Origin of the sequence: Spirosoma aureum (assembly GCF_011604685.1) — a bacterium.
GTDB classification, from domain to species: domain Bacteria; phylum Bacteroidota; class Bacteroidia; order Cytophagales; family Spirosomataceae; genus Spirosoma; species Spirosoma aureum.
This window is the reverse complement of the sequence record NZ_CP050063.1, coordinates 445,001-502,671: the sequence shown is the minus strand read 5'-3', so window position 1 is coordinate 502,671 and position 57,671 is coordinate 445,001. Positions and strand designations below refer to the sequence as shown.

General features: G+C 45.9%; 40 protein-coding genes, 1 tRNA gene and 2 rRNA genes (1 of these 43 cut by a window edge). 15 read left to right on the top strand and 28 right to left on the bottom strand.

Annotation, left to right across the window (positions count from 1 at the left end):
* Positions 1-61: 61 nt before the first annotated feature.
* Complete coding sequence (locus tag G8759_RS02065; protein ID WP_167204752.1) at positions 62-808, bottom strand: 4'-phosphopantetheinyl transferase family protein; 747 nt, start codon at positions 806-808, stop codon at positions 62-64.
* 238 nt (positions 809-1,046) lie between these two features.
* Here G8759_RS02065 and G8759_RS02060 point away from each other — a divergent pair, with 238 nt between their 5' ends.
* The 5 genes from G8759_RS02060 to G8759_RS02040 all read left to right on the top strand — a co-directional run bounded on the left by G8759_RS02060 (position 1,047) and on the right by G8759_RS02040 (position 8,181).
* Positions 1,047-1,961 (top strand): gliding motility-associated C-terminal domain-containing protein, encoded by a 915-nt coding sequence (locus tag G8759_RS02060; RefSeq protein WP_167204750.1) that lies wholly within the window; start codon positions 1,047-1,049, stop codon positions 1,959-1,961.
* A gap of 108 nt (positions 1,962-2,069) precedes the next feature.
* Positions 2,070-4,385 carry a T9SS type A sorting domain-containing protein gene (locus G8759_RS02055; RefSeq protein WP_167204748.1) on the top strand — a complete coding sequence of 772 codons (2,316 nt, stop codon included), beginning with the start codon at positions 2,070-2,072 and terminating at the stop codon, positions 4,383-4,385.
* Between the two features lie 48 nt (positions 4,386-4,433).
* The gene (locus G8759_RS02050) at positions 4,434-5,873 is read left to right on the top strand and encodes an MOP flippase family protein (RefSeq protein ID WP_167204746.1); all 1,440 of its coding nucleotides are present in this window, start codon (positions 4,434-4,436) and stop codon (positions 5,871-5,873) included.
* A 266-nt stretch (positions 5,874-6,139) separates the two neighbouring features.
* Positions 6,140-7,033: a cupin-like domain-containing protein gene (locus tag G8759_RS02045; protein WP_167204744.1), complete on the top strand. Its 894-nt coding sequence runs from the start codon at positions 6,140-6,142 to the stop codon at positions 7,031-7,033.
* Between the two features lie 248 nt (positions 7,034-7,281).
* On the top strand, positions 7,282-8,181 hold the full coding sequence (locus tag G8759_RS02040) for a glycosyltransferase family 8 protein (RefSeq protein WP_167204742.1): 900 nt from the start codon (positions 7,282-7,284) through the stop codon (positions 8,179-8,181).
* Positions 8,182-8,285: 104 nt separating this feature from the next.
* On the opposite strand, the gene G8759_RS02035 is transcribed toward G8759_RS02040, so the two are convergent.
* The 7 genes from G8759_RS02035 to G8759_RS02005 all read right to left on the bottom strand — a co-directional run bounded on the left by G8759_RS02035 (position 8,286) and on the right by G8759_RS02005 (position 26,276).
* Positions 8,286-12,392 carry a non-ribosomal peptide synthetase gene (locus tag G8759_RS02035; protein ID WP_167204740.1) on the bottom strand — a complete coding sequence of 1,369 codons (4,107 nt, stop codon included), beginning with the start codon at positions 12,390-12,392 and terminating at the stop codon, positions 8,286-8,288.
* The gene (locus G8759_RS02030; RefSeq protein ID WP_167204738.1) at positions 12,393-19,097 is read right to left on the bottom strand and encodes a polyketide synthase; all 6,705 of its coding nucleotides are present in this window, start codon (positions 19,095-19,097) and stop codon (positions 12,393-12,395) included.
* A 118-nt stretch (positions 19,098-19,215) separates the two neighbouring features.
* The gene (locus G8759_RS02025; RefSeq protein WP_167204736.1) at positions 19,216-21,405 is read right to left on the bottom strand and encodes a GumC family protein; all 2,190 of its coding nucleotides are present in this window, start codon (positions 21,403-21,405) and stop codon (positions 19,216-19,218) included.
* A gap of 9 nt (positions 21,406-21,414) precedes the next feature.
* Positions 21,415-22,092, bottom strand: a complete 678-nt coding sequence (locus G8759_RS02020) for a TolC family protein (RefSeq protein ID WP_232074102.1) — start codon at positions 22,090-22,092, stop codon at positions 21,415-21,417.
* Between the two features lie 562 nt (positions 22,093-22,654).
* Positions 22,655-23,863, bottom strand: coding sequence for a glycosyltransferase (locus tag G8759_RS02015; RefSeq protein WP_197933078.1), 1,209 nt, complete (start codon positions 23,861-23,863; stop codon positions 22,655-22,657).
* 212 nt (positions 23,864-24,075) lie between these two features.
* Entirely contained in the window at positions 24,076-24,993 is a 918-nt protein-coding gene (locus G8759_RS02010; RefSeq protein ID WP_167204732.1) for a PfkB family carbohydrate kinase, read from the bottom strand.
* Between the two features lie 86 nt (positions 24,994-25,079).
* A complete protein-coding gene (locus tag G8759_RS02005; protein WP_167204730.1) occupies positions 25,080-26,276 on the bottom strand; it encodes a hypothetical protein in 1,197 nt (398 codons plus the stop codon).
* A 259-nt stretch (positions 26,277-26,535) separates the two neighbouring features.
* Between G8759_RS02005 and cysS the strand changes: the two genes are divergently transcribed.
* From cysS to G8759_RS01990, 3 genes are all read left to right on the top strand, one after another.
* Entirely contained in the window at positions 26,536-28,023 is a 1,488-nt protein-coding gene (gene cysS, locus G8759_RS02000; protein ID WP_167204728.1) for a cysteine--tRNA ligase, read from the top strand.
* Positions 28,024-28,109: 86 nt separating this feature from the next.
* The gene (locus G8759_RS01995) at positions 28,110-29,135 is read left to right on the top strand and encodes a M28 family peptidase (protein WP_167204726.1); all 1,026 of its coding nucleotides are present in this window, start codon (positions 28,110-28,112) and stop codon (positions 29,133-29,135) included.
* Positions 29,136-29,216: 81 nt separating this feature from the next.
* Positions 29,217-29,597, top strand: coding sequence for a hypothetical protein (locus G8759_RS01990; protein ID WP_167204724.1), 381 nt, complete (start codon positions 29,217-29,219; stop codon positions 29,595-29,597).
* A 22-nt stretch (positions 29,598-29,619) separates the two neighbouring features.
* Here G8759_RS01990 and nadD read toward each other — a convergent pair whose 3' ends face one another.
* The 6 genes from nadD to G8759_RS01955 all read right to left on the bottom strand — a co-directional run bounded on the left by nadD (position 29,620) and on the right by G8759_RS01955 (position 35,063).
* Complete coding sequence (gene nadD / locus G8759_RS01985) at positions 29,620-30,192, bottom strand: nicotinate (nicotinamide) nucleotide adenylyltransferase (RefSeq protein ID WP_167204722.1); 573 nt, start codon at positions 30,190-30,192, stop codon at positions 29,620-29,622.
* Positions 30,193-30,258: 66 nt separating this feature from the next.
* Entirely contained in the window at positions 30,259-30,858 is a 600-nt protein-coding gene (gene gmk, locus G8759_RS01980; protein WP_167204720.1) for a guanylate kinase, read from the bottom strand.
* Between the two features lie 463 nt (positions 30,859-31,321).
* Positions 31,322-32,002, bottom strand: coding sequence for a sigma-70 family RNA polymerase sigma factor (locus tag G8759_RS01970; protein ID WP_232074101.1), 681 nt, complete (start codon positions 32,000-32,002; stop codon positions 31,322-31,324).
* A 247-nt stretch (positions 32,003-32,249) separates the two neighbouring features.
* Positions 32,250-32,762, bottom strand: coding sequence for a hypothetical protein (locus G8759_RS01965; RefSeq protein ID WP_167204718.1), 513 nt, complete (start codon positions 32,760-32,762; stop codon positions 32,250-32,252).
* 81 nt (positions 32,763-32,843) lie between these two features.
* Complete coding sequence (locus tag G8759_RS01960) at positions 32,844-33,647, bottom strand: (Fe-S)-binding protein (RefSeq protein ID WP_232074100.1); 804 nt, start codon at positions 33,645-33,647, stop codon at positions 32,844-32,846.
* Positions 33,648-33,689: 42 nt separating this feature from the next.
* A complete protein-coding gene (locus G8759_RS01955; protein WP_167204716.1) occupies positions 33,690-35,063 on the bottom strand; it encodes a 4Fe-4S dicluster domain-containing protein in 1,374 nt (457 codons plus the stop codon).
* Positions 35,064-35,187: 124 nt separating this feature from the next.
* Between G8759_RS01955 and G8759_RS01950 the strand changes: the two genes are divergently transcribed.
* Positions 35,188-35,263, top strand: a tRNA-Phe gene (locus tag G8759_RS01950).
* Between the two features lie 321 nt (positions 35,264-35,584).
* Complete coding sequence (locus G8759_RS01945) at positions 35,585-36,475, top strand: DUF2279 domain-containing protein (RefSeq protein ID WP_167204714.1); 891 nt, start codon at positions 35,585-35,587, stop codon at positions 36,473-36,475.
* On the opposite strand, the gene G8759_RS01940 is transcribed toward G8759_RS01945, so the two are convergent.
* The 4 genes from G8759_RS01940 to gldB form a co-directional block, all read right to left on the bottom strand.
* On the bottom strand, positions 36,466-38,274 hold the full coding sequence (locus G8759_RS01940; protein ID WP_167204712.1) for a MutS-related protein: 1,809 nt from the start codon (positions 38,272-38,274) through the stop codon (positions 36,466-36,468). The two genes, G8759_RS01945 and G8759_RS01940, sit on opposite strands and share 10 nt — an antisense overlap.
* Before the next feature lie 105 nt (positions 38,275-38,379).
* On the bottom strand, positions 38,380-38,796 hold the full coding sequence (locus G8759_RS01935) for a Fur family transcriptional regulator (RefSeq protein ID WP_167204710.1): 417 nt from the start codon (positions 38,794-38,796) through the stop codon (positions 38,380-38,382).
* Between the two features lie 59 nt (positions 38,797-38,855).
* Positions 38,856-40,655 (bottom strand): ABC transporter ATP-binding protein, encoded by a 1,800-nt coding sequence (locus G8759_RS01930; protein WP_167204708.1) that lies wholly within the window; start codon positions 40,653-40,655, stop codon positions 38,856-38,858.
* An 89-nt stretch (positions 40,656-40,744) separates the two neighbouring features.
* Positions 40,745-41,722 carry a gliding motility lipoprotein GldB gene (gldB, locus tag G8759_RS01925; protein WP_167204706.1) on the bottom strand — a complete coding sequence of 326 codons (978 nt, stop codon included), beginning with the start codon at positions 41,720-41,722 and terminating at the stop codon, positions 40,745-40,747.
* 39 nt (positions 41,723-41,761) lie between these two features.
* Here gldB and G8759_RS01920 point away from each other — a divergent pair, with 39 nt between their 5' ends.
* Positions 41,762-42,664 carry a porin family protein gene (locus G8759_RS01920; protein ID WP_167204704.1) on the top strand — a complete coding sequence of 301 codons (903 nt, stop codon included), beginning with the start codon at positions 41,762-41,764 and terminating at the stop codon, positions 42,662-42,664.
* Between the two features lie 60 nt (positions 42,665-42,724).
* Here the strand turns inward: G8759_RS01920 and hisF are convergent, their stop codons facing one another.
* From hisF to G8759_RS01890, 6 genes are all read right to left on the bottom strand, one after another.
* Positions 42,725-43,480 carry an imidazole glycerol phosphate synthase subunit HisF gene (gene hisF / locus G8759_RS01915; RefSeq protein WP_167204702.1) on the bottom strand — a complete coding sequence of 252 codons (756 nt, stop codon included), beginning with the start codon at positions 43,478-43,480 and terminating at the stop codon, positions 42,725-42,727.
* Complete coding sequence (locus G8759_RS01910; protein ID WP_167204700.1) at positions 43,480-43,902, bottom strand: GNAT family N-acetyltransferase; 423 nt, start codon at positions 43,900-43,902, stop codon at positions 43,480-43,482. Before G8759_RS01910 ends, hisF begins: the two co-directional genes overlap by 1 nt.
* 13 nt (positions 43,903-43,915) lie before the next feature.
* Positions 43,916-44,572 carry a hypothetical protein gene (locus tag G8759_RS01905; RefSeq protein WP_167204698.1) on the bottom strand — a complete coding sequence of 219 codons (657 nt, stop codon included), beginning with the start codon at positions 44,570-44,572 and terminating at the stop codon, positions 43,916-43,918.
* Positions 44,573-44,581: 9 nt separating this feature from the next.
* Positions 44,582-45,304 (bottom strand): 1-(5-phosphoribosyl)-5-[(5-phosphoribosylamino)methylideneamino]imidazole-4-carboxamide isomerase, encoded by a 723-nt coding sequence (gene hisA / locus G8759_RS01900; RefSeq protein ID WP_167204696.1) that lies wholly within the window; start codon positions 45,302-45,304, stop codon positions 44,582-44,584.
* 59 nt (positions 45,305-45,363) lie between these two features.
* Positions 45,364-45,966: an imidazole glycerol phosphate synthase subunit HisH gene (gene hisH / locus G8759_RS01895; RefSeq protein WP_167204694.1), complete on the bottom strand. Its 603-nt coding sequence runs from the start codon at positions 45,964-45,966 to the stop codon at positions 45,364-45,366.
* A gap of 187 nt (positions 45,967-46,153) precedes the next feature.
* Complete coding sequence (locus G8759_RS01890; protein ID WP_167204692.1) at positions 46,154-47,065, bottom strand: DUF72 domain-containing protein; 912 nt, start codon at positions 47,063-47,065, stop codon at positions 46,154-46,156.
* Between the two features lie 163 nt (positions 47,066-47,228).
* Here G8759_RS01890 and G8759_RS01885 point away from each other — a divergent pair, with 163 nt between their 5' ends.
* Positions 47,229-49,886 (top strand): valine--tRNA ligase, encoded by a 2,658-nt coding sequence (locus tag G8759_RS01885; protein WP_167204690.1) that lies wholly within the window; start codon positions 47,229-47,231, stop codon positions 49,884-49,886.
* Between the two features lie 224 nt (positions 49,887-50,110).
* The gene (locus tag G8759_RS01880; RefSeq protein ID WP_167204688.1) at positions 50,111-50,629 is read left to right on the top strand and encodes a D-glycero-alpha-D-manno-heptose-1,7-bisphosphate 7-phosphatase; all 519 of its coding nucleotides are present in this window, start codon (positions 50,111-50,113) and stop codon (positions 50,627-50,629) included.
* 63 nt (positions 50,630-50,692) lie between these two features.
* Here G8759_RS01880 and G8759_RS36150 read toward each other — a convergent pair whose 3' ends face one another.
* Together G8759_RS36150 and G8759_RS01875 are read right to left on the bottom strand one after the other, a co-directional pair.
* Positions 50,693-50,818, bottom strand: a complete 126-nt coding sequence (locus G8759_RS36150; protein ID WP_262889735.1) for a hypothetical protein — start codon at positions 50,816-50,818, stop codon at positions 50,693-50,695.
* Between the two features lie 150 nt (positions 50,819-50,968).
* Positions 50,969-52,450, bottom strand: a complete 1,482-nt coding sequence (locus G8759_RS01875) for a type III PLP-dependent enzyme domain-containing protein (RefSeq protein ID WP_162389397.1) — start codon at positions 52,448-52,450, stop codon at positions 50,969-50,971.
* Between the two features lie 247 nt (positions 52,451-52,697).
* Between G8759_RS01875 and G8759_RS01870 the strand changes: the two genes are divergently transcribed.
* Together G8759_RS01870 and G8759_RS01865 are read left to right on the top strand one after the other, a co-directional pair.
* Entirely contained in the window at positions 52,698-54,080 is a 1,383-nt protein-coding gene (locus G8759_RS01870) for a UDP-N-acetylmuramate--L-alanine ligase (RefSeq protein ID WP_167204686.1), read from the top strand.
* A gap of 57 nt (positions 54,081-54,137) precedes the next feature.
* The gene (locus tag G8759_RS01865; protein WP_167204684.1) at positions 54,138-54,689 is read left to right on the top strand and encodes an LOG family protein; all 552 of its coding nucleotides are present in this window, start codon (positions 54,138-54,140) and stop codon (positions 54,687-54,689) included.
* A gap of 194 nt (positions 54,690-54,883) precedes the next feature.
* Here G8759_RS01865 and rrf read toward each other — a convergent pair.
* Together rrf and G8759_RS01855 are read right to left on the bottom strand one after the other, a co-directional pair.
* Positions 54,884-54,994 (bottom strand): 5S ribosomal RNA (gene rrf, locus G8759_RS01860).
* A 123-nt stretch (positions 54,995-55,117) separates the two neighbouring features.
* Positions 55,118-57,671 (bottom strand): 23S ribosomal RNA (locus G8759_RS01855) (it continues 278 nt past the right edge of the window).

The window sequence follows — 57,671 nt, the reverse complement described above, 5'->3', positions numbered from 1 at the left end:
ATTCGTTTCAACAAAATCGCTCGCCGATACGGGCAAAACAACCGCGCTTTTTTGACTTATTTTACTCAAATTGGTAACTTTCAATCGTATAAAATTTAGGGATTTCTACGATTGGCCTGTGCGCAACGGTAGCCGGATAATCATCGGCAATAATAAAACTAGTCACGGCCCAGAAACCGTCTCCACCAATGATACTGGTCTCAATACAATGATTACCATCGAGGGAAGGGATAAGGGAAAAATCATCGTCCATTCCCTTTGCCGTTGCTTTACTAAGCGCTTCCTTTCGAGTCCATAAACGATAAAATGCTGCTCTTGGATTGCGGCTGGTTTCAATATAGTGTTGTTCTCTCTCACTAAAGCTGTTCGATACAATATCCTCAAACGGAAAATCGGAGGCTATTTTTTCAATATCAATTCCGACACTTTCGCTACTGATTGCCAGAACAATCCAGCTCCCGGAGTGCGATAAATTAATCTGAAAATCAGGTATACCTACTAACTCCGGTTTACTATTAACGCCGGGAACCAGGCGGATATCAGCGGAGTCTAGGTGAGTAAATTTACTAACGACAACCTTCGTCATAACCCGCCCAAACACAAATCGATTTTGGTCTTCTCTCCGACGATACCGCGCAGCCCGCTCGCGTTCATCAGGTTGTAGCCAAGCATATAAATAGGGCGGAATTATTGCATCATCGGCAAGCTTCAACCGAAATACAGCCACCTTCTCCGTGAATAAACAGTCAGACCAATTTAGCCAGTCAGGGTCCGTAATAGTACTACAAGAAACAGTGGCAGATTGCATGGTGAACCATAGGGTATAGTGAAAAGTAGCTTACTCTTAACCCGCCGTTACTAGGATAAGACTTTGATTATTAAGCCATTCTATTGCATGCAATTCATTGCTCAAATGGGTGACGAAAGAAAAAAACCAGAGTCTTAAGTTATAGCATATGGTAACCGCGTCACAAAGCTTTTTCGGGAGAATAAGACCACGGCTATATAAAGCATTGCGCAGAAATATAGTTCTGATACTGTGCTTTATGTATCCGTGCGGAAAAGCTTGTCTTGCACAAAGTTGCCCTGGAATTTCAAACGACTTACTGATTAATCAATCATTCGGTACGGCTAAAGAGAATCCATCGCTGGCTGGCTTAACTTCATACAACTATGTCACGTCTGTTTGCCCGGAAAACGGCGAGTATAGTCTTGCCTCAACTGTTGATGGTACTTGTTTCTTCAACGCCTGGCATACAGTGACAGAAGATCATACACCCAATGATGCAGGAGGTAATATACTAATTATCAACGCTTCTGATGAAATGGGGGCGTTTTATCAGCAACCGCTGCCGGGCTTATGTGGAGGTACCAACTATGAATTTTCGCTTTGGGGGTTAAATCTACTCAAGCCTAATATTTGTAGTGATCCCGTACTTCCGAACCTAACGATTCGTATAGAGACAATTGATGGCCGAGTGCTGCGAACAATCGACTTTGGTTCGATTGAGATAACCCAAACCCCAGTCTGGCGTCGCTATTCAACTCTATTTACGGCTCCCAATGTGACAGAGCCCGTTGTTGTGAAACTAATTAATAACCAGGGAGCGGGCGGATGTGGAAATGATTTGGCCCTGGACGACATCCAGCTAAAGCAGTGTGATGCCTGTGCACCGAATCCCGTTTATGTACCAGACGCCTTTACACCCAACAACGACGGTGTAAACGATGAGCTGGCGGTCTTTTTGCGGGAAGCGGTTTCGTTCAATATCAAGATTTACAATCGCTGGGGCAATGTGATTTTTACCAGCGATGCCCTCACGAATAAATGGGACGGAAACTATGCGGGTAATCCATGCGCAGCAGGAGAATATACGTGGGTGATTACATACAAGTTTGCCGATTCTGCATCTACAACCCACGATTACATACGAAGGGGGCATGTTCTATTGACACGATGATCCCTTTATCACAAAATTTTCAAACAGGCCAATTTATGAGCCTACCATTCTATCCAGACTCTGATGACGACCAACTGGCTGACCTGTCGAATTAAGCTCTCTTCACCAATGAGAAAAACCATTCTAACCATACCGGCGGCTTGTATTGCGCTTTTGATTTTTGCCCGAACCGGGGAACCTACCATTCCTCATACTGCACCATCAATAGCCATGAACTCGGCCAATAAAATACCAATCGATCCAAAACGCTGGTACCAGGTAAACAATTCTAACAGCGGTCTCGATGGGCTTTTTGACGGTATTACGAATGTAAATATCAATACGGGCTATGGCAAGATGCTGGAAAATTACGATTCGTATTATCCACTGCTGGAAGGCGAACAAATCACTATCGAAAGCATTCGCTTCTACGATTACGAAGGTACGAATTCAGATAAACCCATGACCCTATCGATCATAACCGACAAATGGGAACGGATTCCGATTGCTCGTTTTACTGGCGAAAGTTACCAGGCCTGGGTAGGACCAAACCCCGATGAGCCAAATAGCTTCAATCTGAAGACGGCCGTATCTGGTGCACGGTATCTGGTGATCAATACATACGGGCCTCTGCCTACAGAAATAGAACTTTACGGTAGCTATCAGCCAAGCCAGGTTCAGGTTACAGCTCCTGCCGTTCGGTCTACACCGTTCCGCCAGGCCCTGGGTGTCAATGCCTTTGAATGGAATTTTGAAGAAGCAAGTTCGCCCTGGCAGGTCGATGATAGCCGTGTTCAGGCGATGAAAGCCTTTGCAGCCGTTCGTCACTACATTGACTGGGAGAAGCTGGAACCCCAAAAAGGTAGCTATACCTACAGCCCCACGGCAAGTGGTAGCTGGAACTACGATGCCATTTATGAACGCTGTCAAACGGAAGGTATAGAGGTCCTGGCCTGTATAAAAACACTGCCCCAATGGATGCAGGACACGTATCCCCAGGATGAACGTGATGGCGAAAATGTTCCGGCACCCTATGGAAGTGATCTCTCTGCCCCTAAATCGTATGTCGATCAGGCTCGGGTAGGTTTCCAGTTTGCGGCCCGTTATGGCAGCAATAAGACCCTAGACCCTTCTCTGGTGAAGGTAAGTGACGTTAAGACTTGGGCAGGACTTAACACGGTTAAGATTGGACTCGGTTTGATTCGATACATTGAATGCGAAAACGAGCGCGACAAAACCTGGAAAGGCCGAAAAGCTTATCAAACATCACGGGAATATGCCGCTAACCTATCCGCTTTTTACGATGGGCATAAAAATACACTCGGGCCGGGTATAGGGGTAAAAAACGCCGATCCATCCATGACAGTAGTGATCGGTGGCCTTGCAGCTTCATCTACAGACTATGTACGAGGTATGATCGACTGGTGCAAGGAGTTCAGAGGCTATTTACCCGATGGCCGAGTCAATCTTTGCTGGGATGTGATCAATCAGCATTTATATGCCAATAATGCAAAAAGTTCACAGGCAGGCGGAGGGGAACGGGGAGCGGCTCCCGAGCTGGCGGGCGTAGGCGAGCAGGCAGCAGCTTTTGTCGCCTTGTCACATCAGGCGTCCTACGATATGCCTGTCTGGATAACGGAAGCGGGTTATGACGTTAATCAGGGTAGTCCTTTCAAGGCAATTGCCATTGGGAATAAGAGCGTGTTAGAAACGCAGGCAGACTGGACGCTGCGAACCGCGCTACTTTATACACGGGTCGGAATTGATCGTTTATTCTTCTACCAGCTTTACGACGATAACATAGACAATACAACCCAATTCAGTTCGATGGGCCTAGTAAACAGTGACAAAAGCCGTAAACCAGCGTCTGATTATCTGTATCAGGCTCGCCAATTGCTGGGCGACTATCGCTATAAAGAAACGATTAGCAAAGATCCTATCGTAGATCGCTATGAATTAGATGGTCGATCTGCCTATGTGCTGGTGATCCCCGATGAACGCGGCCGAACGGGTACCTACAACCTAACCGTGAGCAAAGGAGATACTGTTCAGCTATGCACGCCCAAAATAGGGAGCGACGAGATGGCTAAAACTGCGCGGGTCAGTACGACGGGTACAATAACAGTCAATGTAAGCGAAACACCTGTATTTGTAATGCCCTCTACCAGCCCGACAAAGGAGGCATCAGACCTGGGTAATGTGCTGATTTATCCGAATCCAACAACAAATTATGTTGAATTGGTACTGGAGAACGGGGTGAATACGGCTGTAGATGTAAACGTTTATGATATGTCAGGCAGGCAATGCAAGCAGTTCAGCTACACCAAATCAGGGCGGACCTTTAAAGAAAAGGTAGACTTGACCTCATTGCCATATGGTGCCTACCTACTTGACATACGACAAGGTAAAGCACGGGCAGTAAAAAAGATTATCAGAAACCGGTAAGCAAAAGTAACTACCTTGCCTGGCCAACATAGCCGTTAGAGTACCCGCATGAGTAATACAAGTAAGGCAATGAACGGTGGAAAATGGATAACAATTTCCACTACCATTTCGACCCTGTTTCAGTTCTTGCAGGTCGCTATATTGGCCCGTTTACTAGACCCATCCGCTTTTGGCATTGTCAGCATAAGTACCCTCATTATCAGCTTTTTTCAGATATTTTCTAACCTTGGGTTCTCCAATTCAATTATATACAAACAGGAAAGCGATCAGAAGGTTCTATCGACCTTGTATTTTCTGAACCTGATTGTTGGTGCAGTAATCTTCGTTATTATTCAGCTTACCTCACCGTATATTATTTCTTTCTATCATGAACCAAAGCTGTCGGGGGTATTGCAGTTCTCTTCATGCTATTTTCTAATTGTCTATTTCGGCCAGCTTTATTTGTTTCTTCTGGAAAAAGAACTACGATTCAAATCGGTTGCTATTATTGACATAACTGGTACGATTATCGGTTCAGCCGTAACGATTGCATTGGCCTATAATGGCTACAAAGAGCTATCGCTTATTATTGGCTCTTTGGTAATGCAAACGGTTAAAGTAGTATTGCAAATCACATTCGGCGTAAAATTTTTTGTTCCCACCTTTGCCTTCAACCTTAGCAATATAAAAGACCATTTACGCTTCGGTTTTTTCAATCTGGCCGATGGACTGCTGGGTTTCATTCAATCCAATTCCGACAATATTTTTATTGGTGGAATGCTGGGTGTAAAAATGCTTGGCTACTATACAATTGCCTATCAGTTGGCAGTTTTCCCAACTTCGAAGTTAAATCCAATCATCTTGCAGGTAGCCTATCCAATATTGGCAAAAATGAAGGATAGAGGGTCGGATCTAAAAAAATCATATCTAAAAATTCTGGATTTTATTAGCTATTGCAATATGCCGCTACTAGCCGGGCTTTTCATTACAGCCGATAGTGTCGTACCTTTAATTTATGGTCCGGGCTGGGATAAAACGATAGAATTGATCCAGGTGTTTGTCTTTGTAGCGATCTTATCCTGTTTGAGTCACCCACTATTCACCTTGGCGTTTACCAAGGGAAAACCCAACTTATTATTTTACCTAAACCTTGCTACTTTATTGGTAAAAATACCTCTGGTGTATTGGCTTGGCACAAACTGGGGGGTTATGGGAATCGCCATGGCTTTTTTGTTAGCTACACTATTTAATTTAATTGGCAATTTTGCGCTTGTGCATTACCTGATTGGTGAATTTTTGAATGACTTTTTGAAGAACATAGCAAAGCCAGCTATATTTTGTTTTATTATGATCGCAATAATTTATATCTATAAATTATTTATAGGAAATTATGGACTTACAAACACAATAGTTGAAATATTGATAGGCGGTTTAACCTATGCGGCTTTAACCTTAGCTTACAAGTTATCTTTTACAGAAATAAAATCTTATCGACAGGCTTTACAGTAACCAAAGTCAGTCTAAAAATAATAAATAAATTTTATAGATATTTTATAAACTTTAAGCGACAAATTCATTGGGATTCATCTCTAAGAAACAAACTAAGCCTGACGATTTTTTTTGTTGTAATTGCCATTAAAATAGAATTAATTCTCGCGTTATAGATTAAGTATAATGCACTAATTATCTTATTTTTACAGTATAATTAGAGAATTATTTTTTCGTAATCGATATACAATAGTCTCTATCCTCTGAATCCCAAAATTATCAATATTATGAGCACAAATTTAATAATAAATAAATATAAAGAAAGTCAAATTAAAGAAATTGACAGGCGCAGTAACATTTCACAAAAAGAGCTAATTAAAGAATATATTGAACCTGCTATTCCGGTTATTTTGACTGATGCCACTAAGGACTGGAAAGCAATGGGAAAATTTACTCCTCAATTCTTTAAGGCTAATTATAGCCACATCACGAAGGAAATTAGAGGAAAGACTTATACTTTACCCGAGTATATTGATCTAATGTTAACGTCTACTCCTGAGAAGCCTGCTCCCTATCCATTTAACTTCAATCTGGAGCAACGCGCCCCTGAACTCTTAGACGATTTAAAACCTGGTATACTTTATTCAAAATCTGATCGTGTTAAACATCCGCTGTTACCCAAGTTTATGCTTAAGGGTACAGAAGTCTATGAGATTTTTTTGGGTGGCAATGGCGGCCATTTTCCTTTCCTGCATGTAGATGCTTTGTTCCTGCATACACAAATCACGCAATTGCATGGCTCCAAAGAATTCTTCTTGTTTCCTCCAGAGCAAACTCCTTTCATGTACCCAAGAGAGGAGAATCCCAAGATTTCTCAAGTAAATGTATTTAGCCCAAACTATGAAAAATACCCTCTTTTTCGGCAGGCACAACCAATAAGAGTTACCATTGAAGAGGGCGAAACCATCCTGTTCCCAACAAAATGGTGGCATACGACGCAAATCCACGAACCGTGTATTTCTTTAGGTCGCGTCCATTTAAATGAATCAAACTGGAATGACTTCGCAAACGACAATTTTCTGTCCTTAAAAAAATATCGGCCTGGCATGGCCATTCCAGCATTAGTATACACTAAAATGCTTGGGCAGTTGATTAACTTGCAAGAGAAAATTAATGGCTGAATTTAAAAATTGTCTCCTTTTTGGTACAATTAGAAGCACTATATTTTATTTCTGAAAAATAGTGGTTACCTATTTCTAATTAATGAGTCAAAAGAAAGTAGCTAAGCACAAATAGAACCGTTGCAAGGATAGTTATCCTCTTGGCATCTCTTGTGCTCCATGGATACTCACAATACCTAAATAGCTATTAAATAATTTGTAAATAAAGGTAATTAGCTTATTTATCTAGTGCCGAAATTTTATCTTTTATGAATACAAAGGAGCGTATAAGTATTGTATTGGCCAGTGATAATCACTATGCTATCTTGATAGCTGCTTTAGTAAAATCAATTGAATTGAATCACAAAACAGATGAAGCAATTGACTTTTACATTATTGACGATCGCATTTCAACTCGTAATAAGGAAAAAATAGAGGCTTCTGTACAGTCAAAGGATATAGCTATTCATTGGTTAAATGCAGAGCAAGTCGTTCCCTCAACGATAAAATTCCCAATTGACAATACTGCCTTTCCCCTTACTGCATATTTTAGAGTATTTTCTCCTTACGTTGTTCCAGCGAATTTAGAACGCATAATCTACTTGGATGTAGACATGATTGTACTTGAAGATATTTCGAAATTATGGAATATTGATATGGGTGCCAATATATTCGGAGCCGTCCAGGATTTTCAGAAAGTTGTAAGCTGTTCCTGGGGTGGAATTCCTAATTATAAAGAATTAGGAATGTCGGCCGATACTAAATATTTCAATTCTGGTCTACTGCTTATTAACGCTAAAGCATGGCGAGAGGCCGACATTACGAATAAAGTATTTAAGTGCTTACACGATAATTTACAATACATAAATTTCGCCGATCAATACGGTCTTAATGTAGCGTTGGTTAATCAATGGTTTGAGCTGGATCCGCGGTGGAATTGGTTTGCTACATTTGAAAATAAAAATCCATTTATTATTCACTATCTTGATATAAAACCAATATTTAAATCGTATAAATCCGACCCCTATTTCCAGACGGTATTTTTTAACTATTTAAAGCTAACTCCCTGGAAAAACTACAAGCCTATTAGTGGTAATTATAGATTAGTAAGAAAGATATATAATAAAGTAAAAAAGATAGTCTTACGCAGTTTGAAGGCCGAGAAATAGCACATAAATCATATTGCCTTAGGTTGATGTGTAACAAAAAACTTTTTTTGTTACACATCAACGTTAATTAACGGAGTCAAATTGTTAATGGAAATATGGCTTGGTTAAGCAGTGGTTAGTTCCTGTTTACGGTGGATAGGGCTTAAGCTGTCTAATGCCATCTGTAGCAAACGGGCGAATTCCTTGTCATTTGGCGGCAATAACATCATTTCATGATCACCCGGAACATCATGGACGCGAACCCCTTTTAACGCGTATTTTTTCCAGCCCAGGAATTTACTATCGTCAACAAAGTATAGTCGGGTTTTTGCTTTGAAGAGATCAACAACTCCATCATAAGGCTTCATTGTATAATTCTGATAGGCAATTTCATGCTTATCGATGATCCGACTCAGTAGGTCAAGTTCTTTTTCTGGTTCAGGCTCATTTCGTAGGCCTATCGCTTTTAACAATGAATTGGCATGACGCTCAACGTATTGTTGTTGGTAGTGAATGGTCGCAATAGGCTGACTAAAGAGCGACTTCGTAAACCAAACCATTTTCGGGAACTGACGCAGTATTTTCCGGCTTAGCCAATTCATCAACGAATAATTTGCCTCCCATTCCTGTGCGTTCGTATCAAGCATGGCAAGCATCCGTACTTCTTTGCCCATTTCTTTCAGCTGGCGAGCCATCTCAAGGGCTACATAGCCACCAAACGAGTAGCCAGCAATAGCATAAGGTCCGTCTGGATTTTGCTCGAGTATCTCCGAATTATAAAACGAAGCAATTCCTTCCATACTATCCAGTGGCTCATCGATACCGTCCAGGCCCCGCGCCTGCAATCCATAGATCGGCTGTTCGGGGTCCATATTGGTCAGAAAACTGCTGAAATTCAGCACATTCAACCCAATTCCATGAATAATATAAATCGGGATTTTATTGCCTTGTGGCTTAATTGGCACTAATGACTTCCATTTCATGGCTGGCTTTTTTTCCTGAAGTAGTTGCGCAAGCTTGTGAATAGTCGGATAGGTCATGAGCGTCGATAAGGGTAAACGTCGGCCCATTTCCTTTTCAATACGCGTCATAACCTGCACGGCAATCATTGAATGGCCTCCCAACTCAAAAAAGTCATCATGAATCCCTATGGTATTAAGTCCCAGTGCGTCGGCCCAGATTTCTGTAATTAACTTTTCTGTTTCCGTTACTGGTTCGGCCCTCCCTTTATCTGCCGATCGTAACGCATTAATTGGTTTAGGTAGCGCATTCCGATCAATTTTACCGTTCGGCGTAACCGGCAATACGGGCAGATTGATAAAATCTGACGGAACCATATAGTCGGGTAAACCCTCCTGTAGCTTTGCCCGCCATTTTAAAACAACCTCCGTAAAGGTGACATCGCTCATGGGCGAGCCTGTAACAATGTAAGCCGCCAGACGCTGGTCGCCCGGTCGATCTTCACGGGCAATTACCAGAGCCTCTTTAATACCGTCAATTGCTAGTAATGCCTGTTCAACTTCGCCTGGTTCAACCCGGTAGCCACGGATTTTTATCTGTTGGTCACTGCGGCCAAGACAATGGATTTCTCCATCAGCCATAAATTTGCCAAGATCCCCCGTACGATACATCATCCCGGATTTTGATCCGGCAAATGGGTTTCTAACAAATTTCTCCTTTGTTAGCTCAGGCCGATTAAGATAACCACGTGCTACACCGTCGCCTGCAATGTAAATTTCCCCAACAATTCCTTCGGGTAATGGGCTTAGTTGTTCATCAAGTATGTAAACCTGCGTGTTCTGGATTGGCCGGCCAATTGTAATAATTTCATCGGTGGCCAGGATCTGTTTACCAGTCGAATAAATTGTCGTCTCGGTTGGGCCATACATGTTCCAGAGCGTATCGCAACGAGCAGTAAGTTTTTGAGCCAGGTCTTTCGACATGGGTTCACCGCAACACAGGATTTTAAGCGACAATGGCTCGTCCCAACCTGCTGCCAGCATCATTTTCCAGGTTACAGGTGTCGCCTGCATAATGGTTATTGGCAAAGCGGGCTGAGCGGTATCCGTTTGGATTGGGGATTTAAGTACGTCTAATAAGGCTCGACCATCTTTGGCAGTTTCTGCATCAGCCAGCACAAGGGTAGCTCCGGCAAGTAAAGGCAGGTATAGTTCCAGCCCTGCAATGTCGAATGACACAGTCGTAACGCCCAAGAGAACGTCTCTGTTCGTTATTCCCGGCCAGGCGACCATGCTATACAGCAGATTGACCAGATTACGATGCTCGATCAAAACGCCTTTAGGCCGGCCCGTCGAACCGGATGTATACAATATATAAGCCAGATCAGGGCCCAAAACAATTGTATCAGGCTCACTTTTAGAGTGCGCAATCGACTCTGCTACTAATGACTCAATAAGGATTTCCCGAGCCTGGTGCTCAAGCCGTCCTGCATATTTTTTAGACGTAATGAGTAATTGAGCCGAAGAATCACTCAACATAAACGCAATGCGATCCTGCGGATAGGTTGGGTCAATGGGTACGTAGGCAGCTCCGGCTTTAAGAATGGCCAGCAACGTAATCAGCAGGTCTGGCGAACGATCCAGTAACACGCCCACAACATCGCCTACTTTTATATCGTAACTCTGAATCGAACGAGCAACTTGATTGGCTGTTTCGTTCAATTGTCGATAACTCACTGAGCGCCCATTCGAAACAAGCGCAATTTTTGTGGGATATTGAGCTACCGTCTTTGCCAATAGTTCGTGTAAAGGCGTATTCCGTGGGTAATCGGCAACGGTATTGTTCCAGCGGGCCAACTTCCGAAGTAGCTCTCCCCGATCGGCTAACGGAATTTCATCAATAGGCACCAACGGATTAGCGACTACCGTTTCCAGAAGGCTAACATACTCGTCAATTATCCGGTCAATGGTATTTTCCTGGAATAACTGTGTATTATATGAACATTCTATGGTTAACGAGGTCGCTGATGAGCCGCTAATATTGACCGATAGATCAACCGTCTCAAATTGCCTGACGTTGTTGATAAGCTGGTGTTCAAGACCATAAAAGTCGACACCATTATCCAATCCAATATCGACATTAAAGATTACAGGCACCAACGGCACTCGTGATGGATCACGGGCAATCGGTAGTTTTTTTAGCAGACTGCCAAATGTTAATTGCTGATGCTCATAGGCGTCGAGAACGGCGTCTTTCCGCTGCTGTAAAAACTTCTGAAAGGGTTGGTCGGGCCGCACCGAACTCCGTAAGGGCAGAAGATTTACACAATGCCCAACCAGCCGAAGGTTACCGGTAGCCGATTGACCGGCAGCAGGTAAACCCAGCACAATTTCGGTCTGACCTGTCAGGCGATGCAACAATACTTCGAACGTAGCCATCAGGGTTGATACAAAGCTGCTTCCAGCCTTTATACCCATTTGTTTTACGGCCAATACCAATGCATCATCCAACGGATAGTCGCGACGAGTGCTTTTATAGGTCCGTAAGGCTGGCCTTGGAAAGTCGGTGGGTAACTCTAAGACGGGAACTGTCTCACGATATTGATCAACCCAGAATTTTTCGATCTGCTTATATTGCTCACTCTTACTGAACAAAACCTGCTCAACCGCATATTGACTATACGGAGTAGGCTCTGGTAAATTAGGCGCCAAATTATTGGCATAGGCCGAATAGAGTGCGCTCAGGTCCTGTAGCATGATGCCCATCGACCAACCATCACAAACAATATGATGAGCCGTTAAAACCAACTGATGCTCCGTATCCGATACTTTAATCAGGCCAGCCTTAACTAGCGGACCGTTTAACAGATCAAATACATGCAGGGCATCCTGTTCTACATAATTTGCTATAATCTGGCTCTTTTCAGATTCAGCTAGCGTCGAACAGTCAACATAATCGGGTTTGATTAGCGACACCTGAAAGACACAAATCTGCCTGCCATCAGCACTAAATGCAGAGCGTAAGGCTTCATGCCGATGCACTAGGGCCAGTAAAGCCCGCTCTAGTGCTGATCGGTTTAATGTTCCGTTGAGTTTAAGCGAAACTGACTCATTATATGCCCTACTGGCATCGTTACCACCTAATTGGCAAGATGTCCATACTTCCTCCTGTGATTCCGTTACAGGTGCTAATCGCAAAAGTTCAGGACCGACAAATGGATCAAAGTCAACTTCAACGAACGTTATATCGGTGTGAGTAGCACTTTTTACCATTCAAATCTCATTTAACTTGACTTGTAGATATTTGCCTGGACGCTCCGGATTCGGTATAAACCAGGCCGGATTTCCGAGCTGATCGCGACCTAGCCGGGCTCCTTGAACGGGTGGTAAATCGCCAGCAAGTGCCACCCCGGCCATCTGCACTCTAGTCGCTAATGTCGGGGTAGCGTCTAAAAAACCAGCGTCAATTAATTCATTTATGCTTCTGGAGAATCGATCAATTATGCTATCTATTTCTTCATTGGTATGCGCTTCGGACAGAAAGCAGGGGAAGCCATCCCAGATATGAATACCTTTTTCGCGCATTAGCGTGAATAGCAGTTCACCATAAGGGATCTCTTCCTTAAATTTTATCTTCCAGAGCGAGCCAAACTGTGCCACGACGAGTGGAATCTGCTGACGATCGATGATCACATTCAACGCATCGGCAAGTCGTTTGGTTTTCTGGGTAAGTTCCTGTTGTAATGATGGCCCTTTCTCTTTCATGTATTGCAGAGACGCTTTAGCCGCTGCCAATGCCATGGGATGCCGAACGAATGTACCGGCAAAATAAGTGACCCCAACTTCGGGAACCGAGCTATCGCCGTATTGCCAAAAACCGCCATCAAGCGCGTCCATAAAGGCGCGTTTACCCGCGATAACACCAATAGGTAAGCCAGCCCCGACTACTTTACCATAAGAAGCCAGATCCGCTTTAATACCAAACAAAGCCTGTGCTCCACCGGGGTGTGTTCTAAAACCGGTAATCACTTCATCGAAGATCAACGCGGTGCCCGATGCAGCCGTAATCGCCCGAACCTGCTTCAGGAAATCGATTGGTACAAACTCCGGACGACGGCTTTGCACAGGTTCGACCAAAACAGCCGCCAATTCGTGAGCTCGTTCCTGAATGATTTTCAGGCTCTCTTCGGTGCCATAGTCCAGAATGAGCATATTCTGAACCGACTCAGGCATGATACCGGGAGCAGCCGGAAATGATTTTAATTTTTTAGTGCCCCGAACCAATACCTCATCGGCAATGCCGTGATAGGAACCCGAAAAAGCAACAATCAAGGATCGGCCAGTTACCGTACGGGCAATTCGCATTGTACCCAAAACAGCCTCCGAACCCGTATTGCATAAAGCTGCCCGATCTGTGCCCGTCAGCTCACAGATCAACTGGCTTACTTCACCCGCGAGTTCGTGTTGCGGACCTACTTCATAGCCGTTTTCGATCTGGTCATGCAAAGCCTGCTTGATCAGATCGGGCTGATAGCCAAACATGTTCGAGCCAAATCCATTCAGGGCATCAATGTATTCATTCCCATCAATGTCCCACAAATGACTCCCCTTCGAACGGTTAACAACCAATGGATAGACAATTTCCTTCGTCAGTGGCCGAAAACCGGATACAACTCGTGGGTCAGCCATATGCGAGCGGTGTTGCTGGGCATAGGCCTTACTATTCTTTGTTTTCTGATTATAACGACGAGTCAGTCTTTCTAAAAAGAATTGTTGCTCATTCGTTAATTCCGAAGACTGACGTTCAATTCGAGCCGTTGCTCCGAACGGTTTTTTAAGCTCTATTTTCTCTTCGGGAGTCAGATCAGCAGTATCGATAGTAGCTACTTTTAACGACGCCGTTTCTGTTTTAGGCATAGAAAGTGCCTCCGCAGTTCTGTTCGTATTGGTTGTTACGACGGCCTGAACTACCGGAGCTGGTGAAATTACTACTTCAGGATTTGTTCCCTGCATAAGGGCAACCTGTTTGGCAAGCAGTTGTAACTGTTGGGCTATCAGGCCCAGCGCTGAGTCATTAGCAGCAACCGGCACTCCGCCATAACTTGCTACGGGTGCTACATACGTTTGTTCTGGCTGAACCGAACTGGCAATTGGGAGAGAGATCGGAGCTGGAGCATCAGAAATCGGTAACGTACGATCCAGATAATTCGCCAGTAGTTCCGGAGTGGCATATTCACTCGTTAGTTGCCGAAACGTTACAGGTACGTTAAACTCTTTCTTCAAAGTTAGCGCCACCTGTGTCAGCAGCAACGAGTCAAGGCCTATTTCCAGAAAACTCATGTCGGGCGTTACTCCTTCCATGTCGATGCCGGATGCATCTTCTAATAATGTGTTGATCTTATTGATCAATATGTGTTTTCTCATTGCAGGTTGTGCTATTGGTGTGGATGATGTAGCTATGTCAGGTGTTGTATTCGTTTGTATGCTTGATATAGATGAACGGACAGGATCAACCCAGCAACGCTTTCTGTCGAAAGCATACGTTGGTAAATTTAATCTTTTTCTGCTTTGATGAGCATAGAATTCAGCCCAATCTGGCTCTAAACCATTTAGATAGAGTTGGCCAAGTGTCGTCAGAACAGACTGGTAAGCAACTATCTCATCAGGATTATTAACGAGACCCGCCAATACGGTTATGGGCTTATTATTCGTCTGTTGTCGGGCGAGCGTTGCTGTAACATGACCGGGACCAACTTCCATCAAAAGGGGATTTTCCAGCTCTACGATTGTGGTAATTGCATCAGCAAAGCGTACTGTCGCCCGCAAATGATTTGCCCAATAAGACGTATCAGTGGCTTGCGCGTCACTTAGCCATGAGCCTGTTACTGTTGATACTAGTGGTTTTTGAGGTCGATTTAACGCAACTTTTCTTACTATTTCTTCAAACCGGTCAACCACAGGGTCCATCATTGTTGAATGGAATGCATGGCTGGTTTCGAGGGGCTGGTTAAGAATTTCCTGCTCGTCGAGCAAGCGGGCGAAATCGGCAATGTGTTCATCCGGGCCAGCTACTACGCACAATTTATGGCTGTTTATGGCTGCCACCGAAAGGCTTGATGGCAGCATAGCCTGTAACGTTTCGGCAGGCATACGTACCGAAAGCATGCTGCCTCTGGGCTGTTCGCTTACGAGTTGGCCACGTGTTGCAATCAGCATCAGGGCATCGGCAAGCGTAAATACTCCCGCCAGATGAGCAGCCACAAATTCGCCGATGCTGTGCCCGCAGAATATGGAAGGTTCAATGCCCCAGCTCATCCACAATTTTGCCAGTGCATATTCGGTAACAAACAGAGCGGGCTGTGTATAGCGTGTGTTTTTCAGACGTTGTTCAGCATCTACATCCAGAGCCTGTTGATAAATGACCTGGCGAATGTCGACTTCCATGTAGGCTTTCAAGAGGTCGGCACATTCATCAACTGCCTGCCGATACACAGTCTCATGGTCGTAAAGCATACGGCCCATGTTCAGAAACTGTGCTCCCTGGCCAGGAAACATAAAGACAACTTCGCCCGGAGCTTCTTTAACCGTTTTTATTGTCGATGGCGTAACGGTAGTAGCCGTAAGCTTTTCGAGTAGCTCATTACTCGTTGCAGCAACGGCAAAGCGACGGTGCTTAAAATCAGGCCGGGTTGTCTGTAGCGTAAATGCTGTATCAGCCAGACTCAACGGTGCTTTCTGCCGAAGTTTTTCGGCCAGCCGATCGGCATATGTCTCACGACTTACCAGCGACTTGGCAGACCACGTAATCAGCTGAACGGGTCGTCCGGCTGTTGTTTCTGGCTCTTCCTGTATAAATTCTTCTAAAACGACATGTACATTAGTCCCACCGACACCGAATGAGCTTACACCAGCCCGTCGCGGATTCGACTCCCGAACACCGGTTGGTGTCCATTCGGTGAGCTTTGTATTGACAAAAAAGGGTGTTTCTGCAAAATTAATGGCGGGGTTAACCGTCGAGTAATGGAGCGAAGCCGGAATTTGCCGGTGGTATAAAGCCAGGGTTGTTTTGATAAGCCCCGCAACACCAGCAGCTGCCGTCAAATGCCCCATATTACTCTTGACCGAGCCAATTGCGCAGTACTGTTTTTCGATTTGCTCGCCAAATCCTATCGTCAGGCCCTCAATTTCAATTGGATCCCCAAGTGGGGTGGCTGTTCCATGCGCTTCTACATAACTTATGGTCGTTGGCTCTATCTGGGCATCCTGAATAGCCATGGCAATAGCAGCAGCCTGTCCTTCAGCATTCGGGGCAGTAAAGCTGCCTTTTCCAGCTCCATCGTTATTAACACCAACCCCTTTTATGACACCATAGATCGTGTCGCCGTCGCGCCGGGCAGCATCCAGATTTTTTAATAAAACGACACCTGCACCATCACTGAAGACCGTTCCTTCGCCCTGTGCATCGAATGATCGGCAATGGCCATCTTTACTGAACATGGCTCCCTCCTGATAAAGGTGGCCACTATTGATTGGTGCTGTTATGGTTGCACCTCCTGCCAGAGCGACATCGCACTGCCCGCTACGAATGCTTTGAACAGCCTGCGTTATGGCCAGTAGGGAGGTAGAGCAGGCCGAATAAACACTTACCGCAGGCCCTTTCAGATTTAGCTGGTAAGCAGTACGGGAAGCTATATAATCTTTTTCATTCAGCGTCATTACCTGAAAACTACCAACCTGATCAACCAATTCAGTATTGGTCAGCACATTGTTCAGGTAATAGGTGTTATTGCCGCAGCCTGCAAATACGCCAACGCGGCCGTTATACTGCTGGGGTAGATACCCCGTTTGTTCCAGTGCTTCCCAGGCTATTTCCAGAAATACGCGCTGTTGCGGGTCCATCAGTTGCGCAACCGTGGGGGCTAATCCAAAAAACTGAGCGTCAAACTGATCGGCATTGTCAATGACCCCTCTCGCTTTGACATAAAGTGGATCATTTTTGAGCCTGGACGGTATGTTTACGTCTAATTCTTCATCCGTAAAGAAGCGGGTAGTTTCGCGCCCCTGCTTCAATAAGTCCCAGAACTCATCAATGGTTGTTGCACCCGGGAATCGGCCAGTCATACCGATTATGGCGACATCTGCCTGATGCGGAGACGGGATTCCTTTCCGGGGCTGAGGTTCCGTAACTTCGTTCCCGGCCTGTATTAGTGCCTGAGGTTGTAAATAACGAGCGATCCCGGCAATCGTCGGATATTGATATAGCTTCGTTACAGGTAAGCTCTGTTGCTCCTGTTTTAAAGCGGCAACTATTTTCTGGGCTAAAAGCGAATTGCCGCCTAATTCAAAGAAATTATCATCCAGGCCAACTTTGTCTAGCTGTAATAGCGTGGCCCATACATTCGCAATGGTTTGCTCAAGTGAGGTTTTAGGCTTCCGATAGGTTACCGCCAGTTCCGGGCGCTTCTGCTCGGGAGCCGGTAGCTTTTTCTTATCGACCTTTCCACTACTGGTTTTTGGGAAATCGTCCATCCAGACAAAAGCCGATGGCATCATATAGTCGGGCAAACGCTGTTCAAGTTCTTTCCGAATTCCAACGTTTTCCTTCGTCTCGCCAGAAGAAACGAGATAAGCGATTAATTGCTTCTGACCGCCTATCCCTTCTCGGGCAACGACAACGGCCTGCTTTACTCCTTGTAGTTGATTGATAATAACTTCCAGTTCACCCAGTTCAACCCGATGGCCCCGAATCTTTACCTGGTCATCACGGCGTCCCAGAAATTCAATTGTGCCATCAGGCTGATAACGTGCCAGATCACCGGTTCGATAAATTCGGGTTATGCCCCGCCCAGGAATTGCCAGTTCGATAAACTTCTCGTTCGTTAATGCTTCCTGATGTAGGTATCCTTCTGCCAGACAATCACCGGCAATTAGTAGCTCACCCGACTCACCCTCAGGTAACAGAGTCAGGTTATCATCGGCAATGAACAGACTAACGTTGTCGATGGCTTTGCCAATAGATGGCAACAAAGGCCACTCTGTGGGATTGCCTTCCAGTTTTAGCTGGCTTACGACATGACACTCGGTTGGGCCATACTGGTTAAACAGTACGCAGTTGGGCAGGGCAGTAAAGAACGAGGTTAGCTGAGGTGTAATCTTCAGCTGTTCGCCCGCCGTCATGATTTCACGCAGTGCGCTCGGGAAGCGCTGTGTACTAACCGCAGCCTCGGCCAGATATTGAAGAGCTACGAAGGGCAGAAAAAGCCGGTTCACGGATTGCTCGTCGATAAATGCCAACAGAGCCGTCAAATCCAGACGAAGCTCTTCATCAATCAGGATGAGTGTTCCACCTGTACTGAGCGTGGCAAAAATCTCCTGAAATGAAACGTCAAAGCTAAGGGGCGCCAACTGCAACGTTCTCGTACCAACTGCTGCCTCCGAATTAGCTGCCTGCCAATGCAACAGGTTCATTAGGGGGCCGTGCCCCATGCTGACGCCTTTGGGCTTACCGGTTGAGCCTGACGTATAGAGCACATAAGCGGTACTCTTTTGCCGATTTGCCGATTGAGGGACAAAACCAGAGGCTTTACCAGACGAAATTACATGCAGACCTATTTGCTCAAATACGGGAGCATCCTGAGCTGTGGCCAGGCAGGTTTTAATACCTGAATCAATACTGATTTGTTCCAAACGTTGGGCAGGATACGTTGGGTCAAGCGGAAGGTAGGCTTTCCCAGCCTTCAACACTGCTAGTACGCCAATTACCATGTCCAGGCTTCGGGCGCTGCTTACACCGATTAACGCTGCGTCAGGATCAACATTCAGAATAGTGTGGCATATGGTTTCTGCCTGTTCGTTTAACTGGCGGTAAGTCAGTGTATCTCCGCCCAAAATTAAAGCGATGGTATCAGGATGCTTACTGGCAGTTTGTTCGACCAGTTGATGAACAAGCCGCGAGAGGACAAGACCCTTGTTTTCCATATGAATACTACGAATGGATTAAGGAATTAGCGACTACCTAATTCCGGTAAAACCTACCTGTCGGTAGTGTTCCTATTTCTACCTTCACAGATTGGTATTAATTTGACTTATAAGCATTCTAGGGCATGTTGCGCTGAGACAGCACCGAACGCTCCGTTCCAACAGGCACTTTTCTAACATCTGCCCGGCCGGGAACATCAATGTAATTCCCTTCAACACGATTCAAAATGAGTAGAATAGGTTGATTGGTTACCCGTACATATAAACTTAACAATTGCTTTTCGGCGCGTGCCCAGGCACTGTTGGCATCAACTACCAATAACGAAAGAACGCTGTTTTTAAGTAGATAGACCGGAATCTGATTTGTCAGGAGAGGAGGTAATTCAAGTACAATCCGATCAAACTGAGACGCATCAAATCCATGATTGTAGTCAATCAGGTAATCTACGCCTGTAACGTTCATAAAATCTGGGCGAACCGTATACGGAAAGAGAGTAATCCCACCAATCAATTCTTTTTGTTCTTTTCCGGTTACGCGTGGATAACAGTATGCCACCTTCTGATCAGCTTCGGCATATAGTTGATTCAATCCATTTGCCACCCAGGTTTTACCCTGTTTCGACCCGATGCTAAAAAGGGTAACAAGTGGTGGGAACGGTTTAGAGGTAGCCTGCGAAATTTCAATATTAACCGCATTGAATAGCTGCTCGAACATATTCCGGCTAGCCAGCGTCGCTTTCGAAAAAACGTTTGGTTTAGAAACGGTTGGAAACAAGGCCGAAACCGGCATGCCAACCTGTTGTTCAGCCTGCTCAGGCGAGTGAATCCGGTTATCGAGCCAGAAGCGTAGGGCCATCAGCAGCAAGGCGATAAAGATGCCGGCCCCAGCGCCAATAGCAATGAGCTGCATTCGTTTCGATACCTGAGGAGTCAATGGGTAATCGGGCGCGTCCATGATCTCCAGCGTACCTCCAATGGCAATATCCTGACGACGGGTCTCGGATTGTTCTACCTGTTGCAATAAGTCGAGGTATTCTTTTTCGGCAACGCTCAGGCCGCGTTCCAGCTGCCGGAGTTGAGACCCTAATGGTGTGTATTCATTCGTTTTAACCTGATACTCATTGATCCGTTTTTTATACAATTCCAGACGGGCAACCGATTCGTCATATTCCAACGATTTGGCTAATCGATCAGTAGCCATTGCCTGTGCCGGAACGCCATCGGATGTATTGGTGGCAGCGTCGTATTTTTGAGCACTGATTTTCAAATCCTCCGATGCTTTTGCAATGCCTTCCTGTAGCTTGGTAATGACATGTTTGGGTTGACCATAGGCTCGCGCATTAGCCAGCTTATTTTCAGCATCAGTCAGTTTTTTCTGCTTTTCGTTCAGATCAGCCTGAGCAGCATTTAATGTTCCCTGTTGAGTTGTTCGGCGATTGAGTGCATCGAGAGACGCTTTCGCGGCATCTTTCCGCATCAATTCCTCATTATAAGCCTTAATAAGTTCTTCGCGGGAAGTTGCTACGTTGCGGGCTTCTTCATCATAATTTAACACCTTATTATTGGTATTGAAAGCCCGTAAATTTGCTTCAGCCTGATCAAGTGCCTGCTTCGCTTTCTTCAGTTTATCTTCGTAATAATTAACTACCGAGTTCGTTTCAGACGTTTTCAGATTAGAATACCGGTAATTCAACGCCTTGATGGCGTAAACGAGGGTTTTTTGCGCTACCGCCGGATCGCTGGATTCAAACTCCATTGTCAGCACATCATTTGTATTTTTACGGGCCGACGCTTTCAGCTTTTCGCCTAACAGCTGAATTGAATAATGAGACCCCGGCTGGATCAGTAACGCTTTTATGGGGTTATCATAAGGGCTTTTGGCCAGACTGTCGATGAGCTTGTGTAAGTCAGTGGAATCACTGTTGACAAATAGAGCGTTCTGCCAGGTAGGTGGAATCGATTGCCGTAGTTGCTGAAAACCAGCCGCCGACAAGACTAAACTATCAGGTTGTTGAAGCCGTAAATGATCGGTCAGCAAATCTATTCCGATCTGGAGCAAGGTTTCCTTCGAGCTCAGTGTCGTTAGAATATTATCAATCGCACTAGCTGACCGATCAACGACACCGCCCTGTTTATCAGACAGTAAGGAATAGCGAGAAACCAGGCCCGTATATAAAGTTGCCTGGGATTTATAAACTTTAGGCTCATTCCGTGTAACATAAAAAGCTGTTCCAGCCGTTACACAGGGAATAAGAATGAACCAGAGTATATGCTGTTTAAGAAGCCGCAGAAATACTTCGACTGTCATAGTATTCTATCAGTTACGCTTCAACCGTTGAATGGGCAGGCCCATCATCGTTTCGAAGATGTGAACATTTTTCAGAAACTCTCCTTTAACCTGCTCAGTTGTTGCTTTCGTTTCAATATAGCGACTGGTGGCACTGGCCAAATACTCAGCGGTTATTTTCCCTTTCTGCACCTCAAGTTCAGCAACTCGAAAAGCGGCCAGTGAAGCCTGCTCTTCAATAAGTCGAAATTTTAATATTTGTTGCGACGTAATCATATCCTGATACAGGACGATCAGCTCCCGCTTTATTTGCTGTTCAATTGTTTCTTTTTGTATAACAGCAGCCCGGTAATTCGAATAAGCCTGCCGAATCTGGTGTTTACGCCCAAACAGATCATAAAGCGATACGCGCAAATCGACACCCACCCGATATCCATTAGCAATTTGACCTATTGGATCACGGTTGGTCACTGTTCCTCCCGATGAAAGAATCGACTGGTTTCCACCTGAGTAATTGGCCGAACCACCAAGATTCTGGAGAATCTGCGATTTAGTACCCTGGTAGGACGCATCCAGCGAATTGGCAACCTCATTTTGATATTTAATCAGCGGTGAATTGGTGATCGCTATTTTTACCAGCTCTTCGAATGGAATTAGTTGAACGGCTATATCCTGATCGATGTCGAGATATACTGTATCATTAGCCAAACCAGATGACTGGCCAAACATCATTAACCTTCTACCAGTAGCTTTTTGACCATAGCAAATTGACGATACAAATAGGCTAAATAATAAAATCAGGCTTGTCTGATAATATCTAATTATTGACAGTCTGGAAAAATAAACCTTCATTCTAAAATAAGTTTGCATCTAGCAATTGTCTGAACCCCTCAGCCTCCGAAAACGAAAAGCAACTGTTTACTAACTAGCCGATCATCTATCGTTAAGGTTCAGATTTGCTACGTTATCTGTCCATCTAGTAGACTCTCTTAAACTTTTGACGAGTTTTTGCGCGCTGTGTCACATACTTAGCTTATACTATTTTAGTATTATACCGTGAAGTTGTCATTGTGTTAATTTTCCAGGGATGAGCTAACTAAATAAAAAAAGCATGAGGATGAGGGCCATAGAAAAATACAGTTTTATTATCTATGGCTCTCATCCTCAGAAAATAAATAACCCTTATATAGCTACTAATACTGCCTACTTTGTACGTTTAATAAATATAGAGCTTAGGTATTCACGGTGTTAACTACCTTATAGTAAATAATCAGGGGACTCTTGCAGGATCTGTAGGCTTTTCCGGCGAACTGGTATGGGGGGTGTGCATAAAGCTTTTAAAGGCTTTCCGGATATTAAAAATAGCACGGGCAAAACGTAACATCAATACTGGAACAAGCATTATTTCCCGCATAGTAACCCGTTTCCATAAATAGCCGGGAACAGCAATAATCAGGCTTGCAATCAGAAGCAGTAACGATAAGAGTGGCATACGCCATAAAATAGGGTTAGAACCCAACAAACCCAGAAGTGTACATAGCCCAAGCACACCCAGCAGGATTACACGGGGCAACACAAGTGCCTGAATAACCTTGAATGCACTTGACATTCGACCATTTACAAATTCAGTTACACCCCGTCTGAAATAAAACTTCAAAAATTGCCACTGGGCAGCAATCCAGCGGGTACGTTGATTTTCGAATACCGCCTGCTGGGCTACCTTTTCATCATAAACAAAGGCATCTTCCAGATAACCGATCTTATTGCCACTCAATACGATGTTCATTTCCAGCTCTTTATCATAGCCTCCCATCGTATGCAGGTTAGCCATACCGGTTTTCATCAAAACCGGATCAAAAGCCATTCCCGAGCCAATAATTGACGAAGCCAGTCCCAGCGCACGGCTTCCCTTCCGAAATATATGGTTATTAATCTCTTCGCTAATCGCATCCAGAACGGCCACGCTTGTATCTGTATTTTTAGCGACCCGATGGCCCTGTACTGCTTTCCAGCCCTGCCCAAAAGCGGCATTTATACGACTTAAAAAATCGGGTGCCATGTGGTTGTCAGCATCCGACACGACTAAAATATCATACTGATGATCTGGAATTTGCGCAAGTGCCGCGTTAATAGCCTTAGCTACTGTGGAAACCTCAAAGGAAACCACAATTACCCGGATAGGTAAAGTTGATAGCAGTTCTAACGTATGCGGCTGGAAGGAATCGGCGATAACAATCAATTCAAAACGGTCGGCAGGATAGTCCTGTTTCAAATTGGCCCGTACAGAATCAACAATAACAGCATCTTCCTTATAAGCCGGGATTAATACACCTATCTTTTTACGGTCCTGTTGCTGACCAGTTTGGTACTTATCATCGGCCCGGCCAAGGCGACCAGCAATCGCAAATACCGCCAGATAGACCACGCTAAGTGCCAGATAACCTAAAAAAAAGAGGTATATAAAGTAGACTATAGCCATGATTAATAAATTTCATCAATTACAAGCTTTTTTAAGACCATTAAAGCTTTCAGCGTAATTATAATCAATAGACAATCAAATTTTACCCATCAATAGTCCCCAACGAACAATATTAGTAACAAGAATAATGCTTTTTAAGCAATTAATTAAATCTAAATCATCTATAGTTGTACCAGATTATCAAATTGATACAACTATAGTCAGGCACTAATTTACGCCAGCCCAAAGGCTGATAGCTTTACAAACTCACTGACACGTTCCTGAATTTCGGACTGAGTCAGGTTCATGATTCGCTCGGCACCAAACTTCTCAACACAGAACGATGCCATAGCAGAGCCATAAATAATAGCCCGTTTCATATTATCAAAGGAGATGTCGTCCGTTTTGGCCAGATAACCAATAAAACCACCTGCAAATGTATCGCCAGCACCCGTTGGGTCAAACACTTCTTCGAGCGGGAGCGCGGGAGCAAAAAATATTCGGTCTTCCTTGAAAAGTAAGGCACCATGTTCCCCCTTCTTAATTATAACCGTCTTTGGCCCTAGCGTATGAATTTTAGCCGCTGCTTTCACCAACGAATATTCATGGGTTAGTTGCCGGGCCTCCTCATCATTGACGACCAGTACGTCAACAAGCTTCAACAGACTCATCAGGTCAGGATTGGCGATCTCAATCCAGAGGTTCATGGTATCGAGTACGATCAGTTTAGGCCGCTTTCCTAACCGCTCAATGACCATCTGCTGAATGGACGGTGCTGTGTTACCCAACATCAGGTATTGGCAATCCTGATACGATTCAGGAATGATAGGGTCAAAATTTTCCATTACGTTCAACTGCACCTCCACGGTATCGCGGCTGTTCATGTCGTTATGGTATTTGCCCGACCAGAAGAAGGTCTTCCCCCCTACTCTGACTTCTAATCCCTCCGTATTGACGCCATGTTGATTGAGATCGTCAATCATGGACTGCGGGAAATCGTCGCCAACAACAGCGACCAGGTTATTTTCTTTCGTAAAATACGACGCTGACAGCGTAATGTAGGTGGCGGCACCGCCGATAATTTTGTCGGTCTTGCCGAACGGGGTTTCCAGCGCATCAAATGCCACGGAACCAACTGTAAGTAAGCTCATTTTCTTCTGGTTTACGGTTCACGGTTTATAGTATATGCAGGCTGACATACTGATATCCAGCCAGCAAACTATTATAAACTGAAAACCTATTTTCTTCGTCCAATTACCGGACACCGTTTAAATGGTTGGGATTCGTCAAAGAGTTTTCGATAGGTAATATGCGTTTTGACGATTTTGGAACCCAACTGGCTTACAAATCGCACCATAATTGGATTAAAATCGCCAACCCAGTTCATTTCTAACTCCGTATACTGAAAGTTCGGGTTATGATCGGCTTCATAAGGCATCCGTAATGCAATAGCTGCTTCAACGCCTTTACCCTGATGTTCTGGAGCCACCCCAAATACGACGCCAAAGGCTTTACGGTTGGTTTTTAAAAGCATATGCCATAAAAACTTCAGTTTACCAACCAGATCAAGCTTTCCATTTACATGCTTGAATATCTGATTCAACTCAGGCAGACAGACGAAAAAGGCAACGGGCTCATCCCGATAATAGGCAAAATAGATGATTTTATCGTCAATAACGGGCTTCAGTTTCTGCATGAGCAGTTGGGCCTGCTCAGCCGACATTTCCTTTACACCACTATGTCCACCCCACGCAGCATTATAAATATGCCGGAATTGCTCAGCAGCAGCCGGCAAATGTTTTTTGTCGATGGTCCGGAATGTATAATCAGGGTTGTCGTAAACACGCTGGGCACGATCTTTTACGGCCTGCGACATATCGACCAGTTTCGCCCAGGTTGTAGGAATACCGAACGTGAACTGCTTAAAATAGTCTTTGAAGCCATAATTTTCGAAGAACGAAATATAATAGGGCTTGGTGTAGGGCATGCAATAGTTTGGCTCCCGCTCGAAGCCATCGACCAGCAAACCCCACCAGCGGTCGCGATCACCAAAATTGATGGGGCCATCCATAGCCTCCATTCCCCGGCTCTGAAGCCACATTTGCCCAGCCTTAAATAGTGCCAGTGCGGCTTGCTGATCCTCGATGCATTCGAAAAAACCTAAGCCCCCCGTCGGCTGGTCGTTGTCGAGATTGGCTAGTTCATAGTCAATGAAAGCTGCCACTCGCCCAATGGTTTCGTTTACATCATTCAGCAACAAAAAACGCACGCACTCGCCATGCTCAAACCGCTTGTTGCGGTCTGCGTCGAACACTTCTTCCACGTCTGTATCCAATGGCCGAATCCAGCATGGATCGTTGCGATAAAGCCGCACGGGAAATTCAATAAATTCTTTCTGATATTTGGCATTCGCGCCAACCTCAACTACCTGCATTACTGAGCCTAAGCGGAGAAATTCTCGAAACAAAGCGCGAATATAGACAAAAGCGTTCGGGCTGCCTTAGGTAGGCTAACGTTTTCCGATGAACAATCCGTAACTTCGCCGTCAGGAACAGGAATATTTCTGCCATGCTGATAAAGGAAAAACGTAACATAACTACCTACTGTTGTAGCTAACCGGCTTACCCTCCTAGCCATGCCAACCCGGCAAACCAAGTCCTTTGTCAGTATACTTAGAAATAGTAAATCAACCGATGCAACCATTACAACTTTACAATACACTTTCTCGTAAAAAAGAACTGTTTGAACCGCTCAATGCTCCGTATGTTGGCATGTATGTGTGTGGTCCGACGGTTTATAATTACGTTCATCTTGGTAACGTCCGTACGTTTCTGACCTTCGATACGCTATATCGTTACCTGACATTCATTGGTTATAAAGTCCGTTATGTCCGCAATCTGACCGATGTAGGCCACCTGGTTGGCGATGGCGACGATGGTGAGGACAAAATCGGTCGTATGGCTAAGTTGGAAAAAGTTGAGCCAATGGAAATTGTTCAGCGATTCACCAACGATTTCCATACGGTGATGGGACAGTTTAACACCATTCCTCCCAGTATCGAACCAACCGCTACGGGCCATATGGTTGAGCAGATTGAAGCCGTGCAAACCTTGCTGGACAAAGGGCTAGCCTATGAATCAAACGGTTCGGTTTATTTCGATATCGAAACGTATAATCAGCGGGGAGGTAATTATGGTAAACTCTCCGGCCGAATTTTAGATGACCTATTGAATGAAACCCGTGAGTTGGATGGTCAATCCGAAAAACGGAGCCCGCTTGATTTTGCCATCTGGAAACGGGCTGCCCCCGAGCACCTGATGCGCTGGAATTCGCCCTGGGGTGCAGGTTTTCCCGGATGGCATCTGGAATGTACTTGCATGAGCACGAAGTATCTGGGCAAGCAGTTTGATATTCACGGGGGGGGTATGGACCTGAAATTCCCGCACCATGAATGCGAAATTGCACAGGGCGATGGCCTAACTGGTCTTGAGCCTGTACGCTACTGGATGCACTCAAATATGCTGACCGTTAATGGTCAGAAAATGTCGAAGTCGCTGGGCAACTCTTTCCTGCCTGCCGAATTATTTGCTGGCAGTCATTACCTGCTTGAACAGGCGTATAGTCCCATGACGGTACGTTTCTTCATGCTTCAGTCGCATTATCGCAGCACGCTCGATTTTTCGAACGAAGCGCTGAAAGCGGCACAGAAAGGCTACCGTCGATTGGCCAATGGCTTACGGGTTGTTAAAACCTTAACCTACCAACCCGACGAAACCATTGTACCGAGCGAAGACAAGCAGCAGGATATTCGGCAGGCTGCACAGCAGTTTTTTGACGCAATGAATGACGACCTCAATACGGCCGTTGGTATTGCGCAATTGTTCACCCTGCTGAAGTACATCAACATGATTTATCTGAACCAACTTCAATCGGCAACCTTAGGCGAAGAGGTTTTTAATCTGCTTAAAGAGTCGTTTGTATCGTTCATGCAGGATGTACTGGGCCTACTCGAAGAAGGAACTGATAATCAGCCTGTGCTGGAGGGCCTGTTGACGCTTTATCGTGAGTATAAAGAACAAAAGCAGTACGATAAAGTAGATCAGATTCGTTCGTATTTTAAAGCGCAGGGCCTGGCAATCAAAGACATGAAGCACCAGATCGACTGGGCCTACGAAGAATAACGACCAGGCCAGGCTCCAGGCTGGCCCAGGCATTAGATGTGATCCATAATATGGGCCGATCCGAAAATTGGCCCTGCTCTAGCTGAATGATTAAGCCTATTACACTTTCTGCCCTAGCCTTCCTGCTGGCTTTTAGTTCCTGCAGAACCAAACAGAGTCAGTCTGAAACGACTCAGACCAATGACCAACCGGTCATGGTTTCTGCTCCGGCCTTTAACGCTGATTCGGCCTATGTTTATATTGACCAGCAGGTGAAGTTCGGGCCGCGTGTACCGAACACACCCGCCCATGTTCAGGCGGGTAATTATCTGGCGTCTAAGCTGAAGCAATTTGGTTGTGAAGTCACAGAACAAAATTTTGTGGCAACCACCTGGGACGGTAAAAAACTCAATGCGCGGAACATCATTGGTAGCATTAATCCCAAAGCCACCAAACGCATTGTGCTGGCTTCGCACTGGGATTCTCGCCCGCATGCCGATCAGGACCCCGATGCAGCCGACAAAAATAAACCTGTTACAGCCGCTAATGATGGGGCCAGTGGTGTAGGTATCTTGCTGGAACTGGCCCGTACGATTCAGCAGAACCAGCAAAAACCAACTGTCGGCATCGATCTGGTTTTCTTCGATGCCGAAGATTGGGGCAATGGCGAAAAAGCAGCGAACGACTTCGAGAAAGAAAGCGGCAATCAGTATGATTACATAGGTTTCTGTCTGGGCTCACGCTATTGGGCCAAAAACCTGCACAAGCCTGGCTATTCGGCCTATTACGGCATTTTGTTAGATATGGTTGGCGCCAAAGGAGCCACCTTTGCAAAAGAGGGCTTTTCCATGCAATTTGCTCCAACTGTAGTCAACAACGTCTGGCAAACGGCTAGTCGGGCAGGTTACAGCCAGTATTTTGTAGATACGCAGGGCGGTCAAATCACCGACGACCACATTGCGCCAAATACGATCGCCAAGATTCCTATGATTGATATTATTCATACAAATATTGGCACGGGTGGATTCTTTCCAGCCTGGCACACCGCCGAAGATAACATGAGTAACATTGACCGTGGCACCCTTAAAGCGGTCGGTCAAACCCTGTTGCAAGTGCTCTATAATGAGCAATAATGAATGAACACAAAGGCACACAAAACGCTGAAGCTATTTTCCCCAGCGTTTTGTGTGCCTTTGTGTTGAAAGAGAAAAAACATGAAAGTTCTGTATATACTATTCACGATCATTCTACTATCCGGCTGTAGTACCGTTCCTGATCAGTTTGGCAAGTTGGATCTAAAAAAATGGCGTAGTGACAGGGGTGGCTGCAATGGCGTTCGAGCGACGCTCGTTCCAGCTTTTAAGGCAGAGATTCAGAACCTGAAAGGAAAAACAGCCAACACAATTGGTGATTTGCTGGGCCGACCTGATATCAATCAGATTGAGGATCGTAACCAAAAATTTTACATCTATTTTCTGGAGAAAGGGCCCCATTGCGATACTCCCGGCGGCAAATCAACCAGTCGCTCTGTGGCCATCCGCATGAGCGCGATTGGGCTCGCAACTGAAATTACCTTTCAAAATGGTTTGCCGTGAATAAGTTGACTTTCCAGCTAGATTATACGTAAAACTTTTTCCGAAGTATCATTTCCTCCACTACATCCGGCACCATGTATCGAATCGAGCGATTGGAGCGGATACTGTCACGAATGAACGTTGCTGATATGTCCAATAATGGCGATTCGACAAGCCGAACATTCGGATTGGCTTTAAACGGGCTTTCCTGCGCACGAGGCCGTGGATAAACATACAGACCGTAGTACTCAAGAATTTTGTTATAGTTTTTCCAATTCGCGAACTGCTCCAGGTTATCCTCACCCATAATCAGCGTAAACGTATGCTGCTGATATTTTTCACTGAGCCGAGTAAGCGTATCAATCGTATAGCTAGGCTTGGGCATTGAAAACTCGATATCGGTCGCTTTCAAACGGCTATTGTCGGCAATGGCTCGCTCAACCATATCGAACCGATCAAACTCATGCAAGAGGCTCTTTGTCTTCTTGAAGGGATTCTGGGGAGAAACAACAAACCACACTTGCTCCAGATCTGTTGTGGTGGCCATTGTGTTGGCAATAATCAAATGGCCAATATGAATAGGGTTAAACGAGCCGAAAAATAAGCCAATTTTCATAGGAGCAATGAGCGTGAAATAGGTGTAAGCAGCTACGCTCGCACCTACTTCCCACTCCCAATACGATTATATAACGGTTCCTTTAGCGGGTGCTTTGCTTTCCAGGACGAAATCATCGACGAGTTTCTGCGCCTTTTCCAGCGATGTATCTAACTCATCATTAACCAGAATTACATCGAAGCGATTCTTAAAGCTCATTTCAAAATGGACTTTGAATAATCGTTTTGACAGGCTTTCTTCTGTTTCCGAGCCACGACCAATCAGGCGTTGGCGTAGTGTTTCCTCGTTGGGTACCTGTACAAAAACGGCCAGCGCTTTATCACCGTAATACTCTTTTAGCTTTAAGCCGCCCTGAACGTCAACATCGAACAACACATGCTTACCGTTGGCCCAAAGGCGTTCGATTTCTGATTTTAACGTCCCATAAAAAGCGCCCGTATAAACTTCCTCCCACTCCACAAATTCATCATTATCAATCTTTTGCTTAAATTCTTCTGGCGTAAGGAAATAATAATCTTTACCGTTTACTTCGCTCCGCCCCCGGCGATCACGCGTACAGGCCGAAATGGAAAAGCCGAGATTATCGTTCTCGGCCAGCAAATGCTTGACAATCGTTGTTTTCCCGGAACCAGAAGGGGCTGAAAAAATGATAAGTTTACCGTCCAAAGTGGGTGATGATTAATTGGGTAAATAAATTGGGGTAATTAAGGCAGCTTATAAAAGCATTTCCTTAATTACCCCAACTTGTATACTAATTATTAACTGAAACTCAGGATTTTAGATTTGATCGTCGCCACCAATTGGTCGGGGCAGCATCTCTTTTCTATTCGCTTGGTCAATAATTCTTTTACTTCTTTTTCGAGATGGTACATCTCGATACAAGGTTTACAGGATTCAAGATTGACCTTTAATCTGGCGAGCTGCTGCTCGGTTGCCTCCCCGTCCAGAATTAATTGAATCATCTTCAGGCAGTCTGTCCTGTGACTGCAATGTTCTTTCATCTCAGGCTTTGCGTTGGATGAAGATGACGATGGTAACGACGTTTGCATTGGAAAAGTCTTATTTATTCCAAGAATAATAATACGTTAAGTTACTAGCAGAACCAAAATATGCGTAGAAAAAGTTCGGTTTATTCTTCATTTTCTTCATTATAACCCATTGATGATGCGTAATCACGCAATTTTTCTTTCAATAGGTTCCGGGCACGGTGTAAGCGAGATCGAACTGTACCGATAGGAATGTCCAGAATCTTGGCCATCTCTTCGTATGTGAATCCTTCAATATCGCAAAGAATAATTACAGTCCGGAAATCTACCGGCAACGAATTCAGGGCAGTTGCCACTTCGTCACCGATCAGATCAGAAACGGATTCGGCCCTCAGGTCGACGGTATGCTCAGCTTCGGCATCTTCAGAATTATAGGTCGTTTCAACGTCCTGATAATCTACCTTAGCTGGCTCCTTACTCTTTTTTCTATAATCGTTGATGAAGCTGTTCTTCAGAATCCGAAACAGCCATGCCTTTGCGTTAGTTCCTTGCTCAAAGGACGAAATGAATCGAAATGCCTTTAAATAAGTATCCTGAACGAGATCATTGGCATCGTCTTCGTCGGTTGTTAAGCGAAAAGCAAAGTTGTACATGGAGTCAATGTGGGGCATGAACTCCTTGTTGAAAATCCGATACTTCTGCTCGTCGGTATAACCACGGGCAGGTGTGTCGGCCGAGGGCTGGTCAATAGGATCGCCGTCGGGTAGCAATTGGTCGTCGTCGCGAGTTGGCGTATCTGACATAACTTCTTGTATGGTCGCCATAAAAGTAAGAGTTAATTGCCTTTTACCGTCGGCAATACTCAACGAATTCGATAATTATACACAAGCAATTCGTTGAGCCGTATTAAGACTTGACTGCAAAAATCACTCCTTTGTTCAAAAAACGGCTCAAAATCAATTAAATATGACGATTTGGCAGGGAACGTTTACGAATGATTTCCTGTTAAATCGAATCAGCCACTAGCGATTATCTGGCTAGCGGCTGATTCTCTTACAGATCTACGAATTCTTAGGCTACTGCAGATTTAAAATACCGCTTAAGCCAGGAATCGGCAGCTCTGACATGCCATTCTGCCAAAAACTCCGCTTTTGTTTTAACCAGTGTATTAAATACAGTTGTATTGGGGTTCAGGAGGCCATCCGTAACGGCCGATTTAATCGCAGGCAAAGGATATACCGCCACTGAACCATCGGCATTCTGCACTGCCGCCGAACGATCAAAAAAATCGACAGAGCCGCTATTATCACTTAATTGACGACCAATGTCCTGTAAGGTTCGAACCGATGCATCAATTGAGCACCCACTCGGCAAATTGTAGCCTTCGTCTACGCCAACAACGACAAACCGGTTTTCAATAACCAATGCCGATGCCAGCAATGGCTGACCATGAGCAGCCCATTGGCTCAGAGCTGGTTTCAACGTCTCTCCAATCACACGTACCTCTCCGTCCGAAAGGGGGCGGTTTGCCTGATAAACCCATACGCGGGCATGATCGGGCAGCTTGTCAAAGTCAACGTACATTTTAAATGATATAGAATGAATTAAGAACCATGACTGATTAACAAGGTTAGGATCACTTCCATTCACCATTCGACCACTCTTTTACAATCCCTGACCCTGTGCTATGAGTTCCGAAATGTCATAAACCCGAACGGAATCTTCACGATTTTTATTTTTTACCCCATCAGACATCATAGTCATGCAGAATGGGCAAGCTACGGCAATGGTGTCAGCGCCGGTACCGAGTGCCTCCTCAACGCGCTCTACGTTCACGTCTTTTTTGCCGGGTTCCGGTTCTTTGAAATACTGTCCACCACCCGCTCCACAGCATAAACCATTAGCTCGTACTCGTTTCATCTCGACCAGATCGGCATCCAGAGCTGCCAAAACGTCGCGGGGAGCTTCATAGACTTTATTGGCCCGGCCCAGATAGCATGAGTCATGAAATGTTATTCGCCGTCCTTTAAACGACTGTCCATCCTTAACCCGAACCCGGCCTTCGTTGATAAGTCCCTGTAAAAACTGCGAATGGTGAATTACTTCATAATTTCCCCCCAATTCGGGATACTCATTCTTAAGCGTGTTGAAGCAGTGCGGGCAGGCTGTCACAATTTTTTTGACATTATAGCCATTCAGTACCTGAATATTCGACATGGCCTGCATCTGGAACAAAAACTCATTCCCGGCACGACGGGCCGGATCACCTGTGCAGGCTTCCTCTGGCCCCAGTACGGCGAACTTAATGCCAACATGGTTTAGAATACGAACGAAGGCAATCGTTACTCGTTTATAGCGATCATCGAATGAGCCAGCACAGCCGACCCAAAACAGAATTTCCGGTTCTTCACCCGACGCGGCCATATCGGCCATTGTCGGAACGGTGTATGTTTTTACTTCCTGTGTCATGATGTAGGTTTAAGGTTCATAGCCTGTTAATCAGCTATAAACTTATTTAGCGTCATTAACCTGATCGGCCCAATTAAAACGATCGCTTGGCGAGAATTTCCAGGGGGCCATATTATTCTCAATATTACTGAACATCGCGTTCCAGGAAGCGGGTGCCTGTGATTCTTCCATAACCCGATAGCGACGTAATTGCAGAATAATATCCAGCGGATTAATATTGATCGGACAGGCATTTATACACGCCTGACAAGTGGTGCAGGCATTGAGCTCTTCGGCTGTAATGTAGTCGTTCAGGAGTGATTTATCGTCTTTGTAATCATTACCATGCGTTTGCCAACCGTGCTGAATCTCCTCCAGGCGATCGCGTGTGTCCATCATGATCTTACGGGGTGAGAGTTTTTTACCTGTAATATTAGCCGGGCAAGCGGCCGTACAGCGACCACACTCCGTACAGCTATAGGCGTTCATGAGATTAATCCATTTCAGGTCCTGTACGTCCTTGGCACCAAATCGGCCTACCTCAACGGGTTGTTCACCGTTGTCGTTGACCTGGGTGCCATCAGATGTAGTTACGGGCAATCCCAGGGCAAGCTGGACCTCTTTAGTAATTTCGGGCATGTTCTGCATTTCACCTTTTGGCTGGAGATCTGAAAAATAGACGTTCGGAAAGCCAAGTGCAATATGCAGGTGTTTCGAGTAGGTAACGTAGATCGCAAAGGCCAGAATACCCAGGATATGCAGCCACCAGGCTGTGCGTTCATAAACGACCAGAACCGTATCACTGAAACCCGAAAAAAGGGGCTTCAGATACTGGCTGACTAAAAAATCAGGAACAATACGCTGTAGTTCACCATAATGGCCTACACCCCGATCACGCAACACGCTGTCAGATGCGTTCCAGGTCAGGAAGGCAATCATCAATAAAATTTCGGCCGTCAGAATGAGGGTTGCATCAGAAATTGGCCACCCGCGCAATTCCCGGTGTCGTTCAGCCTGTAGACGGCTAACCCGTGCAATAAACCGACGACACAGAAACACAACACAGACCGCCAGGACTCCAAAGGCGAGAACCTCAAATACGTCGATCAGAATCGGATAGATTGGTTTAATGTAGGGAGCAAACAGCCGATGCGTCCCCAGAATACCATCTAAAATAATTTCCAGAATCTCAATATTGATGATGATAAATCCAGTATAGATAACAAAATGCATGCTACCAACCAGCAGATTTGTAAACATCTTTTTTTGGCCAAATGCCACCAATACCATTGTTTTTAATCGTTCGTCGGGGTGATCAAAACGATTCTCTGGTCGACCCAGTTTAATAGCCCTTGAAATGAGTCGAATTCGTTTGGTTATGTACCACGCCGTCGCAGCCAGAGCAGCGACAAATAAAATCTGTTGAAAAATTTCCATTCGTTTAAGGGCTTGTTTCGCCTGATAATCAGCAAAGTGATTCGGGAAACGGTACTTTACTAAAAAAAAACTCGTCAATGTGTTGCAAAACCGCACTAACCACGTACTTTTGCACCCACGTTTAGGTGATGTAGCTCAGTTGGTAGAGCAAAGGACTGAAAATCCTTGTGTCGGCGGTTCGATTCCGTCCATCACCACCACCTTAACGTAAGCCTTTCCAATCGGAAAGGCTTTTTTTATTGTCTTTATGGCTTCCGTTTACTTCGGAGATTAGCTTCCTCTTCACAAAGTCAGACCGCCAACAAATAGTATGCTTGCATACTATTTGTTGGCTTGCAAAGATACTGCTTTCCGTAAATCTAACAAGTAGTACAATGGGTTGTTTTGGATTCTACGCCGATACAACCGTATAATTCTCACACTATCTCGCCCTTAAATAAGAATATTTTTTGCCCATAGTCAATGTAAATCAACGATATGTAACTTTATTTACACTTTTTAGACTTTATCTGACTAAACGTTTGAAAGCTCTATTTTTAGTAGCTGTTCTAAATGCCTTATTCCCTGACTCTTTACCTGTCTTACCTGATAGTAGTCAGTTTTACATTCTTAACCCAAAAGCAAGCCGTTTATGGGCCGTTGGAGGAACGTCATTCCTCACGCTTGGGTCTACGTATGTCTATCTTGAACGAACATGGTGGAATGGAAGAGGTGTTCCTTTCCATTTTGATAAAGGACGGGATTTAACGTATGCCAGTGGCCTCGATAAAGTAGCTCATCTGGCAGGTGGTATTTTTATTTCAGAAACTTACTACAATGCTTTTCGCTGGGCTGGAGTTACCCAGAAGAAAGCCGAATGGCTGGCCTTAGGATCGGCAGCTTTTGTAGAGCTGGGAATTGAACTGAAAGACGCCTATTCGCCAACCTATGGCTTCAGTTTGCGCGATGTTGCAGCTGGCACTCTCGGTGGCTTCTGGCCGATGGCACAGCACCGATCGGGATTTCTGCGCGATTCACAGTGGAAAGTCAGCTACTGGCAACAGACATCGAAATATTTCGACGAGCGCGGCATTCCCCGACAACGCTTCTCCATTGACGATTACCTGAACCAGACGTACTGGTTTTCGTTTTCGCCTGAACATTTCGGTGGTCAACATTGGCGGCATATTTGGCCCGACTGGCTGCAACTTTCGGTTGGCATGGGATTGGAAGCCGAAAGCTGGAGCATCCGCCACGACGGTCTGGGCGGGCGACACGAATGGTATTTTTCCCCCGATATAAACCTGGTTAAGCTTCTAAAACCTCGTAGTAGAGCTACTAGATTATTACTGGGATTAATCAAATACATAAAGATTCCAGCGCCAACGCTACAAATTGGGCCGAAAGTACACTGGCACTGGCTTTACTTCTGAAGAGCATCGATTTCAATACCAATGGCCTGCATTAGCTGGCTGGCGTTGAAACTCTCGCAGATGCCGTTACGAAGTTTATAATCGAACAATAGTTCGCCATTGTGAAGATCTGACTGAAAATGGTAGTTTCGGACAAAATCGCTCGAATCTGTGAGCTGCCCAAGTTCAAGATCATGCGTCGATACAAAACCCGATGCTGTTGTACGGTGTAGTTGTCTGATCAGGGCTTCTGCTCCCCGATGCCGGTCAGCGGAGTTCGTTCCCTTCAGAATTTCGTCCAGAAAATATAATACTGGTAGGCGGGTTGGCTGTTTTGATAGGCTAATAAGCATCTGTAATCGTTTTAATTCAGCGTAGAACGACGAGGTACTCTCTTCGAGCGAATCCTGCGTACGCATACTCGTAAACACCCGTACCGGCGAGCAAATAAATCCTTCTGCGCTCACAACTGCCCCTGCCAGAGCCAGGACAACGTTTGCTCCAACCGTACGCAGGAACGTGCTTTTCCCCGACATGTTCGAACCAGTGATCAGGATCGTTTGTCCATTGCCGGTTAGAGCGAGCGAGTTAGCAACACTTCGGTCGGGTGGCAGCAGGGGGTGAGCTGCCGATTTTATATCCAGAATAAATTGCCCATCAATAATATCAGGTGTAGCGTAAGTTGGGTGTGCATACGAAAACCCAGCTAGACTCGTAAGTGCTTCAAGTTCACCCAGAGCATCGAACCAGCGGCTGAGATGGGGACCGTGATCGTTTCGCCAGCGTTCCAGTCGGAACAGGTAATGAATGTCCCACAAGGTAGCAATGCCGAAAAGAAGGTAGAAATAGGGATTACGTCGGTAGTTCAGTCCTTCAGTCAGTTGTGCTAGTTGCCCAATTGCTTCCGAGGCCAACTGATCAGTTGATTTTAAGGCTTCACCAATGGCGTGTAGCCGTAGGGCTTCACCCTTCAGTTGCTCAGCGTGAAGAAACAACGACCAGAATGATCGTAAGGCTGCAGAAATCTCGAATGTCTGTTCACTAACTTCCTTGGCTCGCTCCGACGTTTGACTTAGCACTCCGCCATGAACGGCCAACGCCAGCAACACAGCCAGGCCGGGTAAATAGCCCATCAGCCAGGCCACGAATAAACCTAGTGTAATTGCCGGGAATAAAAACCGTACACTAGTAAGATAAGTCGGCAAGGGCGAAACGTCGGCCGTTGCCCATTTCACAAGCGCTTCCGGAGATCGTGTAATCGTTTCTTCTGAATAGGCCAAAGCCTCAAACTGCTGTCGCCAATCGAGTTTTGTCTTTAACTCATCCGATGCGAGTTGGCGAAGCCTGACGGCATCGGGACCAGCGGGGGCCTGAAGCCATGCCGCCAGTCGATTCTGGCCCTCGTAAGTATGGGTTCGATTAAGCAACCGAAACAACGAATGCTTACCGAAGACATCCAGATCGCCCGAGTAGAAATGGGTTGGGTTAGTAAACTGATCGCCGGATTCCGGCCTTAAATACTGTCTTTTGAGTCGAGCAATTTCGTCCTGATTAACAAAGGCCAGATGGTGATTCAGGTTACGTTCATTGCGAATTGCCTGGTGCTTTTTTAGCAGAAACAGAAAACCTGCCAGACCTATCAGGAAACAAAGTGCAGCGCCCAGTTGCTGATCGAACCGAATTAGCAACCAGAAAGCGATTACACTGCCTACAAACCAGACAAGGCGCCAAAATGCCAATTGATTGTATTGCTGATGAGCAACCTTTTCGGCCTTTATAAATTGTTGTTGTCGTTCCTGAAAGGTATTTTCAGTGGTCATATCGATACTACAAAAAAATCGGCAGTGTCTCCACTGCCGATGGCGAGGGTATATATTCTTAAAGCCTGGTTCGTGTTTTCTACTGCTTTGAACGACGCTTATTCCTTACTTATTACAATCCAGACAAACGCCCTGAATCAGCAAATTCATTTCCTTTCGATTATAGCCTTCTGGTAAAGCTATGGTTGGAATTCGAACCTGATCTAAACAGGTTGTCTGCCCGCACGCTTCGCATTTGAAATGAACATGGTCATGGTGATGATGTCCGTGGGCGCAGGTCTCGCGGCATAGGGCATATTTTGTTCCACCCTCATCATCAAGAACTTTATGCAGTAATCCTTTATCCAGAAACGTTCGTAGCGTCCGATAAATCGTTACGCGGTCATGGTCAGGACCAAGACCGTTTTCGACATCGTTATGCGCCAGTGCATGACCAGCGTTCAGAAACAAATCCAGCACTTCCTCCCGGCCATTTGTATGCCGAAGGTTAAAGTCTTTCAGGGTTTTAGCTGCTAGGGCCATTTCCGTTCAAGGTTCGTCGTTTATTGATTACCGTATTACAGTTAGTAAACAACAAATGGTTATTCGATGGTTTCAAACTGCAATTTAACCAGATTCGCGTAGATCCCGTCTTCCTGAATGGCCAATTCATCATGCGTACCCGATTCGGCAATCTGCCCTTCACGAATCACATAGATTCGATCCACCTTACGAATTGTGGCCAAACGGTGCGCAATAATGATCGTCGTGCGATTCTGCATCAGTTCATCCAGTGCTTCCTGCACTAATTTCTCAGACTCAGCATCGAGCGAACTGGTTGCTTCATCGAGAATCAGAATAGCAGGGTCTTTCAGGATGGCCCGGGCAATGGCTATTCGCTGCCGTTGCCCACCCGATAATTTAACGCCACGCTCGCCAACAATTGTCTGAAAACCTTCTGGAAAAGAGTCAACAAATTGAAGTGCATTGGCTTTACGCGCTGCTTCGCGCACTTCGGCTTCGGTTGCACCGGGCTTACCGTACTGAATATTTTCCAGAATTGTACCGCCAAAGAGCATAACTTCCTGAGGTACAACGGCGATGTTTCTGCGCAGTTCAGTTATGTTAAAACTCGCCAGATTCCGCCCATCTACTGTAATCTGTCCGTTGGAGGTTGTGTAATAGCGCATCAACAGCTGTACAATCGTCGATTTACCGGCTCCACTTTTACCAACGAGCGCAATCTTACGCCCGGTAGCCACATCGAGGGAAATACCCTTCAATACAGGGATATCGGGTCTGGACGGATACGAGAATTGTACATCCTGAAATTGAACATGACCCTGTACGGGTACAAAAAGTGGCAGTTCCTCGTTGGCATTTACTTCTGATGGCTCTTCCAGAATTTCCAGAATCCGTTCTGATGCACCAATCGTTCGTTGTAGCTGGGCGTATAAATCACCCATACCTGCCACAGAGCCGCCAATAAAGGTTGTATAAACGATAAACGTCAGCAAGTCGGCAAAGGGCATTTCGTTGGCCATTACCAACGAGCCACCGTACCACACTACACCGATGATTCCGCCGAAGAGCGCGAAAATGATGAACGAAACGAAGACTCCCCTGAACTTGGCCGATCGAAGGGCTGTATCCACAACTTTATTTAAAGCCGTTCCGTATCGATTGATCTCTATTTTTTCGTTCGTAAAGGCTTTAACGACATTTACGGATTGCAGTGTCTCTTCAACAATTACGTTTGCCTGTGCCAGCAGATCCTGTGCCTGCTTTGACAATCGGCGAATAAACCGCCCGAAGAACATGGCGGCTACAATAATCACGGGAAACGTGGCCAGCATAAACAGCGTCAGTTTCCAGGAAACGTAGAAGATAATGGCCGTGCCAATGGTCAATGTTGCTACCTGTCGAAAAAGCTCGGCCAGTGTCAGCGTCAATACGTCCTGTAAAGACGAAACGTCGGCTGAGATACGGCTGGTTAATTCGCCCACACGCCGTTGCTCAAAAAACGGAATCGGTAAGGTGATGATTTTGCTGTAGGTAGCCCGACGTACATCGGCCATTGCCCGCTCACTTACCTGCGAAAAAAAGTAAATACGGAAAAATGAGAAAATAGCCTGTGCCACCAGGACTCCGACAAAAAATAGCGTTACCTGATTAAGCGTGAACGGCGATTTCCCCTGAATAACGCTCGTAATCTGTCCAATTAGCAAACCAAAGCTCATTGTCGTGCCTGTTGACAGCACCAGAAACAGAAAGCCAATAATATACTGAACTCGGTATGGCTTTATGAACCGGAAAATGCTCAATGCTTTTTTGATACCTTCCCGGCTTAGCTTTTTCTTATCTTCTTTACTGGCTTCCTCGCCAAAATTTCGTTTTGCCATTAGTAGTAATTCTTCTCGATGACCTCTGTATGAGTTGTCGTTATTTGGTCAAAAATATTGTCCGTTCAATAGTGGAAAAATGATATGAATCAATCATCTTTTTGACCTTTATAACCTGATTGTTCAAAAATCTGCCGGGCGTCGGCATTACGCATTAACTCTGCAATACCAACGCTTGCCTGTTTGTCATGATATCGCCCAACAATTCGCCAGCCTAACCAGCGGCCAATGGCACCGGGACAGCCCTGTCCAATCTCGGCCGTAAATGGCCGTTCGTTCAAATATCGCTGTTTTACAGCAGGATTTGTTTGATATAATAACTGATTATCAATAAAATGCCCCCAAACAACATCCTGGGCATTAAACGTTTCGGTCAATTGTTTGTCTGAATATCCGATAACCAGACTATCGGGTGTATTAGGAAGCATGGCTTTGGTAAATACGTAGCCTTTGCCATAATATACCATATCGGCCAGCATTGTTTGGTCGGAGCGGGTCGTGGCATTGTATTTATCCGATATAGCAAAAACAATAGCTGGAACAATGTACTCTTTCTGATATCGACGCAAAATGTACTGTGGATATTCAGGGCCTCGTGGGCGGTATTTAGAGGTTGGGCCCGCGAAATAATCAATACCTATAACGATCAGACTATCTGTAATGACCAAATCCGGCCCAGCAAACCCCGTTACGAGCGTAGCGATCTTTGGTGAACGAAAATCAGGAAAGTCTTTTTTGATAGTCGTGAAGGCCTCGGCCAGTTGTTTTTTCAGGTCGTTCATGTCACCAAATTCGGCTTCGACCTGTTTGTGTAATTCATTCAACGCTGGATTATTGATCCGGTTGGTCAATTCTCGGACGAGTGCCGTATCATTTCCGGCTCCGTTCGCGTTAAAGTACAATTGAGCCACTGAGGGGTTCTGGTTGAGAAAGGCCCGAACACCGTCAGAAGACTTGGCCGAAAACAGTTGTTGGTCGAGTCGGATAAGCGTAATGTCTTCGTTTTTTGTACACGAAGTCAACAAAAACAGGCAAAAAAGCCCTAAAAGGGCCGTCCATAGTCGCATGAAACACACTGGTTTTCTGTATTGAAAACGTGCAAAATTATGAAAAAAGTTGCAGGGTTAAGTTTGATTTTGGTAATGCTGGTAACTATCAGCAGTTGGGCCCAGTCGTCATCGCCCGCACTCTACCAAATGAGAACGAAGGAATCGAGCGTAACTGAAAAGAGATTTCGTAAAATTTTAGGCGACAATTACGACGGTCAGGACCAGAACCGACGTGCTTATGACGATGATCGCAAACGCCGGCGCAAAAAGCAACAGCAAAGCACCCAGGATGCGGATGAAAACAATGGCTACGGATCAGGTCCCGATTATGCCTGGCCAACGCATCTCATCGAAATGAGCATCCGATTTTCTCCCTCGCTCGATCTGAACACAGCTGAAGGTACAGGCAGCTATACGGGTTTCCGGAGCAATGGCGCGGGCGTTCGAATGAGTGTGGGTCCATCGCTGGATTATTTCTTTTTCAAGAATCGGTATGCCTTTAGCACCGGTCTCTGGTATACGATCAAACGGTCAGGGTTTCAGATGCCCGGTTCGTTTGGCCAAACCATCTGGAATCCTGGTGCGCCGGAGAAAGAATCGATTTATAATCTTCAATATCTGCAAGTACCCTTAACCGTAAAGCTGTTTGCCAACAACATAGCACCCAACATGCGGTTGTATATTCAAACGGGTGGTTTGGTAAGTATAAAGTTGGCAGAAAGAGCGTTGGATCAGCCAAGAAACGGGCTCTATCTGGCCGAAAGTGGTGGGGATCGGCGTCAGTATGGTTTCGGCGATGTCGAAATGTTGCTCGGAACGGGTATTCAGTATAAAATCAATCAGAACAATGCGTTCAACATTGGGCTAAGCTACCAGCGTGGATTAATCAATGTGGCGCGTGGTAGTCAATTGATTTCCAAGAACCGGGTTGTGGCTTTGGATCTAGGCTTTAAGTTTTGAGTTTTTGTGTTCCTGGTCAAGGGAAATTCAGAATGTTTCCTTGACCAGAAACACAAAACGCTACAACCGCATTTCAATTCCTGTGTCTTTCAGATAGCCTTTCAGGGCAGGGATCTCAATCTCTTTAAAGTGAAAAATACTGGCAGCCAAACCAGCATCTGCCTTTCCGGTGGTGAAAACATCCACGAAATGTTCCATTGTGCCAGCCCCACCCGATGCAATAACCGGAATGTTGGCCGAACCTGAAATCTGCGCGGTTAGCTCAAGAGCAAAACCAGCTTTTGTGCCATCAGTATCCATCGACGTCAGCAGAATTTCACCAGCTCCCCGGTCCTCCACTTCTTTCGCCCAGGCAATTGTGCGCAGCTCTGTAGGCTTACGGCCACCGTGCGTATGTACGATGTGTTCGCCGTTTATATACCGTGTATCAATGGCTACCACCACGCACTGGCTGCCAAATTCCAGTGCCAGCTCATTGACTAAATCCGGATTACGAACGGCCGACGAATTGATCGAAATTTTATCAGCTCCGGCGTTGAGTAAAGCCGACACATCGGCAACCGAGGAAATGCCCCCTCCGACGGTAAACGGAATATTGATCGTATGCGCTACATTGCGGACGAGATCAATCAATGTTTTACGGCCATCGACCGTAGCCGTGATATCCAGAAAAACCAGTTCATCAGCACCCTGTTCGGCATAGATAGCGGCCAATGCGACCGGATCACCAGCATCGCGCAGGTTTACGAAATTGGTTCCTTTTACGGTTCGTCCGTCTTTAATATCGAGGCAGGGAATGATTCGCTTTGTCAGCATCAGTACGAGGTAAAAGCTTTGATAAACATAGTATTTTCGGGGTTTTCGATGGGCTGAAAACCAAATTGCTCATATAACCCGTGAGCATCACGCGTAACCAGCATGATCCGGCGTAATCCCTGTAAAGCTGGATAGGCCATAATGAATCCAATCAGTTGTTTCGATAGGCCTATGCCCCGGTGTTCGGATAGAATGAACACATCGGCCAGATAGCCAAATGTTGCCAAATCCGTCACGACTCGGGCAAAACCAACCTGCTCATCGCCCAGGTACACACCAAAGCAGAGTGAGTTTTCGATTGATCGCTGGACTATTTGGATTGGAATGTTCAGGCACCAGTAGGCCTCCTGGCTCAAATAACGGTGGATTACGTCAAGGTTTAGCTTTGTTTTATCAGCGCTGACGGTATACTTGCTGTTCATGACTTTTTGAACCTTAGTTGGTTGACTTAAAAGCTGGCACTAGTTCATCTAATATGCCTACGACTTTCTGTAGTTCTGCAATCGTAGGCATAGCTTTGAGATACCCGTGTGGGTTGCTATAGCCATAGTTGTGATAACCAGTTGCGCTAAAAACATCAAAATAGTAGCTCTCGCCATCACTTATTAGAACCGATCGATTCTGTCGAATCTTCGCTTTAACGCTAACACTTCCATCTGATTCGATCACGTTCCAGGTAGAATCTCGCTGAGGTTTTGGATACAATTGAGCCTGTATAGCAGTCTGGTCGGGTAATGTTAAAATGCCCAGCTCAACCAGCCGATTCCAAAGGTAAGCCGTAACCGGAACTGTCGGTTTAAACGATGTTGCATGGAGAAAACCGCGTTGATCGGAAAGGATTATGTATTTAGAAACCGTAAAGCTTTTTTGCTTTTTAATTAAGCGATAGAGCATTTGAGCGTCTCCAAAACATAATCCACACTTGTTCCAGATACGAACCTCGTATTCAGCTTCTTTTAATTTAGGCTCTTTCAGGTGCATTTTCTTCGCCAAAATCGCCAGCTTAGAATTTCTCGTAGAGTCGGCTTGACCAGCAGCCAATACTTCGCCCGATAAGCAAAAAATGAACAATAAGTGAATGACCAGACGCATGTCGAAAGGCTATTGCATTGAAAGCTGACTCAGTTCTTTCAGGGTTACACGTCCTTCATAAATTGCTTTACCGACAATAACGCCAAAGACGCCCATATCGGCCAATGTTTCGATGTCGGCCATATTGCTGACACCGCCACTGGCAATAATATTCAGGTTAGGAAATTGATCCTGTAAGTTTCGGTATAGATCGAACGATGGCCCCTGCAGCAACCCATCTTTCGCTACATCGGTACTAATGACGTATTTGACGCCTTTCTCGACCCATTTTTCGACAAAATCGTAGACCCATACTTCAGTCGATTCTTCCCAACCGCTAACTGCTATCTTCTCATTTTTGGCATCAGCCCCAAGAATAATAGCATCTGCACCGTGCCGCGAGAGCCACCGTTCCATCAGGTCAGGATTCTTTACGGCAATACTCCCGCCCGTTACCTGTTTAGCACCACATTCAAACACAACGCGCAGGTCGTCGTCAGACTGAACTCCTCCGCCAAAATCGACGTGAAGCCGGGTTTTGGAAGCAATCTGTTCCAATACCTTCCAGTTTATAACGTGCTTCTCTTTGGCTCCGTCTAGGTCCACCAGATGTAAGCGCGTTAAGCCTGCATCTTCGAATTGCTGGGCAACCTCGAGCGGCCGGGCATTGTATTCTTTTTTCTGGTGATAATCGCCCTGCGTAAGGCGGACAGCTTTACCTTCGATAATATCGATCGCGGGAATGATATACATACATGATGCGGGTTTTAAGCCGCCATTTAGCTTTTATCTAAAGCAGGTTTCAACCCGCATTACAATGTCAAAAAATTCTCCAGTATTCGTTGTCCAACGTTTCCGCTGATTTCAGCATGAAACTGAGCGGCATAAAAGTTATCGCGATGCAGCATGGCGCTGAATGGCCGGACATAATCACAAATAGCCGTTGTCTGCGGACAAACATCGGCCGCGTAGCTATGCACAAAATAGACATAAGCATTCTCGGTCAGGCCCTCAGTGAGTGGCCCCTGCAACGTGTGAATGCTGTTCCAGCCCGTGTGCGGTACTTTTAAACGAGGCTCTCCATCTTTATGAAGAGATGGAAACCGCCGAACATCAATATCAAAAATACCCATGCAGGTCGTGTCGTTTTCTTCCGAATAGCGACACATCAGCTGCATGCCGACACAGGTTCCCAATACCGGTTGTTTCAATGCCGGAATGAGCTTGTCTAAACCCCGTTGCCTCAGATAAGCCATTGCCGTGCTGGCTTCACCAACGCCCGGAAAGATGACTTTATCGGCCGACCGAATTTCGGCCTCATCGTCGGTAAGCAGATAACTGGCCCCCAATCGCTCCAGCGCATACATGACCGACTGGACGTTTCCTGCATTGTATTTGATAATGACCGTTTTCATATTTTTAACAACATAAAGCCCGGATCCTTGGCAGAACCGGGCTTTGTATATTGTGTTAATCAGGATTATCTCTCCGAAATCACAAACACGCGCGTCTCGTTCTGCTGCGTTACCGCCCAGAATGATGATGCCGATGGTTTGTGCTTGCTAAAATCATAGAGCAAATGTAATTGGTCGGGTTGGCAAATCAAAACAAACTGCCCTGCACGACCTTGGGTTGAAGCACTGGTTCACGCAGATTTAACCCACAATGTTTGTTCAATTCGCGAATCCAGTACAGAATTAGCTCAGGCGCGGTGTCATTATCTCCACCGCCATGAACAAACAGGTAAGCCGTTTGCAGTCCTTTATCGAACCAGGTTTTCAGGCGTTGAATCCAGGTATCGGTGCGGGTATAATCGGTTGAGTGGCCTTCATTGGCAATAAATCGGAGCGTCAGAACAGGACTGCTCAGGCCCATATGCAATACATCGCGCCGACCGGCAACGTCGGTAATGACCACGTGTCGACGCAGGGCGTAGAGTCGTTCGAGGGTTTGCTGCCATAATGCAGCTTTGCTAAACCAGTCGGGATGACGAAATTCTACGGCCACGTCGAGTTCGTCGGGTAAGCTTTTCAGATACGTTTCCAATACCGGCCACTTATCGGGTCCAAACATGGGAGGTAGCTGTAAAAAAGTCATACCTAAAAACTCCTCTAATCCGAATACGGCATTGACAAACTCTTCGGTGAGTCCTTCGGTGGCCACTAATTGCCGTTCGTGACTAATAATCTGGGGAAATTTGGGACAGTAGGTAAATCGCTCGGTTGCTTCCGCTTTCCATTTTTCAATCATGCCCACCGTCGGAATCTGGTAATGCGTCAGATTTAACTCAATGGTGTTGAACTGCCGGGTGTAATAATGCAGAAAATCTTTCTCCTTTGCGTTCGATGGATAAACTTTGCCAACGTAATCTTTATTGGCCCAAATTGGGCCACCTATGAATACAGTAGGCCGCTTGGTAGGCTCTACACCTGCCCATACACGAGCATTGAAAGCTGAGCCGGGCGGCAATGTGAGATTAACCGTATCGAGATTATGTATTTTTCCGAATTCCATAGGTGTGCCATGAAGTGTAGATCTAAAACTACGAAAGACGGCCTTTCGTTTTTACGCCCTACCCAATTTAGCTAATTTTGCTTTTCTATAGGTAATAACGCTCCTTTTCTACCAGTATTGGGTTTCTTACTGGATAGAAAGGTCTTTCGGTTTCGACTGCTTTATGATTTCAAAAACATACACCCCCCAGGACATTGAGGAAAAATGGTATCAATATTGGATTGATAACCAGTTTTTTAAATCGACACCCCCAACGGATGCTGACGACAAACGTGAACCTTACACCATCGTCATTCCGCCCCCAAACGTAACCGGGGTGTTGCATATGGGCCATATGCTCAATAATACGATTCAGGATGTGCTGATTCGGAAGGCGCGTATGGAAGGTAAAAATGCCTGCTGGGTTCCGGGCACCGACCACGCCAGCATTGCTACTGAAGCTAAAGTTGTGGCGATGCTTAAAGAGCGTGGCATAAATAAGCATGACCTCACACGCGAGCAGTTTATTGAGTATGTCTGGGAGTGGACCCACAAATACGGGGGTATTATTCTCCAGCAGCTCCGCAAACTAGGTGCCTCCTGCGACTGGGACCGTACACGATTTACAATGGAACCGGCTCTCTATGAATCGGTTATCGATACATTCGTTGACCTCTACAACAAAGGCAAGATTTATCGTGGTGTCCGCATGGTCAACTGGGACCCGCAAGGATTAACGGCGGTTTCTGACGAAGAAGTTATCACCAAAGAAGTTCAGCAAAAGCTGGTTTACATTCAGTACGAGATAGCAGGGAGCGCTGGGCAAGTTTATATTACCATTGCTACGGTTCGGCCGGAAACGATTATGGCTGATGCAGCCATTGCGGTCAATCCGAACGACGAACGTTACAAACACCTGCACGGCAAAAAAGCCATTATTCCGCTCATTAACCGCGAGATCCCGATTATTCTGGATGAATACGTCACGATGGATTTTGGAACGGGCGGCCTGAAAGTTACGCCCGCTCATGATCCGAATGACTATACGCTGGGCATCAAGCACAATTTACCCGTTCTGGACATTCTGAACGACGATGGTACGCTGAATGAAAAAGCGCAGATTCTGGTCGGTCAGGATCGTTTTGCGGCCCGTAAAGCGATTATCAAGCTGCTTGAGGAGTCGGGCAATCTGGTCAAGGCCGAAGACTATAAGTCAAATGTTGGTTTCTCGGAGCGGACCAATGCGGTAATCGAGCCAAAGCTATCCTTGCAGTGGTTCCTGAAAATGGACGAACTCTCGAAACCAGCGTTCGAGAACGTAATGAACGACGTTATTCAACTTCATCCATCGAAATACAAGAACATGTATCGTTCCTGGATGGAGAATCCACATGATTGGTGCATTAGTCGCCAGTTATGGTGGGGGCAACGGATTCCGGCATTTTATATGCAGGACGGCACCGTGATTGTTGCGAAAAACAAACACGAAGCGTTGGAGAAAGTACAGCACGAAATGCTGCTGTTTGCCATGACCGAGGCCGATCTGACCCAGGATGAAGACGTTCTGGATACATGGTTCTCATCGTGGCTCTGGCCGATGTCTGTTTTCAAACCGTCGGGCAACCCCGATGATCCAAAAGCGGGCCCGAAGGATCTCGATTATTATTACCCAACCAATACACTCGTTACCGGCTTCGATATTATTTTCTTCTGGGTAGCCCGGATGATTATTGCCGGTTACGAGTACAAGGGCGAGCGACCTTTCAAGGACGTTTACTTTACGGGTATGGTTCGCGATAAGCTGGGTCGGAAAATGTCGAAACAACTTGGTAATTCGCCCGACCCGCTCGATCTTATTGAAAAATACGGAGCCGATGGCGTTCGAACAGGGATGCTGTTCAGTTCGGCCGCTGGAAACGATTTATTGTTCGATGAGAAACTGGTAGAACAGGGTCGTAATTTCAGCAACAAAATCTGGAATGCGTTCCGATTGGTAAAAGGCTGGACAATCAGTGAGCAGCCGGCAACTGACAGTCAGCAGTTGGCGATCCGTTGGTTCGAATCGAAGCTGTATACAACCCTGATCGAGATTGAAGATCATTTCAGCAAATTCCGGATTTCGGATGCTTTACAGGCCATATACAAGCTGATCTGGGACGATTTCTGCTCGCAGTACCTCGAACTGATCAAGCCCGGCTTCGAGCAACCCATTGATCACACAACCTACGAGGCAACGATCAATTTCTTTGAGCAGTTAATGCGTCTGGCTCACCCGTTCATGCCATTTATTACGGAAGAAATCTGGCAGGAAATCCGGGAACGCCAATCCGGTGATAGTATTTGTATCGCGCCATTTCCAAAAGCGGATGCTGTTGACAGTCAGATTCTGATTGATTTCGAGACATTATTCGACGTTATCAGTAACGTCCGGAATATTCGGAATGCCAAGCAGATTTCGCCAAAAACCGAATTGCCATTAGCGATCAAGACCTCAGCACCCGAGCGATTTAAAGTACTTGAGGTTTTGATTCAAAAAATGGCAAATGTGTCCACAATAAGCTACGTCAGCGAGAAATCAGACGGCTTGTCGTTCCTGATTAAAGGTGATGAGTTTTTCGTAGATATTGCTGGCGAGATCGATGTCGAGCAGGAGATCGTCAACACCCAAAAGGAATTGCTCTACAACGTTGGGTTCCGTGACTCAACGGCCAAAAAGCTCTCCAATGAGAAATTCGTTGCCAATGCAAAACCCGACGTTGTTGATCGGGAACGTCAAAAACTTGCCGATGCTGAAGCAAAAATTCAGGCGCTAGAACAACGGTTACTGGATTTGGGCGCTTAATTAAACCAGGACGTGGGTGATAGTTCGAGTGGTCAGGAGACAAGTTTTAGCTGCTGTTTAAGCGCTATTATGGAAGCTTCGATCATACGAATTATGATCCACGTTTTATGTTTATAAAGCTCTTTTGTTCCTTTCTCGAAAATTTCACAAACATTTTAAAGTAATAATGCAATTATTTTACCAAATATTTGTATTATTGCCTAATCCAAAGCAATAGATTCTTGATGAGCAAGTGTGTTTTTCTGGACAGAGACGGCGTTTTAAATGAAGACCGGACAGATTACGTCTATCGCGTTGAAGATTTTATCATACCCGATGGTGTACCGGAAGCACTGCGTTTGTTGAAAGATGCAGGTTATCTGCTTATTGTGATTACGAACCAGGCTGGTATTGCCAAAGGGCTCTACACTCGTGACGACGTTATGGCCTGTTACAATTATTTGCAGGAACAATGCGGTCAGGTCATCGATGACATTTATTATTGCCCTCACCACCCGAAGTACGATACCGAATCGCTAACTCGTAAACCCGGTTCATTGCTGCTTGAAAAGGCGATGGCCAAATACAACATCACACCCGACGAATCGTGGATGATCGGCGATGCCCTCCGCGATATGCAGGCTGGTAAACGCGTTGGTGTGCGTACTGTTCGGATTGCTGACGAACCAGAACTTTCTGCCGAATGCGATGGTAGTGCCCCGAATCTGCTCGAAGCATCACGAATCGTATTAGGATATGCCTGAATGAAAAAAAGCCTCTAAACGTCGATTGGTTCAGAGGCTTTTCCTGAAGGAAATTTCTTTCTCTTACACCCGCACCTGCGTCGGTGCAGGCTTTTGCACGCTACCATACGCCGGGCAATTGGCTCTGCGGGCACAGGACCCAAGCGATAACGTTGCCAGCACAGCGCCTAAAATCAGTAGTTTTTTCATGAAATATCGCTCTGTTTTTGCTTTTAACCTTCAGATTCTTAAACGAATATAGTGCTAAAAATTATACACCCGTTTAGTGACTTTATCATTCGGTAACTTTAAAGCAGCGTATTTTTAGGGTTACGATAAAAATACGCTGCTTTAAAGCGACTAATTTTCTTCTTTTACCAACTCTTCTTCCTCACGCTCTTCGGCCGCTTCGGTAGCTTCCAGTTCAGTCATACCAGGTTCAGCATCGCCGTAGCCAAGAATTTTCAGCATTACTTCGCTATTCTGTTCTGGTGCAAATAACCGCGAACGAAGGTTACCCTCTTCATCCTTATCGATAATTACGTGCTGCGGAGCCGGAATCAAACAGTGCTGGATACCACCATAACCACCCAGTGACTCCTGATAAGCACCCGTATGGAATAGGCCAATATACTGATCTTCAGCATCCTGATCAAAAATAGGCAGGTATAAGTCTGCACTATGCGCTTCAGTATTATAAAAATCGTGCGAATCGCAGGTCAGACCGCCCAAGTTAACTTTCTGGTAAGGATTGTCCCAGTTATTGACCGATAGCATGATGTATTTCTGGCCAAGCCCCCATGAATCAGGTAGTTGCGTAATGAACGAGCCATCGATCATATACCAAAGCTCTTTATCATTCTGCAATTTCTGGTCGATCACTTTGTAAATAACCGCTCCACTTTCACCCACCGTATACGAACCGAACTCGGTGAAAATATGCGGCACGGGTACGTTGTTCTTGTTACAGATCCACTGAATGCTCTCCACAATCTGATCGATCATGGCCTGATAATCATAGGTGAACTGGAATGACGTTTGAATTGGCATTCCGCCCCCAATGTCAATTGAATCGAGATCAGGGCAAATTTTCCGTAACTCGCAGTATTTATACATGAAGCGACTCAACTCACTCCAATAATACGCACTGTCTTTAATGCCTGTATTGATGAAGAAATGCAGCATTTTGAGCTTAAATCGCTCATTGGGCTGTATTTTGTTTCGATACAGTTCATTGACATCGCTATAGCGAATACCCAGACGAGATGTATAAAACGCGAAGTTCGGTTCTTCGTCGGTAGCGATCCGAATTCCAAAATTGACGGTTTCGGCTGTTACCGCGTTTTCATAAGCCTCAATTTCCTTGAGGTTATCGAGTACTGGAATACAGTTCGTGAACCCATCGTTAATGAGCTCGCTGATGTATTGGGTGTACAACGGCCGTTTGTAGCCATTGCAGATTATATAGGTGCTTTTGTTAAACTTACCGGCTTTATACAATTCTCTCAGAATAGGGATATCGTAAGCCGATGATGTTTCGAGGTGCACGTTGTTTTTAAGAACCTCGTCAAGCACAAACCGAAAATGGGATGACTTCGTACAATAACAGTAGGTGTAATTCCCCTTGTAATTATACCGCTTCATGGCATTTCTGAACAGCAGTTTTGCATGATCGATATGCTCCGTGATTTTCGGCAAATAGGTCAGTTTTAGGGGAGTCCCATACTGTTTTACAATGTCCATTAGCGGTACATTGTTGAACATCAGTTCGTTGTTCTCAACATTGAATTCTCGCGTCGGAAATTCAAATGTCTGGTCAATCAGGTCATAGTATGTCTTCATCCCTATGTTCGGCGCATGAAATGGGGTCTGTGTTGCTAAAAAACAGGCGCGAATTTGGGTCCGAAAATCGGGCTTTCCAAGTATTACCTATTCGCAAGATAGTCAACGAAAAAGCGGGGGGTTTGATTCGGATATAGTTGAAATTTAATAGTGACACAATACATCAACTTGTTCAGAAACTCATCTTCTTTCTTCAAACCAAAAAGAAGCCCTACTTTTGCCTTACGACACTGACTGATTTTATCGAATGCCTCAGGCCATCCACTTCATCTCTATCGGCGGTAGTGCGATGCACAACCTCGCTTTAGCCCTTCAACAACAAGGCTATCTTATTACTGGATCCGACGACGAAATTTACGATCCCTCTCGTACACGATTGCAGCAAAACGGCCTCTTACCCACCGAAACGGGATGGTTTCCGGATAAAATTCATGCTGAGCTTGATGCCATTATTGTTGGCATGCATGCCCACCGGAATAATCCGGAGTTGGTTAAAGCGCAGGAATTAGGCTTAACTATTTACTCCTACCCTGAATTTCTATACCAGCAGAGCCAACAAAAACAGCGAGTGGTTATTGCAGGAAGTCATGGCAAAACGACCATTACTGCAATTATTCTTCACGTTCTGAAGCACCATAATCGCACATTTGATTATCTGGTTGGCGAACAGATCGACGGTTTTGAGACAATGGCCAAATTAACACCAGATGCTCCCGTAATCGTTATTGAAGGAGACGAGTATGCATCTTCACCCATTGATTCACGTCCAAAGTTTCTGCATTATCAGCCGCATATCGCGCTTATTAGCGGCATTGCGTGGGACCATGTCAACATTTATCCTACCTGGGAAGCCTATGTAGATCAATTCGAATCACTGGCAGAAGCAATGCCCAAAGCAGGAATTCTGGCTTTTGATGAGTCGGATGATATGCTTGACGTAATTGGTCAGAAAGAACGAACCGACATCACTAAAATTCCCTACGAAGCGCATCCCAGCGAAATTGTTAGCGGGCAAACGTATTTGCTTACCCGACAGGGAGCCAAAATACCGGTGCAGTTATTTGGTGAGTATAATATGAAAAATATTGCCGGTGCGATGACCGTATGTGATCGAATTGGTATCACTGAAGATCAGTTTTACGCAGCCATTCAATCGTTTAAGCCAGTAGCGTTACGATTGGAGACAATTGCGGAGAAAACGGGCGCAGGTTCGGCAAGCAAAATTCTTTTCCGCGACTTTGCTCATTCACCAGCAAAAGTTGAAGCGTCGACCAAGGCTGTAAAAAAGCAATATCCAGGCCAGAAACTCTTAACTGTCGTTGAACTTCATACACTCAGCAGCTTAACGAAAACGTTTCTTGGCGAATATAAAGGGACACTCAATGCCGCCGACCAGGCTGTCGTCTATTTTAACGACCATACAAGGCCTTATCTGGACTCAGCTGACCCAATTACTTCCGAAGACGTTATCGAAGCTTTTGAGTACCCAAATTTGCACGTTTTTACGGATAGTCTTGCGTTACAATCCTACCTGGTAAAACAGCGCGACACTGCCGAAATTTTTCTTTTGATGAGTTCCGGCACATTCGGCAGTTTAGATTTAACGTTCCTTGGCAAAGAGTTACTGTAGTTTTGAGCGAATAATCGTCATGTCAAATTAATCAGTCTGACTCTTCAATAAATTCTTATGCAGAGCATTGTTGTTTATTGTGGCTCAAATCCTGGCACAAACCCAATCTATAAAGAAGTTGCCATAGAACTCGGGGAAAAATTAGCCACTCGTAACATCCGGTTAATCTATGGCGGTGGTGGCTTCGGCCTGATGGGAACTGTTGCCGATACTGTACTGAACAACGGGGGAGAAGTAACTGGTGTAATTCCGAATTTTCTCGCGGATCTTGAAGTGGCCCATAAAACGCTTACAGAGCTCCATTTTGTTGAAACAATGCATGAGCGGAAATACAAGATGGTACAGTTGGCGAAAGGCGTTATTGCCTTGCCAGGTGGCTACGGAACACTTGATGAACTGTTTGAGATCTTAGCTTGGCGTCAACTAAAGATTTATGATGGTCCAGTAGCTATCATTAACACGAATGGCTATTATGATCTCATGCTTCAACAATTAGACCGAATGGTTGCCGATGGTTTCTTAAAAGCAGAGAATAGATCTTTGCTGCTGGTTGCAGAATCGGTAGAACAGGTATTGGATCAAATAGAGGCTTTCTGGGCTATTTTGTAACTATTTGCAATTTCAGAATCAGCCTGTACATTCACAGAAAGCCGGTTAAGTTAACTGGCTTTTTCTAGTTGACATTCATCCGTATTGTTGACTTCACTTCCTGATGGCTGTGACTGTATCGGCTAGCCCTTGGGTTGAGGGGGAACTACCAAAAAAAAGTCTCTGACCTTGCGATCAGAGACTCCAATTTCATCAGGTGGCACCTTCCTACTCTCCCACTTGTGACAGCAGTACCATCGGCAGTACGGGGCTTAACGGCTCTGTTCGAAATGGAAGAGGTGTCCACCCGCCTTACCAGCACCAACCTGTTGACTCGTTATGACTAGTGCCCGCCTGAACGACGCACCACCCAAAGATCGTTTGTCTTTTTTCCCACAGAGAGAAACCGCGATATCTACACACTTGATTTACTAGTCTCAGTAGCACTTCTACTTACGCGTCCGGGCTCATTAGTACGACTCAGCTCTATACATCTCTGCACCTACACCTGTCGCCTATCAACGTGGTCGTCTCCCACGGCCCTTTATACCGGATGACTCATCTCGGGGCCAGTTTCGCACTTAGATGCCTTCAGCGCTTATCTGTTCCCAACGTAGCTACTCGGCCGTGCCTGCGGCCAAACAACCGATCCGCCAGCGGTTGGTCCATCCCGGTCCTCTCGTACTAAGGACAGACCCCCTCAGTCATCCCACGCCCACCACAGATAGGGACCGAACTGTCTCACGACGTTCTGAACCCAGCTCGCGTGCCACTTTAATCGGCGAACAGCCGAACCCTTGGAACCTTCTCCAGCCCCAGGATGTGACGAGCCGACATCGAGGTGCCAAACCTCCCCGTCGATGTGAGCTCTTGGGGGAGATCAGCCTGTTATCCCCGGCGTACCTTTTATCCTTTGAGCGATGGCCCTTCCATGCGGAACCACCGGATCACTATACCCGACTTTCGTCCCAGATCGGCCTGTGTGCCTCACTGTCAAGCTTGCTTCTGCTATTGCACTCCGCTGCCGATTACCGTCCGGCATGAGCAAACCTTGGGAAACCTCCGTTACTCTTTCGGAGGTGACCACCCCAGTCAAACTACCCACCAAACACGGTCCTGGTTGCCCAGTTAGACCGCCAGTCAGCCAAGGGCGGTATTTCAAGGTTGATTCCACGATGCCTGGCGACACCGCTTCGCAATCTCCCGCCTATCCTACACATGCCTGACCGGCGATCAATGTTAAGCTGTAGTAAAGGTGCACGGGGTCTTTCCGTCCCGTGGCGGGTAAGCGGCATCTTCACCGCTACTACAATTTCACCGAACTCATGGTTGAGACAGTGCCCAGATCGTTACACCATTCGTGCAGGTCGGAACTTACCCGACAAGGAATTTCGCTACCTTAGGACCGTTATAGTTACGGCCGCCGTTTACTGGGGCTTCAGTTCAAACCTTCGCTTACGCTAAGCTCCCCCCTTAACCTTCCAGCACCGGGCAGGTGTCAGACCCTATGCGTCAACTTTCATTTTGGCAGAGTCCTGTGTTTTTGGTAAACAGTCGCCTGGGCCTCTTCTCTGCAGCCTCCCATCACTGGGTAGGCCCCCCTTATCCCGAAGTTACAGGGTCATTTTGCCGAGTTCCTTAACCATGATTCTTTCGCGCACCTTAGAATATTCTTCCCAGCTACCTGTGTCGGTTTACGGTACGGGTATCCATACGCTTGACGATCCCTAACTTTTCTTGGAAGCCCCTTCAGTCCTTCGCTTCGTCCGAAGACTCCGCTCAACGCCCACTTCCGTCCGGACGTAGAACCTCCAGCACTCCGTCATTAGGAATCCTGCATAGATAGTACAGGACTATTAACCTGTTCCCCCTCAGGACTCACGATTCCGCTGCCCCTTAGACCCCGACTAACCCTCCGATGACTGCCATCGCGGAGGAAACCTTAGCTTTTCGGTGTGAGGAGTTCTCATCCTCATTCTCGTTACTTATGCCTACATTTGCTTTTCTATGCGGTCCACCATCGCTCACGCGACAACTTCACCCCCCATAGAATGCTCTCCTACCACAATACACTCCAAGTGTATGTCCATCGCTTCGGTGATGTGCTTGATGCCCGTTTATTATCGACGCCCGCCCCGCTCGACCAGTGAGCTGTTACGCACTCTTTAAAGGAATAGCTGCTTCCAAGCTAACCTCCTGGCTGTCTCAGCAGCCGGACCGCCTTTGTTCAACTTAGCACACACTTAGGGACCTTAGCGGATGGTCTGGGTTGTTCCCCTCTCGGACTTGGACCTTAGCACCCAAGCCCTCACTGCCACGCACCCACTGGCGCATTCGGAGTTCATCAGAAGTTGGTAGGATGTGACTCCCCCGCATCCTGTTGGTCGCTCTACCTCACCAGTGGTAACACGCAACGCTGTTCCTAAAAACATTTCGGAGAGTACGAGCTATTTCTCAGTTTGATTGGCCTTTCACCCCTACCCGCAGTTCATCCGGAAGCTTTTCAACGCTTATCGGTTCGGTCCTCCACGGTGTGTTACCACCCCTTCAACCTGACCACGGGTAGATCACCAAGTTTCGCGTCTACCCCTACTGACTCGACGCCCTGTTCAGACTCGCTTTCGCTTCGGCTGCGTACTTTCAAGTACTTAACCTCGCCAGTAACGGTAACTCGTAGGCTCATTATGCAAAAGGCACGCCGTCACAAGACACTGCTTGCTCCGACCGCTTGTAAGCGCCTGGTTTCAGGGTCTATTTCACCCGGGTACTCCCCGTGCTTTTCACCGTTCCCTCACGGTACTCTCCACTATCGGTCTTCTGGTCGTATTTAGCCTTACCGGATGGTGCCGGCCGATTCAGAGGGGATTTCTCCGGTCCCCCCCTACTCAGGATTCCCAACCCACCAACGCCCTGACCCGTACGGGACTCTCACCCTCTGTGGTTGACTTTCCCAAGTCATTTCAGTTCGATTGCTGGCTTGATGTCAGGTCCTACTACCCCGAC

What these genes read in the sequence shown, in the direction of transcription:
- G8759_RS02050 (WP_167204746.1), top strand. Translation starts at nt 4,434, where the DNA reads ATGAGTAATACAAGTAAGGCAATGAACGGTGGAAAATGGATAACAATT.
- G8759_RS02015 (WP_197933078.1), bottom strand. Translation starts at nt 23,863, where the DNA reads ATGGCTATAGTCTACTTTATATACCTCTTTTTTTTAGGTTATCTGGCA.
- G8759_RS01930 (WP_167204708.1), bottom strand. Translation starts at nt 40,655, where the DNA reads ATGGCAAAACGAAATTTTGGCGAGGAAGCCAGTAAAGAAGATAAGAAA.
- G8759_RS01890 (WP_167204692.1), bottom strand. Translation starts at nt 47,065, where the DNA reads ATGGAATTCGGAAAAATACATAATCTCGATACGGTTAATCTCACATTG.
- G8759_RS02065 (WP_167204752.1), bottom strand. Translation starts at nt 808, where the DNA reads ATGCAATCTGCCACTGTTTCTTGTAGTACTATTACGGACCCTGACTGG.
- G8759_RS02005 (WP_167204730.1), bottom strand. Translation starts at nt 26,276, where the DNA reads ATGCAGGTAGTTGAGGTTGGCGCGAATGCCAAATATCAGAAAGAATTT.
- nadD (WP_167204722.1), bottom strand. Translation starts at nt 30,192, where the DNA reads ATGAAAATTGGCTTATTTTTCGGCTCGTTTAACCCTATTCATATTGGC.
- hisA (WP_167204696.1), bottom strand. Translation starts at nt 45,304, where the DNA reads ATGTATATCATTCCCGCGATCGATATTATCGAAGGTAAAGCTGTCCGC.
- G8759_RS02010 (WP_167204732.1), bottom strand. Translation starts at nt 24,993, where the DNA reads ATGAGCTTACTTACAGTTGGTTCCGTGGCATTTGATGCGCTGGAAACC.
- G8759_RS01995 (WP_167204726.1), top strand. Translation starts at nt 28,110, where the DNA reads ATGATTAAGCCTATTACACTTTCTGCCCTAGCCTTCCTGCTGGCTTTT.
- G8759_RS01875 (WP_162389397.1), bottom strand. Translation starts at nt 52,450, where the DNA reads ATGAAGACATACTATGACCTGATTGACCAGACATTTGAATTTCCGACG.
- G8759_RS02045 (WP_167204744.1), top strand. Translation starts at nt 6,140, where the DNA reads ATGAGCACAAATTTAATAATAAATAAATATAAAGAAAGTCAAATTAAA.
- G8759_RS01865 (WP_167204684.1), top strand. Translation starts at nt 54,138, where the DNA reads ATGCAGAGCATTGTTGTTTATTGTGGCTCAAATCCTGGCACAAACCCA.
- G8759_RS02025 (WP_167204736.1), bottom strand. Translation starts at nt 21,405, where the DNA reads ATGACAGTCGAAGTATTTCTGCGGCTTCTTAAACAGCATATACTCTGG.
- hisF (WP_167204702.1), bottom strand. Translation starts at nt 43,480, where the DNA reads ATGCTGACAAAGCGAATCATTCCCTGCCTCGATATTAAAGACGGACGA.
- G8759_RS01960 (WP_232074100.1), bottom strand. Translation starts at nt 33,647, where the DNA reads ATGACACAGGAAGTAAAAACATACACCGTTCCGACAATGGCCGATATG.
- cysS (WP_167204728.1), top strand. Translation starts at nt 26,536, where the DNA reads ATGCAACCATTACAACTTTACAATACACTTTCTCGTAAAAAAGAACTG.
- G8759_RS02055 (WP_167204748.1), top strand. Translation starts at nt 2,070, where the DNA reads ATGAGAAAAACCATTCTAACCATACCGGCGGCTTGTATTGCGCTTTTG.
- G8759_RS02040 (WP_167204742.1), top strand. Translation starts at nt 7,282, where the DNA reads ATGAATACAAAGGAGCGTATAAGTATTGTATTGGCCAGTGATAATCAC.
- G8759_RS01955 (WP_167204716.1), bottom strand. Translation starts at nt 35,063, where the DNA reads ATGGAAATTTTTCAACAGATTTTATTTGTCGCTGCTCTGGCTGCGACG.
- G8759_RS01965 (WP_167204718.1), bottom strand. Translation starts at nt 32,762, where the DNA reads ATGTACGTTGACTTTGACAAGCTGCCCGATCATGCCCGCGTATGGGTT.
- G8759_RS02060 (WP_167204750.1), top strand. Translation starts at nt 1,047, where the DNA reads ATGTATCCGTGCGGAAAAGCTTGTCTTGCACAAAGTTGCCCTGGAATT.
- G8759_RS02035 (WP_167204740.1), bottom strand. Translation starts at nt 12,392, where the DNA reads ATGGTAAAAAGTGCTACTCACACCGATATAACGTTCGTTGAAGTTGAC.
- G8759_RS01935 (WP_167204710.1), bottom strand. Translation starts at nt 38,796, where the DNA reads ATGGCCCTAGCAGCTAAAACCCTGAAAGACTTTAACCTTCGGCATACA.
- G8759_RS01920 (WP_167204704.1), top strand. Translation starts at nt 41,762, where the DNA reads ATGAAAAAAGTTGCAGGGTTAAGTTTGATTTTGGTAATGCTGGTAACT.
- G8759_RS01885 (WP_167204690.1), top strand. Translation starts at nt 47,229, where the DNA reads ATGATTTCAAAAACATACACCCCCCAGGACATTGAGGAAAAATGGTAT.
- G8759_RS36150 (WP_262889735.1), bottom strand. Translation starts at nt 50,818, where the DNA reads ATGAAAAAACTACTGATTTTAGGCGCTGTGCTGGCAACGTTATCGCTT.
- hisH (WP_167204694.1), bottom strand. Translation starts at nt 45,966, where the DNA reads ATGAAAACGGTCATTATCAAATACAATGCAGGAAACGTCCAGTCGGTC.
- G8759_RS02030 (WP_167204738.1), bottom strand. Translation starts at nt 19,097, where the DNA reads ATGGAAAACAAGGGTCTTGTCCTCTCGCGGCTTGTTCATCAACTGGTC.
- G8759_RS01970 (WP_232074101.1), bottom strand. Translation starts at nt 32,002, where the DNA reads ATGGCGACCATACAAGAAGTTATGTCAGATACGCCAACTCGCGACGAC.
- G8759_RS01880 (WP_167204688.1), top strand. Translation starts at nt 50,111, where the DNA reads ATGAGCAAGTGTGTTTTTCTGGACAGAGACGGCGTTTTAAATGAAGAC.
- G8759_RS01870 (WP_167204686.1), top strand. Translation starts at nt 52,698, where the DNA reads ATGCCTCAGGCCATCCACTTCATCTCTATCGGCGGTAGTGCGATGCAC.
- G8759_RS01910 (WP_167204700.1), bottom strand. Translation starts at nt 43,902, where the DNA reads ATGAACAGCAAGTATACCGTCAGCGCTGATAAAACAAAGCTAAACCTT.
- G8759_RS01940 (WP_167204712.1), bottom strand. Translation starts at nt 38,274, where the DNA reads ATGACCACTGAAAATACCTTTCAGGAACGACAACAACAATTTATAAAG.
- gldB (WP_167204706.1), bottom strand. Translation starts at nt 41,722, where the DNA reads ATGCGACTATGGACGGCCCTTTTAGGGCTTTTTTGCCTGTTTTTGTTG.
- G8759_RS01905 (WP_167204698.1), bottom strand. Translation starts at nt 44,572, where the DNA reads ATGCGTCTGGTCATTCACTTATTGTTCATTTTTTGCTTATCGGGCGAA.
- G8759_RS01990 (WP_167204724.1), top strand. Translation starts at nt 29,217, where the DNA reads ATGAAAGTTCTGTATATACTATTCACGATCATTCTACTATCCGGCTGT.